The 54,205-nt window shown below is 42.4% G+C and carries 56 protein-coding genes and 2 pseudogenes (1 of these 58 running past the window's edge); 25 read left to right on the top strand and 33 right to left on the bottom strand.

What is annotated here, in order from left to right; translation table 11 throughout:
• Window positions 1-202 precede the first annotated feature (202 nt).
• From ACM0OR_RS04755 to ACM0OR_RS04745, 3 genes are all read left to right on the top strand, one after another.
• Window positions 203-817, top strand: a complete 615-nt coding sequence (locus ACM0OR_RS04755; RefSeq protein ID WP_414575202.1) for a HEAT repeat domain-containing protein — start codon at window positions 203-205, stop codon at window positions 815-817.
• 95 nt (window positions 818-912) lie between these two features.
• Window positions 913-1,065 (top strand): hypothetical protein, encoded by a 153-nt coding sequence (locus tag ACM0OR_RS04750; RefSeq protein WP_414575201.1) that lies wholly within the window; start codon window positions 913-915, stop codon window positions 1,063-1,065.
• Between the two features lie 43 nt (window positions 1,066-1,108).
• Complete coding sequence (locus ACM0OR_RS04745) at window positions 1,109-2,302, top strand: class I SAM-dependent methyltransferase (protein ID WP_414575200.1); 1,194 nt, start codon at window positions 1,109-1,111, stop codon at window positions 2,300-2,302.
• Between the two features lie 77 nt (window positions 2,303-2,379).
• Here the strand turns inward: ACM0OR_RS04745 and ACM0OR_RS04740 are convergent, their stop codons facing one another.
• Complete coding sequence (locus ACM0OR_RS04740; protein WP_414575199.1) at window positions 2,380-2,535, bottom strand: hypothetical protein; 156 nt, start codon at window positions 2,533-2,535, stop codon at window positions 2,380-2,382.
• A gap of 143 nt (window positions 2,536-2,678) precedes the next feature.
• On the opposite strand from ACM0OR_RS04740, the gene ACM0OR_RS04735 reads away from it, so the two are divergent.
• Together ACM0OR_RS04735 and ACM0OR_RS04730 are read left to right on the top strand one after the other, a co-directional pair.
• The gene (locus tag ACM0OR_RS04735) at window positions 2,679-3,638 is read left to right on the top strand and encodes an orange carotenoid-binding protein (RefSeq protein WP_323265295.1); all 960 of its coding nucleotides are present in this window, start codon (window positions 2,679-2,681) and stop codon (window positions 3,636-3,638) included.
• A 340-nt stretch (window positions 3,639-3,978) separates the two neighbouring features.
• Window positions 3,979-4,305, top strand: coding sequence for a hypothetical protein (locus tag ACM0OR_RS04730; protein WP_190703010.1), 327 nt, complete (start codon window positions 3,979-3,981; stop codon window positions 4,303-4,305).
• Here the strand turns inward: ACM0OR_RS04730 and ACM0OR_RS04725 are convergent, their stop codons facing one another.
• The 8 genes from ACM0OR_RS04725 to ACM0OR_RS04690 form a co-directional block, all read right to left on the bottom strand.
• Entirely contained in the window at window positions 4,306-5,259 is a 954-nt protein-coding gene (locus tag ACM0OR_RS04725; protein ID WP_414575198.1) for a HEAT repeat domain-containing protein, read from the bottom strand.
• Window positions 5,260-5,267: 8 nt separating this feature from the next.
• Window positions 5,268-5,492 (bottom strand): hypothetical protein, encoded by a 225-nt coding sequence (locus ACM0OR_RS04720; protein ID WP_323265297.1) that lies wholly within the window; start codon window positions 5,490-5,492, stop codon window positions 5,268-5,270.
• A gap of 145 nt (window positions 5,493-5,637) precedes the next feature.
• Window positions 5,638-6,462, bottom strand: a complete 825-nt coding sequence (locus ACM0OR_RS04715) for a HEAT repeat domain-containing protein (protein ID WP_323265298.1) — start codon at window positions 6,460-6,462, stop codon at window positions 5,638-5,640.
• A gap of 51 nt (window positions 6,463-6,513) precedes the next feature.
• Window positions 6,514-7,344 (bottom strand): HEAT repeat domain-containing protein, encoded by an 831-nt coding sequence (locus ACM0OR_RS04710; protein WP_323265299.1) that lies wholly within the window; start codon window positions 7,342-7,344, stop codon window positions 6,514-6,516.
• A 143-nt stretch (window positions 7,345-7,487) separates the two neighbouring features.
• Window positions 7,488-7,976 carry a phycocyanin subunit alpha gene (cpcA, locus tag ACM0OR_RS04705; RefSeq protein ID WP_190703001.1) on the bottom strand — a complete coding sequence of 163 codons (489 nt, stop codon included), beginning with the start codon at window positions 7,974-7,976 and terminating at the stop codon, window positions 7,488-7,490.
• A 96-nt stretch (window positions 7,977-8,072) separates the two neighbouring features.
• A complete protein-coding gene (locus ACM0OR_RS04700) occupies window positions 8,073-8,591 on the bottom strand; it encodes a phycocyanin subunit beta (RefSeq protein ID WP_190702999.1) in 519 nt (172 codons plus the stop codon).
• A gap of 574 nt (window positions 8,592-9,165) precedes the next feature.
• Window positions 9,166-9,912, bottom strand: coding sequence for a phycoerythrobilin:ferredoxin oxidoreductase (locus tag ACM0OR_RS04695; RefSeq protein ID WP_414575197.1), 747 nt, complete (start codon window positions 9,910-9,912; stop codon window positions 9,166-9,168).
• A 116-nt stretch (window positions 9,913-10,028) separates the two neighbouring features.
• Complete coding sequence (locus ACM0OR_RS04690; protein WP_414575196.1) at window positions 10,029-10,763, bottom strand: 15,16-dihydrobiliverdin:ferredoxin oxidoreductase; 735 nt, start codon at window positions 10,761-10,763, stop codon at window positions 10,029-10,031.
• A gap of 125 nt (window positions 10,764-10,888) precedes the next feature.
• On the opposite strand from ACM0OR_RS04690, the gene ACM0OR_RS04685 reads away from it, so the two are divergent.
• From ACM0OR_RS04685 to ACM0OR_RS04670, 4 genes are all read left to right on the top strand, one after another.
• Window positions 10,889-12,850, top strand: coding sequence for a protein phosphatase 2C domain-containing protein (locus ACM0OR_RS04685; protein WP_414575195.1), 1,962 nt, complete (start codon window positions 10,889-10,891; stop codon window positions 12,848-12,850).
• Window positions 12,851-13,031: 181 nt separating this feature from the next.
• Complete coding sequence (locus ACM0OR_RS04680) at window positions 13,032-13,463, top strand: TMEM165/GDT1 family protein (protein ID WP_414575194.1); 432 nt, start codon at window positions 13,032-13,034, stop codon at window positions 13,461-13,463.
• 42 nt (window positions 13,464-13,505) lie between these two features.
• A complete protein-coding gene (locus ACM0OR_RS04675; protein ID WP_414575193.1) occupies window positions 13,506-13,808 on the top strand; it encodes a TMEM165/GDT1 family protein in 303 nt (100 codons plus the stop codon).
• Between the two features lie 13 nt (window positions 13,809-13,821).
• A complete protein-coding gene (locus ACM0OR_RS04670) occupies window positions 13,822-14,358 on the top strand; it encodes a GNAT family N-acetyltransferase (protein ID WP_414575192.1) in 537 nt (178 codons plus the stop codon).
• A gap of 56 nt (window positions 14,359-14,414) precedes the next feature.
• Here ACM0OR_RS04670 and bioU read toward each other — a convergent pair whose 3' ends face one another.
• Window positions 14,415-15,419, bottom strand: a complete 1,005-nt coding sequence (bioU, locus tag ACM0OR_RS04665) for a (S)-8-amino-7-oxononanoate synthase BioU (protein ID WP_237992318.1) — start codon at window positions 15,417-15,419, stop codon at window positions 14,415-14,417.
• A gap of 250 nt (window positions 15,420-15,669) precedes the next feature.
• Window positions 15,670-16,245 carry a Uma2 family endonuclease gene (locus ACM0OR_RS04660; RefSeq protein ID WP_414575191.1) on the bottom strand — a complete coding sequence of 192 codons (576 nt, stop codon included), beginning with the start codon at window positions 16,243-16,245 and terminating at the stop codon, window positions 15,670-15,672.
• A gap of 315 nt (window positions 16,246-16,560) precedes the next feature.
• Here ACM0OR_RS04660 and ACM0OR_RS04655 point away from each other — a divergent pair, with 315 nt between their 5' ends.
• The 3 genes from ACM0OR_RS04655 to ACM0OR_RS04645 all read left to right on the top strand — a co-directional run bounded on the left by ACM0OR_RS04655 (window position 16,561) and on the right by ACM0OR_RS04645 (window position 17,601).
• Complete coding sequence (locus tag ACM0OR_RS04655) at window positions 16,561-16,779, top strand: hypothetical protein (protein ID WP_414575190.1); 219 nt, start codon at window positions 16,561-16,563, stop codon at window positions 16,777-16,779.
• Between the two features lie 169 nt (window positions 16,780-16,948).
• Window positions 16,949-17,170 (top strand): hypothetical protein, encoded by a 222-nt coding sequence (locus tag ACM0OR_RS04650; RefSeq protein WP_414575189.1) that lies wholly within the window; start codon window positions 16,949-16,951, stop codon window positions 17,168-17,170.
• A 20-nt stretch (window positions 17,171-17,190) separates the two neighbouring features.
• Complete coding sequence (locus ACM0OR_RS04645; RefSeq protein WP_414575188.1) at window positions 17,191-17,601, top strand: type II toxin-antitoxin system VapC family toxin; 411 nt, start codon at window positions 17,191-17,193, stop codon at window positions 17,599-17,601.
• 127 nt (window positions 17,602-17,728) lie between these two features.
• Here the strand turns inward: ACM0OR_RS04645 and ACM0OR_RS04640 are convergent, their stop codons facing one another.
• The 7 genes and pseudogenes from ACM0OR_RS04640 to ACM0OR_RS04610 all read right to left on the bottom strand — a co-directional run bounded on the left by ACM0OR_RS04640 (window position 17,729) and on the right by ACM0OR_RS04610 (window position 24,489).
• Window positions 17,729-18,085 carry a DUF5615 family PIN-like protein gene (locus tag ACM0OR_RS04640; RefSeq protein ID WP_414575187.1) on the bottom strand — a complete coding sequence of 119 codons (357 nt, stop codon included), beginning with the start codon at window positions 18,083-18,085 and terminating at the stop codon, window positions 17,729-17,731.
• Entirely contained in the window at window positions 18,082-18,306 is a 225-nt protein-coding gene (locus ACM0OR_RS04635; RefSeq protein ID WP_414575186.1) for a DUF433 domain-containing protein, read from the bottom strand. Before ACM0OR_RS04635 ends, ACM0OR_RS04640 begins: the two co-directional genes overlap by 4 nt.
• 159 nt (window positions 18,307-18,465) lie before the next feature.
• Window positions 18,466-19,263 (bottom strand): hypothetical protein, encoded by a 798-nt coding sequence (locus ACM0OR_RS04630; protein ID WP_414575185.1) that lies wholly within the window; start codon window positions 19,261-19,263, stop codon window positions 18,466-18,468.
• Between the two features lie 104 nt (window positions 19,264-19,367).
• Window positions 19,368-19,532 (bottom strand): annotated as a pseudogene (locus ACM0OR_RS04625) (cobaltochelatase subunit CobN); the annotation flags it as partial.
• Window positions 19,533-19,546: 14 nt separating this feature from the next.
• Entirely contained in the window at window positions 19,547-19,858 is a 312-nt protein-coding gene (locus tag ACM0OR_RS04620) for a HigA family addiction module antitoxin (RefSeq protein ID WP_414575184.1), read from the bottom strand.
• 14 nt (window positions 19,859-19,872) lie between these two features.
• Window positions 19,873-20,448 carry a Uma2 family endonuclease gene (locus ACM0OR_RS04615; protein WP_414575183.1) on the bottom strand — a complete coding sequence of 192 codons (576 nt, stop codon included), beginning with the start codon at window positions 20,446-20,448 and terminating at the stop codon, window positions 19,873-19,875.
• Between the two features lie 54 nt (window positions 20,449-20,502).
• Complete coding sequence (locus tag ACM0OR_RS04610) at window positions 20,503-24,489, bottom strand: magnesium chelatase subunit H (RefSeq protein ID WP_414575182.1); 3,987 nt, start codon at window positions 24,487-24,489, stop codon at window positions 20,503-20,505.
• A 415-nt stretch (window positions 24,490-24,904) separates the two neighbouring features.
• Here ACM0OR_RS04610 and ACM0OR_RS04605 point away from each other — a divergent pair, with 415 nt between their 5' ends.
• Window positions 24,905-25,189 carry a DUF2281 domain-containing protein gene (locus tag ACM0OR_RS04605; RefSeq protein ID WP_414575204.1) on the top strand — a complete coding sequence of 95 codons (285 nt, stop codon included), beginning with the start codon at window positions 24,905-24,907 and terminating at the stop codon, window positions 25,187-25,189.
• A 204-nt stretch (window positions 25,190-25,393) separates the two neighbouring features.
• Here ACM0OR_RS04605 and ACM0OR_RS04600 read toward each other — a convergent pair whose 3' ends face one another.
• Window positions 25,394-25,600: a hypothetical protein gene (locus ACM0OR_RS04600; RefSeq protein ID WP_323265308.1), complete on the bottom strand. Its 207-nt coding sequence runs from the start codon at window positions 25,598-25,600 to the stop codon at window positions 25,394-25,396.
• Between the two features lie 4 nt (window positions 25,601-25,604).
• Entirely contained in the window at window positions 25,605-26,375 is a 771-nt protein-coding gene (locus ACM0OR_RS04595; protein ID WP_414575181.1) for an Rpn family recombination-promoting nuclease/putative transposase, read from the bottom strand.
• A 67-nt stretch (window positions 26,376-26,442) separates the two neighbouring features.
• On the opposite strand from ACM0OR_RS04595, the gene ACM0OR_RS04590 reads away from it, so the two are divergent.
• Window positions 26,443-27,720, top strand: a complete 1,278-nt coding sequence (locus ACM0OR_RS04590) for a lipid-A-disaccharide synthase (RefSeq protein ID WP_414575180.1) — start codon at window positions 26,443-26,445, stop codon at window positions 27,718-27,720.
• A gap of 113 nt (window positions 27,721-27,833) precedes the next feature.
• On the opposite strand, the gene ACM0OR_RS04585 is transcribed toward ACM0OR_RS04590, so the two are convergent.
• Window positions 27,834-28,217 carry a hypothetical protein gene (locus tag ACM0OR_RS04585; RefSeq protein ID WP_414575179.1) on the bottom strand — a complete coding sequence of 128 codons (384 nt, stop codon included), beginning with the start codon at window positions 28,215-28,217 and terminating at the stop codon, window positions 27,834-27,836.
• A gap of 685 nt (window positions 28,218-28,902) precedes the next feature.
• Between ACM0OR_RS04585 and ACM0OR_RS04580 the strand changes: the two genes are divergently transcribed.
• Entirely contained in the window at window positions 28,903-29,583 is a 681-nt protein-coding gene (locus ACM0OR_RS04580) for a M23 family metallopeptidase (RefSeq protein WP_414575178.1), read from the top strand.
• 39 nt (window positions 29,584-29,622) lie between these two features.
• On the opposite strand, the gene ACM0OR_RS04575 is transcribed toward ACM0OR_RS04580, so the two are convergent.
• The 5 genes and pseudogenes from ACM0OR_RS04575 to ACM0OR_RS04555 all read right to left on the bottom strand — a co-directional run bounded on the left by ACM0OR_RS04575 (window position 29,623) and on the right by ACM0OR_RS04555 (window position 32,937).
• Window positions 29,623-29,784: a hypothetical protein gene (locus tag ACM0OR_RS04575; protein ID WP_414575177.1), complete on the bottom strand. Its 162-nt coding sequence runs from the start codon at window positions 29,782-29,784 to the stop codon at window positions 29,623-29,625.
• 85 nt (window positions 29,785-29,869) lie between these two features.
• The gene (locus ACM0OR_RS04570; RefSeq protein ID WP_414575176.1) at window positions 29,870-30,142 is read right to left on the bottom strand and encodes a ferredoxin-thioredoxin reductase variable chain; all 273 of its coding nucleotides are present in this window, start codon (window positions 30,140-30,142) and stop codon (window positions 29,870-29,872) included.
• A gap of 737 nt (window positions 30,143-30,879) precedes the next feature.
• Window positions 30,880-30,972 (bottom strand): annotated as a pseudogene (locus ACM0OR_RS04565) (YkgJ family cysteine cluster protein); the annotation flags it as partial.
• Between the two features lie 66 nt (window positions 30,973-31,038).
• Window positions 31,039-31,317: a hypothetical protein gene (locus ACM0OR_RS04560; RefSeq protein WP_414575175.1), complete on the bottom strand. Its 279-nt coding sequence runs from the start codon at window positions 31,315-31,317 to the stop codon at window positions 31,039-31,041.
• A gap of 711 nt (window positions 31,318-32,028) precedes the next feature.
• The gene (locus ACM0OR_RS04555) at window positions 32,029-32,937 is read right to left on the bottom strand and encodes a KilA-N domain-containing protein (protein ID WP_414575174.1); all 909 of its coding nucleotides are present in this window, start codon (window positions 32,935-32,937) and stop codon (window positions 32,029-32,031) included.
• A 54-nt stretch (window positions 32,938-32,991) separates the two neighbouring features.
• Here ACM0OR_RS04555 and ACM0OR_RS04550 point away from each other — a divergent pair, with 54 nt between their 5' ends.
• Window positions 32,992-33,195: a hypothetical protein gene (locus tag ACM0OR_RS04550; RefSeq protein ID WP_414575173.1), complete on the top strand. Its 204-nt coding sequence runs from the start codon at window positions 32,992-32,994 to the stop codon at window positions 33,193-33,195.
• Window positions 33,196-33,546: 351 nt separating this feature from the next.
• On the opposite strand, the gene ACM0OR_RS04545 is transcribed toward ACM0OR_RS04550, so the two are convergent.
• The 3 genes from ACM0OR_RS04545 to ACM0OR_RS04535 form a co-directional block, all read right to left on the bottom strand.
• Window positions 33,547-33,687 carry a hypothetical protein gene (locus ACM0OR_RS04545; RefSeq protein WP_414575172.1) on the bottom strand — a complete coding sequence of 47 codons (141 nt, stop codon included), beginning with the start codon at window positions 33,685-33,687 and terminating at the stop codon, window positions 33,547-33,549.
• 386 nt (window positions 33,688-34,073) lie between these two features.
• On the bottom strand, window positions 34,074-35,693 hold the full coding sequence (locus ACM0OR_RS04540; protein ID WP_414575171.1) for a VapE domain-containing protein: 1,620 nt from the start codon (window positions 35,691-35,693) through the stop codon (window positions 34,074-34,076).
• Between the two features lie 71 nt (window positions 35,694-35,764).
• Window positions 35,765-36,115 carry a YkgJ family cysteine cluster protein gene (locus tag ACM0OR_RS04535; protein WP_414575170.1) on the bottom strand — a complete coding sequence of 117 codons (351 nt, stop codon included), beginning with the start codon at window positions 36,113-36,115 and terminating at the stop codon, window positions 35,765-35,767.
• Between the two features lie 126 nt (window positions 36,116-36,241).
• On the opposite strand from ACM0OR_RS04535, the gene psb30 reads away from it, so the two are divergent.
• Window positions 36,242-36,364: a photosystem II reaction center protein Ycf12/Psb30 gene (psb30, locus tag ACM0OR_RS04530; RefSeq protein ID WP_190700574.1), complete on the top strand. Its 123-nt coding sequence runs from the start codon at window positions 36,242-36,244 to the stop codon at window positions 36,362-36,364.
• Window positions 36,365-36,428: 64 nt separating this feature from the next.
• On the opposite strand, the gene ACM0OR_RS04525 is transcribed toward psb30, so the two are convergent.
• Window positions 36,429-38,573 (bottom strand): single-stranded-DNA-specific exonuclease RecJ, encoded by a 2,145-nt coding sequence (locus ACM0OR_RS04525; protein ID WP_414575169.1) that lies wholly within the window; start codon window positions 38,571-38,573, stop codon window positions 36,429-36,431.
• A 103-nt stretch (window positions 38,574-38,676) separates the two neighbouring features.
• Window positions 38,677-38,976: an antibiotic biosynthesis monooxygenase family protein gene (locus ACM0OR_RS04520; protein ID WP_414575168.1), complete on the bottom strand. Its 300-nt coding sequence runs from the start codon at window positions 38,974-38,976 to the stop codon at window positions 38,677-38,679.
• 518 nt (window positions 38,977-39,494) lie between these two features.
• Here ACM0OR_RS04520 and gshA point away from each other — a divergent pair.
• The 3 genes from gshA (at window position 39,495) to ACM0OR_RS04505 (ending at window position 44,485) form a co-directional block, all read left to right on the top strand.
• Window positions 39,495-40,634, top strand: a complete 1,140-nt coding sequence (gshA, locus tag ACM0OR_RS04515) for a glutamate--cysteine ligase (protein WP_323264864.1) — start codon at window positions 39,495-39,497, stop codon at window positions 40,632-40,634.
• 307 nt (window positions 40,635-40,941) lie between these two features.
• Window positions 40,942-41,403, top strand: a complete 462-nt coding sequence (locus ACM0OR_RS04510; RefSeq protein WP_414575167.1) for a tRNA (cytidine(34)-2'-O)-methyltransferase — start codon at window positions 40,942-40,944, stop codon at window positions 41,401-41,403.
• Window positions 41,404-42,199: 796 nt separating this feature from the next.
• Window positions 42,200-44,485 carry a peptidoglycan DD-metalloendopeptidase family protein gene (locus ACM0OR_RS04505; RefSeq protein ID WP_414575166.1) on the top strand — a complete coding sequence of 762 codons (2,286 nt, stop codon included), beginning with the start codon at window positions 42,200-42,202 and terminating at the stop codon, window positions 44,483-44,485.
• A 148-nt stretch (window positions 44,486-44,633) separates the two neighbouring features.
• Here ACM0OR_RS04505 and rsmH read toward each other — a convergent pair whose 3' ends face one another.
• The gene (gene rsmH / locus ACM0OR_RS04500; RefSeq protein ID WP_414575165.1) at window positions 44,634-45,539 is read right to left on the bottom strand and encodes a 16S rRNA (cytosine(1402)-N(4))-methyltransferase RsmH; all 906 of its coding nucleotides are present in this window, start codon (window positions 45,537-45,539) and stop codon (window positions 44,634-44,636) included.
• A 703-nt stretch (window positions 45,540-46,242) separates the two neighbouring features.
• Between rsmH and ACM0OR_RS04495 the strand changes: the two genes are divergently transcribed.
• The 4 genes from ACM0OR_RS04495 to ACM0OR_RS04480 all read left to right on the top strand — a co-directional run bounded on the left by ACM0OR_RS04495 (window position 46,243) and on the right by ACM0OR_RS04480 (window position 50,923).
• On the top strand, window positions 46,243-47,427 hold the full coding sequence (locus ACM0OR_RS04495) for an NAD(P)H-quinone oxidoreductase subunit H (protein ID WP_190700549.1): 1,185 nt from the start codon (window positions 46,243-46,245) through the stop codon (window positions 47,425-47,427).
• A gap of 405 nt (window positions 47,428-47,832) precedes the next feature.
• Window positions 47,833-48,372, top strand: a complete 540-nt coding sequence (locus ACM0OR_RS04490) for a GAF domain-containing protein (protein WP_323264868.1) — start codon at window positions 47,833-47,835, stop codon at window positions 48,370-48,372.
• An 86-nt stretch (window positions 48,373-48,458) separates the two neighbouring features.
• Window positions 48,459-49,643: a class I SAM-dependent methyltransferase gene (locus ACM0OR_RS04485; RefSeq protein ID WP_414575164.1), complete on the top strand. Its 1,185-nt coding sequence runs from the start codon at window positions 48,459-48,461 to the stop codon at window positions 49,641-49,643.
• Between the two features lie 401 nt (window positions 49,644-50,044).
• Entirely contained in the window at window positions 50,045-50,923 is an 879-nt protein-coding gene (locus ACM0OR_RS04480) for an NAD(P)-dependent oxidoreductase (protein WP_323264870.1), read from the top strand.
• A gap of 83 nt (window positions 50,924-51,006) precedes the next feature.
• On the opposite strand, the gene ACM0OR_RS04475 is transcribed toward ACM0OR_RS04480, so the two are convergent.
• Window positions 51,007-52,365: a sensor histidine kinase gene (locus ACM0OR_RS04475; RefSeq protein ID WP_414575163.1), complete on the bottom strand. Its 1,359-nt coding sequence runs from the start codon at window positions 52,363-52,365 to the stop codon at window positions 51,007-51,009.
• An 810-nt stretch (window positions 52,366-53,175) separates the two neighbouring features.
• Here ACM0OR_RS04475 and ACM0OR_RS04470 point away from each other — a divergent pair.
• Window positions 53,176-54,205, top strand: partial view of a permease gene (locus tag ACM0OR_RS04470; protein WP_323264872.1) — the 5' portion only. Its footprint extends 26 nt past the window's final position; 1,030 of the gene's 1,056 nt are visible here — the first part of the coding sequence; it begins with the start codon at window positions 53,176-53,178; its stop codon lies off the right edge, out of view.

The raw sequence follows: 54,205 nt of genomic DNA, 5'->3' as shown, positions 1-54,205 counted from the left end.
GAGTAATGAGTAATGAGTAATGAGTAATGAGTAATGAGTAATGAGTAATGAGTAAGGGGTAAGGGGTGCTGTTAGCGGTAGCGAGGCGTTTAGCCAGTGCTGAGTTATGTTAGCGGTAGTGGGGCGTTTAGCCGGTGCTGAGTCAAGATTTTATTGCACATTATTTGCACATTTTTGATAATCTATTTTGTTAAAATTTGTTATGTCTACAGAAGAATTATTCCAACAACTTAAACACCCCAACCCACACCTGCGCGACCTAGCAATGTGGGCTTTGGCTGAGAATCCTGATGCAACAACGATTCCCCGACTGATGAGCATTCTTGATGAGGAAAATACCACCTATCGACGAGCAGCTGTGAAAGCTTTAGGCGCGATCGGCCATGATGCGGTAACTCCTCTGGTTGCAGCTTTGCTTAACAGTGAAAATGTCACAGTACGGGGAAGTGCCGCCAAAGCACTGGCTCAAGTGGCGATTAATCATCCAGATGTTCCCTTTTCAGAAGAAGGTGTGCAGGGTTTAAAGACTGCCCTCAATGACTCCAATCCTGTGGTGCATATTGCCGCCGTGATGGCGTTGGGTGAAATTGGTACTCCCGTTGTGGATGTTTTGATTGAAGCATTGCAAACCACAGATAACCCCGCACTGGGAATTTCCCTAGTAAATGCTTTAGCCTCAATTGGCGATCGCCGAGGTGTAGAGGTGTTAACATCTTTAATTCAGGATGAATCTACCGATTCCTATGTCCGCGAGTCAGCGACTAGTGCATTGTCTCGCCTAGAGATGACGGTGAAGTTTCAGAGAGGAGAACAATAATAGGTGACAGGGGACAGGTGACAGGGGATAGGAAAAAAATTTGGGTTTGTAAAATGTAAAGATAAACTGCAAAAAGTTTCTTTATCCTAATAACCGTGAATCTCCAAACCGACGCAGACAAACCACAAGCCAGCACCAGTCAAAATATTGCTCCAGAAACAGAAAAAATTCTCTGTCCTCATTGTCAGCGCACAGCTACAAACGGCATCAAATGTAAGGGGCTTTGTGTAGCTGACAGTGACTATTAAGGCATTAAATTAAAAAATCAAATCTTATTACTCTACTCCAGCCATGTCAGATTCTCAAACAATTAGTGCAGCAGTTGCCAAACTCTACAATACCTATCCATTCCCGCCAGAACCGTTATTAGATGAACCACCTCCGGGTTATAACTGGCGTTGGAACTGGCTGACAGCGTATAACTTCTGCACCGGACAAAAACCCTCACATCACAATGTCCGCATCCTCGATGCTGGCTGTGGAACTGGCGTAGGAACAGAATATTTGGTGCATCTCAACCCTGATGCGGCGGTTGTGGGGATTGATTTGAGTGCTGGCGCATTGGCTGTAGCTAAAGAGCGTTGCCAAAAATCAGGGGCTACAGGGGTAGAATTTCATCACCTGAGTTTATTTGATGCCGAGCAGCTTCCGGGTGAGTTTGATTTGATTAACTGTGTGGGAGTTCTGCACCATACCCCTGATCCGATTCGCGGGATTCAAGCTTTAGCCAAGAAGTTAGCCCCTGGTGGGATCATGCACATTTTTGTGTACGGTGAACTGGGACGTTGGGAAATCAAGTTAATGCAAGAGGCGATCGCACTACTACAAGGTGAGAAACGCGGTGATTATACTGACGGTGTAGCAGTTGGGCGACAACTGTTTGCAGCATTACCCGAAGAGAACCGCCTGCGAAAACGCGAACAAGAACGTTGGTCTTGGGAAAATCAACGGGATGGCTACTTTGCAGATATGTATGTGCATCCGCAAGAGATTGATTACAACATCAATACGCTGTTTGAGTTGATTGATGCGTCAGGATTAGAGTTTCTCGGCTTTTCTAATCCGCAGATTTGGGATTTAGAGCGATTGATTAGTAAAGCACCAGAACTAATTGAACGTTCTCAAGATTTGAGCCAACGCCAGCTTTATCGGTTGATTGAACTACTCGATCCGCCAGCCATTACCCACTACGAGTTTTTCTTAGGACGCAGCCCCGTCACCAGAGAAGATTGGGCATCTGATGCCAAGTTGCTGTCTGCAATACCCGAACCAAGTCCTTGCATTCAGGGATGGCGAGATAGTCAACAATTCTTTAATCACGACTATCAGATTGTGCGTCTAAATGATGCAGAATGGCAGTTTCTCCTCGCCTGTGATGAGAATCAAACAGTCAATCAAATCTTGCAGAGAATTGACGCTAGTTTAGAGAATGTGCGATCGCTCCAACGGCAGCAAATCATTCTCCTCACTGCCAAAACAGAGTAGTCAAGACTCTATCAGCAACCGTTTTAATGGTGTGCGATGACTAGGGCGTAGCGATCGCTGATGAATTGCAAATAGTCTCAATTAACCACTATTTCATGGTTGCTAGTTGATGTTATCACCGAAATTGGCGATCGCATCACTATATAGATATTAGCGTGCCAAAATACCCCACCTTCCAGAGCGATGGGATATTTTTTCTTTGCAAGTAAGCTTTTTCCTGCTATTGCTGTCAAAACAGCTACAAAATTTCATTAACTTTGTTTACTTTTTGTTACAAATAGTTAATAATACTAGTTATGTATACATTAATTAAAGCTGTAAACGCTTTTTAAGCGTTTAGCTTGATACTCATTAAACCCATAGTCAAGGTACACCTATGCCTTTTACCATTGATTCAGCTCGTGGTATTTTTCCCGAAACGCTTGCTGCCGATTTAGTCCCAGCAACCATTGCCCGCTTCGGTCAACTTAATGCTGAAGATCAGCTAGCTCTCATTTGGTTTGCTTACCTGGAAATGGGTAAAACAATCACCATTGCTGCACCAGGAGCAGCAAACATGGTATTTGCAGAAGGAACATTGAATCAACTGAAGCAAATGTCGTTCCGGGAACAAACTCAGGTGATGTGCGACCTAGCAAACCGTGCTGATACGCCTATTTGTCGTGCCTACGGAATATGGTCTGCCAATATCAAGCTTGGTTTTTGGTATCAGTTGGGACAGTGGATGGAGCAAGGTATTATCGCTCCGATTCCAGAAGGATATCGGCTATCGGCAAATGCCGCAGCAGTTCTACAAGCAATTCGTGGTCTAGAGTCTGGACAGCAAATTACCGTTCTGCGTAATTCTGTACTTGATATGGGTTTTGACCCCAATAAGTTGGGCAGCTACACCAAAGTGAGTGAAGCTGTTGCTGTGCCGAAAGAAATGGCTGAACGGATTCCAGTCGCTATTGAAGGTGTTGATAATCCCACCATCCTAAGTTACATGGATAACTTAAATGCCAATGACTTTGATGCGTTGATAGAGTTATTCACTCCCGATGGTGCATTACAACCTCCTTTTCAAAAACCGATCGCAGGTAAGGATGCCGTCTATCGTTTTCTGAGAGAAGATTGTCAAAACCTGAAGTTGATACCAGAGCGTGGTGTTTCTGAACCCGCAGAGGATGGCTACACTCAAATCAAAGTCACAGGTAAAGTACAAACTCCTTGGTTCGGTGCTGGTGTTGGGATGAACATGGCATGGAGATTCTTACTTACTCCTGATAATAAAATCTTTTTCGTAGCGATCGACTTACTGGCATCTCCAAAAGAGTTGCTCAATTTGGTTCGCTAGTACGGGAGTAATTCTCCTTTTATACTGTTAAAGAAATACACTTGGAAAATGGGGAGATAGGCTTATTAAGCTCATCTCCCCACTCATCCTAAATCTGTGGTCTGATTCAGTACACTAGACCTCTTGCAAAAGTCCGAAAATGAGATGTGTCATTCTGAACGAAATGTAGAATCTTTGAGATGTTTCGCTTCGCTCAACATGACAGCTTCAGCATTTATGCAAGAGGTACACTCTCTACAATCAGGGCATAGCATTGTCTTGTCCTGTAACGTCCGTATAAAATCTGTAATTAATATAGGTAGAGATACTCTTGCTAAAAAGGGTATCTTAAGATAAGCGCATGAAGGTAAACGAAGTTAGTTGGTCTGATTTAGAACAAGAAGTTGCTCAAACCGCATTTCAAACAGCATACGAGCGGGAAATCAACGCTCTGATTCAGGAGGTTCGCGACAACGCGGATAAGGTTTGCAAGTTAGAAGATATCTGGAGTTTGCATAACTTTCTCAGTGCCAAAAGACACGAGATTGATGGCAAGTATGATTACAACTATTCAGTTCTCGTATTTGTGTTTGCAACTCTGGTGAAACAGGGATGGTTACATTTGGATGAACTGAAGGGACTTGATAAGGAGAAGGTTGCTAAGATTGGCTCTCTTTCCCGGATGTAGCTACCAGTCATCTTCTGATTGGCGTTCAATTTGCGCGATCGCTAGTTTAGCCAAAATTCGCACTACTTCTTGTTGATCATTAAGAACTGCCTGTAATGGTTCTAACGCACTGCGATCGCCAATTTTGCCGAGGGAATTAATTGCCGCCTTCCTCACGTCTAAATCAGTATCTTGAATTGCCAGAATTAAATGGGGAACAGAAGGGGGATAATTCACTTGTCCCAGTGCTGATGCTGCTTCTGTACGAATCACCGATTCTGGGTCAGTTAAGGCTGAAACCAGAAGGTTGCACGACTTTTCGTCTGACTGCTCCTGCGCTACATGACCCAAAGCCCCAATTACAGCACATCGCACATCAAGGGAAGCGGCGTTCAATGCTTCGTACAGATAGTCTGCTGCTTCTGAGCCAATAAACGCCAATGCCCATGCAGCGTGACCTTTAATATCTTCAGAATGCTCGTTGGATGCCAGAATTTCAAGCAACGCGGGTACAGCAGCTTCTCCTGTTCTTGCTAACGCTCCAGCAGATGAACTTCTGACTACCGTATCCTCATCGTTCAGAAAGGCATGAAGCAAGTTTGGTACAGCACTTGAGTCAGAGATGATTGTAAGTGTTTTAGCCGCAGCCCGCCGCACAACGACATTAGCATGATTTGCTAGAGCCTCAACTAGAAATGGGGTTGCCGGTTCACCAATTTCGCCCAAGGTTTCGGCAAACCGCAGTCGCACCAATCCACGGGTATCTCCCAAACCTTCCACCAGTTGTTTAAGAACTTTCTGATCTGTAGAGTCGAAGGTTTCTAGAGTAATCTGCTCATTCACCCTCTGAACCAGATCATCATTTTCAGCCTGAACTCGCAGCATTGGATCATCCATTGCTGGAGTTTTAGAGTTGAGCGAGTGACTCATCACAAATTCCCTATCACCGTGATTGTTAAATGATCTAGTTACCATCGGTCAAATTAGACTGATTGCTGCTGGCGGAGTGCCTCCAGAGTTGCATCAATCTGGGCTAGCTGAGGTTGCAGACTAGCAAGTGCTTGTGCCTTCATGATTTTAGCGCGTTGTGCCATTGATAGGGTGTCACTAACCAGGCGTTCCCGATATTGTTCCAATTCAGCGATCGCTTCGGTCAATTCTTCAGGGTTAGCTTCATCGATTGAGGTAATTTCTGTATTATCAGCCATATTTGTTGTGTTTCCTAAAGTACAGATTTTAAATGTTCATGTTCGATTTTCTCAGATCCAGTTACCAAAGGGCAAACCTTTTAAACTTGTATAGAGACGTAGCGATGCTCCGTCTCTACAATTTTTTTTGGAGATGTCTGATAGGTTAAGCATCACCAGTCTTTTGATTGATCGCCACGACCAGTTCTCGATATCGACGTGGATCTCCTTCTGCTAACACTTGCCGTTCCTGGTCTTTGCGCCCGTACAAACCCTCCATAATCCTCTGCCAGTCCATAGAGGACAATGGTGAGGGTTGATCGTCTATTATTTGGGGCTGAACTGGAACAGTTTCTGCTTGGAGGTGCTGCTGTGCCATCCAGACACGCCCACGCACTGCCCAACTTTCATCCTTGACAGCCATTTGTTCAAACTGTGAGTGGATTTGCGATCGCCACTCTGGATAAGTCACGGCAATTGCATCGGCCAGAAACTGTAAGCCGACTACGGCTGAATAGCGTACCACCCACTCGTCATCTTCCTGAGCCACAAATAGCAGGGCATCCATTGCTTCTGCTTGGGCAATTTCTAAGAGTTCATCAGGAAACCAGTGCCACTTCATCATTCCTAGACCTCTAGCAGCAGCCCGTCTGACACTGAGGGCAAAGTCAGCCGTGGCTGCTCCCAACAAGGTCAATAACCCTCTGGGGTCGCCAATTCCTGCCAAGGCGCGGATTGTCCAAGCTCTGGCGGTGTAGTTATGGTTATCCAGTAGCTCCAACAGAAACGGTACTGCGGGTTCTCCAAGTTGAATTAACCCATCCACAGCCGCCACGGCTGCACCTGGATTGTTGTAGCTCAAAGAGGCAATCAAGGTGGGAATTGCTCCTTCTAAACGAGCCTCTGCCAAGTTTTTTACAGCTTCTTGCAAAAGGAGAGAAGAATCTGCGTCTTCTACTGCACGAATTAGAGTGTCAAGGTAATCAGCCATGAGGGAGAAGGGACGCGATAAGTTATACCTTTTACATTTTCGCTCTTTCTGCTACAATAGCGCATCCATTAATTTCATTACTTTTATTGCCCCTGGGGATAAATCGGGTGGTGTAGACTGTAGCAATTGCTTTTCCAGTAAACCCTTGAGGGAAATTAGCTTGAGGCTGTTTTCTGCCAGAGTCTCAGAAATCGCTTCGGCTGCTGGTAAATACCCAATTGCTCCCAAATCTGCCAAAACTGCCCGACGTAGCTGCAAATCTTGGTGAGCTAGTGCTTGGATGAGGCGATCGCCATACTGATTGGATATTTCAGTTGCTTCTGAGGTTAGCTGATACATTGCCCGTGCTGCGGCATACTGAATCCGGGGAATGAAGTGATCTAAAAATGTTTCAATCAAGGGAATGGCATCGATTGCCCCCAATGTTCCCAATGCTTCTAGAATGGCATCGAAGGGTTGGGTAAGCTGGGGTGGTTCTGGTGCTGGTAGCGTTCCCGGAACTTGATTATTGAGCAACTCGATCAGCCTAGGAATACAGGATAAGTCTCCTAACATCTCTAGAGATTGGGCTGCGGCTTCCCTAACATAGAAATCAGAGCATTCCAGCGACCGGATCAATGCCGGAACTGCCCGTTTTCCCCCCAGTTTTCCTAATGCTCTCGCCGCATTTCGCCGCAGGGGATAGCCACCAGCATTGGTGCGATCTTCATCGTCTTCTAGTGCTGTAATCAATACATCAATGGCTTCTGGGACATCCACCCGAAACCGTCCTAACCACCAAGCAGCATACACGCGCAATCCCAAATCTTCACCCTGGAGATTTGCGATCGCCTGCTCTACAGTTAATTGGTTATCATCTCGAATGCTAGATTCGTTGTCCATAGAGAATCTTCAAAAATTCAAAATCCAAAACTAACAAATCTACTTGACTTTTGAATTTTAACTATAAAAAACAATACCCGGAGCGGTAAACAATCACTAACTTCTGTCAGTCATTGCATACCCCTCCGGGTCGAAGCAGCTTACTAGCTGAGTGCGTTGATAGCGTAGTCGATGTAGGAGTTTGCTTCAACAGCAGGATCACCACTCAAACCGTGGTTAGCTTTGATATATTTCAGAGCTTCAACATACCAGCTAGGAGATAGATCAAAGGTGCGGTTGATTTCAGCAATACCACCGATTAGGTAGTCATCCATTGGGCCTGTACCACCAACAACTAGGCAGTAAGTAACCATACGGAGGTAGTAGCCGATGTCACGAACGCACTTGTCTTTGCCAGTTTGGGTAGAAGCAAAGTTAGGGCCAGAGGTGCTGGTGGTGTAGGGGTATTTGCTGTATACAGCATTAGCAGCACCAGAAGCTAGACTAGAAGCCTTTTCGCTCAATCCTTTTGCAGCTTCTAAGCTTGCTTTAGCTTGGCGGAAACGACCAAATGCGGTTTGGATTTCGGTGGAGCTGAGAAAGCGTCCTTGGGAATCAGCAGCAGCTACTGCTTCGGTCAAAGGGGTTTTCATGTTAGATTTTCTCCCAATAATCTTGTTTGATGAAATGGCTTTTAGCAATCGCTTCAGCTATCTGAAGCTGATTAAAAAAATCGATGAATAGCTGATTTAGGAAACCGCAGAAGCAGCTTTGTCAAAATAGCTTGCTACTTCAGACATGAGGCTGGCACAGTCGCCTCTGGAGATACCATTGGTGTCGCCTGCGATCGCAACCGCAGCATCTTTCATCTTTTGAACGCCTGCTGCTACAGAAGCACCGGGAGTTCCTAGAGCCAAGTATGTTTCTCTCAGACCGTTGAGGCAGCGATCGTCTAGAATGCTTGCATCTCCAGCGAAAATAGCGTAGGTGATGTAGCGCAAGATGATTTCCATGTCGCGCAGACAAGCAGCCATCCGACGGCTAGTGTAAGCATTACCACCAGGAGCAATCAACTGGGGCTGCTCTGCAAACAGAGAACGAGCTGCATTTGCCACAATTGTGGATGAATTGCTGGTAATACGGTTCACAACGTCCATGCGCTTGTTGCCATCAGAAACGATTGCACTCAAAGCATCCAGTTGAGAAGAACTCAGGTATTCACCCCGTGCATCAGCCTGGGAGACAACCTTTGCAAATGCGTCGAACATAAACTCAATCTCCTAATTCGTTTAAGTTGCGGACAATTTAGGTCAAAACAAAATTCGGTTAGCTTAGACTAAACAAGCCTTAAACAGCCGAAAAAAATATAGAACAGTGACCTGCGAGATGCGTTCCTTCCTTCCCACAAGGAAGCTTGGAAACTTTTACAGTTCTTAATAATTATAGAACTTGACTCATCAGGCAACCAAACAAGTTGCACCTGTTTTGTCTATATTTTTGTTTATACTATGTCGTTGGATCATTATTTATTACAAATTATCAAGAACTTTTTACAATGGCGGAAAAACTTAACTGGTGAGGAATGCAATTCAGTATCAAAGGCAGAGTATACATACCTCTGGCTGAAGATTAGCTCTAAATCTTTACGTTTGTACAGTAAAAAGAAATATGAACAGGAGTGTAAAGAAACATTACAATCCTGATTTTGTTCTTGAGTGCTGAGTGCTGAGTGCTGAGTGCTGAGTGCTGAGTGCTGAGTGCTGAGTGCTGAGTAGTGAGTAGTGAGTGGGTGGGCATTGTATTTTTCTCCCCCTGCTCCCCCTGCTCCCCCTGCTCCCCCTGTCACTTCGTTGCAGCTAACTTTCGTTCCAAGTCGAACAAAAAGCCGTGGATATATTCTTCTGTCCACTCAGTACCGTAAAAACGGGTGAACATTCCCCGTGCTGGGTCTTTTTCTGCCCGGTAGTGCAGATAACGCAGTTGAGCTTCCTGAATATCTGCTCTTTGTCGGGAGTCGGTTACGGGTTCTGCTTGGTCAACAAAATCCAGGTATGCCTGGAGATAGTCCTTAAAAGCCGCAAAAACATGGGTTTCCACCACCTCAGTTTGCTGGGGTCGAGTCCAGAGAAACGCGGGAGAGAAAAAGGGCTGGGCTTCTGCGGGGAAGTCGCCGCCCCAGGGTAAATGCTGCTGATATGCCTGAAAAATTGGCAGTATGGGCTGGGTATATTTCCCTTGATACTCTAGATCATCCCGAAATAGGGGTTGCATATCCAGCGCGATTAAGTGACCTCCTGGCAAGGTAACTAAATCTGCTCCAAAGAAGGGCAGGTCATAGTTGAGGTGTGGGAAAATCACAAAATTTAACACTTGCAGCGAGTTACCCCCCTGGACATGGGCGGCTCGGATTTGCCGGAGTTTGGGAGATTGATAAGCGTAGCTGGTGGTTAAAACTTCTTCTTGATGTTTACCTTTGCCTACCATTGCCTGTTTTGACTCAAACCCAACGGGAATGGGATAAGGCTGCAAGTCTAGACGTTCGTGTAAAAGCGCGATCGCGTAATCCAAAAATGGCTGATAGAGAGTCACGTCGCTTTGCTCCAAATTCAAAATTAACAATCACGATACATAAATCGCGCAGCACTACTAATCGCCGGGTGTGATCTGGGGTGGTATCGTTTGCTATTGCATTTAGTAAATTCAAATTACTTTTTGGCTGCCTTAGTCGCTAACGGTACAGCATCCTCAAACAAAAATTCATGCAAAAACCGCTCTGACCATTCATGTCCAAAATAGCTACTAAACAAACCAGAGGCTGGGTCACGTTCGGCACTGTATTGGTCATAATCCTTTTGGGCTTTGACAATCCGTTGAATGTCTGATTGATCAGTCAGGGGTTTAGCTTCTGCGAGCATCTGCCAGTACAGATTTAAATAATCTTTGAATGCCTCAAACACCCGCGTTTTCACCGTTTCTGCATCGGTTTTGGCAAACAACAGATATTTTGAGAAATATTGGTTCGCATCATAAAATTTCATTTCCAGGTCTTGTACAAGGTCTGGATACTTCTGATGTAATGTCTGCAAAGGGTGGATGTACTTTCTCAGGTAAGCTTCATCCTGAAATAAAGGCTGGAAATCCATGACAATCAGATTTTTGATCTGACCGAAAGACAGAAAGTCGATGCCAAGTAAGGGTAACTCGTAGTAGTGATTAGGATAAATTACACTATTAAGGATCTGGGCGCTTGCGCCTGCATCAATGTAAGTATAGCGGATTTTCCGATACTCAGGACACTGATAGCACCAGCTCTGAATGGTAGCGGGATTTCTACCGCGATCGCTCACCTGATACTCTAGTCCTGCCGGGATTGAGCGACTCTGCAATTTAAACCTTTGAAACAGGGATTGTTCCAGATGCTCAAGGAAGCACTTATACATAAGATTTATAGACTCATTTGCCTTAACCTCTGACAATACGGGATTTTTGAACAAGCCGTCTCAAATAAGTTAAACAAAGTAACGATCCTTAACGTGATAACACCAATTTTTAAATTAATACTTTTATGATTTCTACAGAGCAAGTAATTTATTGTATTAATCCCAACTGCGATCGCCCGATTAATTCTGTGGGTGATATTGTTTGTGCCAATTGCCAAACTCCCTTGGTTTACCGTTATCTCTGGGCTACTGGCTCATTAGCAGCTAAGATTAACCCAGGTATAAAAGTAGCAGATAGATATCAGGTAATAGCACCTCAAGTTTGGCTAGACACTCAGTCGGGATTGTCGCCAGATGTCCCCAAAGAATTACCAGACGTAATTATCCCCTACCTCCGTTTATACCCAGAGCATTTGCATCTCCCCCAAGCCTATGGATTTGTTTCTTCTGGGGAAGAAGGCCAAGATGATATCCTCTTACTAGAAAATGTCCCCATAGATAAACAGGGAAATCTCTATCCCTCTGTTAGTGGTGCGTGGGAACAAGCAACAGCAGTCAGACAAGTCTACTGGCTTTGGCAAATTCTCCAACTTTGGAAACCTTTATCAGAACTAGGACTTGGGCAAAGTCTATTGATTGCAGATAACCTGCGAGTCCAGGGTTGGTGTGTGCGACTATTAGAACTCCACGCCATCACAGTTACAGAACAGCCTAGTTTGGGGGATTTAGCCCATGCTTGGCAGCCTCTAGTGGCATCTGCCAAAATCCCAGTTGCCGGAGAATTAAGCAACATAGTCCAGCAGATGAATCACTCTGACATAGAGTTAGATACTATTGCTACTCAACTCAATACCTTGTTACTTTCAACCGCAGGCGAATTACCCTTGACTCTCCAGGTAGTAGGTGCGACAGATACAGGAATGCAACTCACACAAAATGAAGATACTTGCTTTCCTCATAGCCTGGATAATTCAGAGGATTCATTACTATCAACTCTGTCAATTGTTTGCGATGGTATTGGCGGACATCAAGGTGGCGAAGTTGCTAGTCAACTAGCAGTGCAGTCCTTAAAATTACAAATGCGTGCTTTATTAGCAGAGGTAGCAGAACAGGCGCAAATATTACCACCCAACTTGTTACAGGAACAACTAGAGGCGTGCTTACGGGTAGTGAATAACGTTATTAGCTACCGCAATGACGAGCAAAAACGCCAAGGTAGAGAACGAATGGCGACAACTATCGTCATGGCTGTACAAGTCCCGCAAAAAGTGCTAACACCATCTGGTTGGCAATCAAAGAATGCCCATGAACTTTACTTGGTGAATGTGGGTGATAGCCGCGCTTACTGGATAACTCATGAATATTGCCAACAATTGACAGTAGATGATGATGTAGCCACTAGAGAAGTTCGTTCGGCACGGAGTTTGTATCATCAAGCACTCCAAAGACCAGATGCTCACGCTCTCACGCAAGCTTTGGGCAGTAAAGATGCCGATTCTCTACGTTTTGGGATTAAACGCTTGATTTTAGAGGAAGATGGCATATTATTACTGTGTTCTGATGGTTTAAGTGATCACAATTGGGTAGAAAAATCTTGGCAGCATTACGCAGTACCTATATTAAAAGGTGAAATGGCGATCGCAGATGCTGTTAATCAATGGATTGAGTTAGCTAACGAAAAAAATGGTCATGATAATATCTCAGTGGTGCTGACCCTCTGCCGTCTCAGTAAAGATTATTTAGTGCCGATTCCTCAGCCACAGCCCCTAGTAGAGATTCCAGAAGAATTAGAACCACCAGAAATAGAAGAATCGGCCTTAGCAGAAATAGCACCCCAATCTACCTTGGCAGAAAGTTCTCAAGCCCTGTTAGATTTAGAACTCACAGAAGAACCCAGTCCACCCCCACCTACAAAACCCAGCCACCGGCGTAAATCTTTATTAGTTGTAGCAGGTGTATTAGCCTTACTAATGGGGAGTACGGGTGTAGGATTATTCGCTTTGTGGCAACTCTATCCACAAACTTTCCAACAAATGTGTCAAAAGTTACCTCAACAAGTAAAGCAATTGTGTCCACCACAGTATTGACAAATGAAGGTAGATACATGATTCAATCGCTACCAATTCCTATTACTGTTGACCAGTTTCTAGACTGGTATCCTTTCAGTGACATGAAAATTGCATTTTTTGCAGTAGAGTTGCAATTTATTACAAAAATCTGAGAAAATGAGAAGAATATGAAAACAAACTAGTTAAAAAACTACTGCCTGTGAAACTTGACTCTGCACCTGTGACCCTTTCTGGCTTATCTCAGTCTGAAAACCAGCCAGAACTAATAGCAAGCAATGAATCTCACCTTGCTACCGCCATCATTGAGCCAGTTCAGCCTGTAGCTAGTGCTGATAGTCATAAAAAGCAGGAATCACCATTTGTTATTTTCGGTACTACTTTTATTACTATTTTTCTTGCAGAAATTGGTGATAAGACACAGCTATCAACTTTATTAATGAGTGCAGAATCTCATTCCCCGTGGGTAGTATTCTTGGGTTCTGGGGCTGCACTAATCACCACCAGCTTATTAGGGGTACTGTTAGGTAGTTGGATTTCTAAACAACTTAGTCCCAAAGCTTTAGACAAATCCGCCGGAGTGATGTTACTCTTCATCTCCGTCATGCTGTTCTGGGATGTATTACACGGTTAATCTTCCCCCTTTCCTACTCCTTACTTCTACATCCCCAAAATTATGAATTGGCATCTTTTAGGACTGAGTTTTATTACAGTTTTCATATCAGAATTAGGCGACAAAAGCCAACTAGCCGCGATCGCACTTTCTGGTCGTGGTCAGTCTGTGCGTGCAGTCTTCTTTGGTAGTGCGGCGGCGTTACTCTTAGCCAGTTTTCTTGGTGCATTAGCTGGGGGTGCAGTTGCAGAGGTATTACCCACCCGGTTATTAAAAGCGATCGCTGCTGCGGGTTTTGCCATTCTCGCTGTACGTCTGCTGTTCTTTAAAAATGAAGAATCGTTAGATTATGAACAGACTCCTTAAATTTCCAACGGCGATGTCAATTCCCCAAATTTCCACATCTCGCCTAATTTTACGCGCTTTTGGTGAGCAAGACCTTGATGCCTATGCTAATATGTGCAGCGATCCAGAAGTGATGCGTTACATCGGTAATGGAAAACCTTTATCCCGTGAGGAATCATGGCGCAGTATGGCGATGATGCTGGGACATTGGCATTTACGTGGCTATGGGCTGTGGGCAGTTGAAGAAAAATCCAGTAGTGAAATGATTGGTAGGATTGGCTGCTGGCAACCAGAAGGATGGCCCGGACTAGAAATCGGCTGGGCTTTACGGCAACAATACTGGGGATATGGTTATGCTACCGAAGGTGCAAAGGCATCGATGGTATATGGCTTTGAAAATTTAGGACAATCTCGTTTAATCAGCTTAATCCGCCCAGAAAATCAAGCTTCTAGGCGGGTGGCTGAGAAGTTAGGGGAAAAATTACAGAGTGTGATTGCCATCTTTGGTGCTGAGGCTTTACTTTACAGTATCAACAGGGAAGATTTTAACAATGAAGGGTCAACAGAATAGCCAAATTGACACTCCCCTGTCTTGAAATTGAGGAGTGTCAACTAAACTCTCATCCTTTATTTTACAAACATGGGCATAATTTCAGCTGCTGTAAATATGCCGTGCATCCCGCGTTGATGTAATTGTCTACCAGCTTTCAGATAACCAAAAGCAGGACCGCAGACATTAGCTGCCATACTGGTTTCATCACCCAAGGTAAAGGTATGAGTAGAAATCTTACCCTCAAAGGTGCGTCCTGTCACCTTAACGTTAGTGCTGAGGGGCTTTTTGGGGTTGCGGGTATCGACTACACCACCAACAGTCACGCGATCGCGATCTACTATCCCTGCTAACTCTAGCATCACATCATCGGCGTGTTCCATATTGGTCAAGGTAAGCACACCATTAGTTTTGTCTAGTAGTGCTTCTACCTCTGCATCAGTCATCGCCCTGGCAACTTCCACAGTATAACCAGGCATATGTCCAATATCTTCCCGAACAGTGGCGCGGTAAGCTTCCCAGTTGGCAATACCGACACCAAAGGTAATCTCTACTTGATGAACTTCGGCGTAGCTTTGGGCGGCTAAGGCGGCGGCGGCGGTTAACAGTCCAGGTGTTGCACCGCAGCCTGTCATATAGGTGATCCCGGCTGCTTGCAGTTCGTCTTTCATAGCAATTAGCTGTTCTACAGCACTGGTGCGCTTAATGGCATCTACCAGCACACCGCGCCAACCAGATTTAATAAACTGGCGTGCTACAGAAGGAATAAAATCATTGGGTAGGTTAGGCAAAGCCAAGAAATACCCATCTACAGGCTGTGCGCTGTCGATTAAATCTTGAATACTGTTGTTGCTTAAATTCCCAATGGGTTCTAAATAACCTACCGACCCTTGAGACTGGTAGGTTGCAATGCAATCTTGAAAATTCAAACCTTCACCAGCGTAAGCATAACCTTTTTGATCTGCCACTGCTACCAATGTCATTTCCCGTTTACCAGCCAGTACCTTGGCGGCTGCTTGTCCGAGTCCACCGAAACCCAATACTCCGATACGTATAGCTGGCGCAATATTTGCTGTATTCATAGTCAATTACTTAAGTTGAATCACAAGCCTTAAGACTTTACCATCTCAGCTGATGGCTGATGGCGATCGCTCAAAGCTATAAAGGTTAATTATGCTTCATTATCCTAGTTTCTTCCCCAAGCAGATCAGTTTTTTTATCGGAAATTCTTACTGAGTAGCTGAGGCTTGAGCAAATTTTCACGCGATATGGCATCAAAGGCGATCGCTAAAGGCAATGATCAGGCTATTCAAGATCCAGCAACTTGAGTTATTACCAAATCATCCCCAAATTCAACACAAAACCATTTAAAATATCTTCCCCTAAAACCGTAGCAGGAGAATCTAACACTTCAACCTCTTTTCCTTGTCTATAAATCTCCAGTTGTCGAGATTTACGATTAATTAAAAAACCTAAACTTACACCGTTATCTATATATTCTTTCATCTTTTCCTGAGCAACTTTCAAACTATCATTTGGAGAAAGTAACTCAATTACAAAATCAGGACAAATGAGGGGAAACTTTTCTTTTTCTTCTTCAGTTAAAGCATTCCATCTTTCCAAATTTATCCAAGCCGCATCAGGGGAACGATCTGCACCATTAGGCAATTTAAAACAAGTCGAGGAATCAAAAGCAATGCCAGTACCATCAGCATTCGTCCAATTCATTAATTGTTGAGTAATTCTCGCATTTTTATTCCCCGTTTCTCCCCCTGTAGGTGGCATAATAATTAGTTCTCCCGTGGCGGTGCGTTCAAACCTCAAGTCGCGGTTTGCTTGACATAGCTTGAAAAACTGCTCATCTGTCAGATCCAGGACTGATTGCAGATTGACGGTTAAAGCATTCATGGTGATATGGCAGCTTGAAAAATTAAGTCAGTCAACATCCCTAGCCTAGAAACTATTCTATCCCCTTTATTCCTGATTAATATAGGCAATGGTCTCCGTTGGGCGGAACGCCATTGCACTCCCTCAACTTCCCAAAAGCGATACCTCCGGTAAGCTATGAAGAGAGCTTGTATGGAAGATGAGCGATAGCCGAAGGCTTAAGCTTCGCTTATCGCTTTATATTTTTTCATACCTAGTTACCCACAGAATAATGATTTGTGTATAGTTAATTTAGGCTAGTAAATATATAAGCATAATTTAATCACAGTAAGAATTATGTTGCAATCAATTGAAGGAGTTTACAAAAACGGTAAGGTAGAACTTACAGAATTACCACTCGATATTTCAGAAAGTATTGTGATTGTCACTTTTTTAGAGTCGAAAAAACCTCAACAACCACAACAAATAATGCAGTTTGGTATGTTCTCTGGAAATCAACAATCAACAGAAGCAGATTTTCAGATCGCTGAATGTTGTGCAGTTATTAACTTATGACCAAAATATAACTGTGCCTGCTTTGCTTGCTATTAGCTTGCTACGCAACGCTACCGTGTAACACTTTGTGGTACGCTAATGATTTTCTTCCTGGTTGTAAAATAATAAAAGCAAAAAGCAATTCTTTGTATACTAAAACTAGAGTCAAAAAATTATATTTATAAATTTTATGTCTAGCTATCAAGAAGTATTACAACAAGCTCAAACTTTAACTCCTGAAGAACAAATACGCTTAATTGAAGATTTATCCAGCTTAATTCGTCAACAGGTGACAATGATATCTAAGCCAAAGGGGAGCATTTTAGAATTGCGTGGGTTGGGTAAAGAAATTTGGAATGCTGTTGATGCTCAAGAATATGTTAATCAGGAACGCAATTTATGGAATGGTTAGCCCAATTACAGTGACAAATTGTGGGCTTGGATACTGCACCACTGATTTATTTTATTGAAGAAAATCCTAATTATTTGAAGGTTACAGATGCTTTCTTTGAAGCAATTTTTCGTGATGAATTTAGTATTGTAACTTCAGTTTTGACAATTACAGAAGTTTTAGTTCACCCATTGCGACAAGGAAACACAATATTAGCTCAACAATATCGTGAGATTTTATTCAACTCCCAGGGATTGACAACTATCGAAGTTTTGCCAGATATTGCTGAAAATGCTTCACAATTAAGAGCAAGTCACAACTTAAGAACTCCAGATGCTATTCAAATTGCTACTGCTATTCATGGAGGTGCATCATTTTTATTTACGAATGATGCACGTTTACCATCGTTACCAGGATTATCAGTGTTAGTGTTAGAGCAATTGATGGTGTAGCGATCGCTGATTCTATGATGACACTGTAGGCGAGCGCCTGTTTTTCAAGATGAGCGATCGCACTCTGCAAATTCCCAACAGCGATTGCCTGTATTCAACTTAGTAAAATATACTTTATTTTCAGTATTCAATTCTCTAGCTTGCGAATGCGAATTGCTGTTGGTGAAATAACAGTAAAAGCTCCCAGTAATTCAGAGTTGTGTTGATTAATAGCATTAACAGTAATCTCAGCTTTGCTGATTGTAGATAAGCCTGCTAATCGAATTAATACAACACCTGATGCGATACGACGTAAGCGGAAAACTAACTCACCAAAATCTTTGTCAGATGTTAGTAATATCGCTTCTTCTTGATTAGCTAAATGCAGCACCACATCATCTGAAATTCCTCGCTCCATTTCAGCAACGTACCACACTAAATGGCTATCTTGGCGCAAACGCTCAACAATCTGCCAATCTAAATTTTCGTCTGCTAGAAATTTCAAGAAGCGTTCTCAACAATGGGATAAATGACATCATATCGTAAAGCCTCAGCCGCAAATGCCAAAGCTGCTTGAATTGCTTCGCGTGTAAGTCGCGGATGTGATTCTAAAATTTGTTCTGTGGTTTCACCAGCAGCTAACTTTTCTAGAATTAACTCAACGGTAATGCGCGTACCTGCAATTACAGGTTTTCCCATCATCACTTTTGGATCGGATACAACCATTTGTTTAAGCTGCTTTTGCATTGTCTTGGCTCATTGCTTATTTCCTATATCATGCCATTAGCGTCGAGCGATCGCACCTCCCCACATTCCCAAACTGCGATCGCCTTTTTTCCAAGATGAGCGCATTCTACACAATATTAATACGATCGGACTATCTATTTATGAATTTGGTTCATTATCTTTAATAATTCCTGCTGTTTTAAGACAATCAACAATTATTGTAAATATTTTACAAGCAGGTAAAACTAATTCTAAATCCTCTGGATATAACTGCTGAAATAATTCAATTGACTCTCTAATAATATTGTAAAAAATAATAAGATGTATTTCATAAAGATTCTTAGCGATATTTCCGTTAAAAATAGGTGTGATCGAGGCTGCACTGAAAGTATCTCTATTAACTGAATGTAAAACAGATAGAATATCTGGTTGAGATATATGACCTATTTGATTCATGTCACCATAATGTAGCTTAAATGTAGGAGGCGCATATTTAACATTTGGAGTCTGACCATCTTTATCAACTCCTTTCTTAATCTCATTAATACGAGTAATTATTTCAATTTCTTGCTTTATAGCCACAGATGCTTTAACATATTGTCCTTCTGAAATAATTTTTTCAGTATATAATTCCCCTTGGTAAAATATACTTATAAGTTGTAATATTTTTCCTAATTGTTCATTTGTATTTCCAGGAATACCTGCTTTATAAACTAGCAAATCTGTCATTGCTGTAATCATTAATAAACGAGTTTCTATTAGAATTTTTCCATATTGCTGCTCTGATTTTAATCTAATTGATTTAGATATTGTTATCCAATCATTGGTAATTTGTTGACCAAAAGATATAGCATTTTGCTTCAAAGAGTTAGTATCTTCAAGATTTTTTATGATTTTATTAATTTTTTTCAATCTCTTGTGATGAGCCACTTTTTTACTAAAGCCTTTGAACGCCATAAATAATATCTCTAATAGGTTTTTATATTATAATTAAAATATTTAAAGGGATACGGCAAGCAGTATCCCCAAAACTTTATGCTGTTTATACAAATTGAAAGTTTTTACTCAATCCCTTCAATGCGGTCTTCAACTTCTTGGTACAACTCGCGGAGGCAGTCTAAATTCTCCTCGATAGTTTCCCAATAATCGCGACCATTCACTTCCAAAAATGTGGAAACCATCTTGCGGAAAGAATGGGGGTTGAGGTTCATCAAGCGTTTCTGCATTTAGTCATTTTCTTCTAAACCAATGTCATAACTTGCTCATATTCTTCTTTATGACTTTGCAACGCATCCCAAATATCAACTTTTTGCTGAAGATTGAGCCAAAGTCTTGGCCCGTTACCTAATGCTTTACCAAGACGAATTGCTATATCTACTGTAATTGCTCTTTGACCATTAATAATTTCATTAACTATTTGATTAGATACTCCTAAAATTTCTGCAAATTTCGTGCTATCGATATCTAAATCATCTAGAATATCTGCAATTACTTCACCAGGATGTATTGGTCTGACTAATCTATCATCAGTCATATCTTGCCAATTATCCATAACTAAAAAATAAATTACCAAATCATTCCCAAATTCAAAACGAAACCATTTAACACATCTGCCCCTGACACTGTAGCAGGAGATTCCAAAACCTCAACTTCTTTTCCTTCTCGATAAATCTCCACTTGTCGAGATTTACGATTAATTAAAAATCCTAAAATTACACCGTTATCTATATATTCTCTCATCTTTTCCTGAGCAACTTTCAAACTATCACTTGGCGAAAGTAATTCAATTACAAAATCAGGACAAATCGGGGGAAACTTTTCTTTTTGTTCTTCAGTTAACGCATCCCATCTTTCTAATTTTATCCAAGCAGCATCAGGAGAACGGTCTGCACCATTAGGCAATTTAAAACAAGTCGAAGAATCAAAAACTATACCCTGTTTATGTTGATCATTCCAAATCCAAAGTTGAGCAGTTATACCCGCATTACGATTTCCGGTTTTTCCCCCTGTAGGTGGCATAATAATTAATTCTCCCGTAGCAGTGCGTTCAAATTTCAAGTCACGGTTTACTTGACATAGATTAAAAAACTGCTCATCTGTCAGTTCCAATACTGATTGAAGGTTGACGGTTAAGGCATTCATAGTGATATTCCAGACTGAAAGATTAAGGCAGGCTTTACGCCTGCCCATATAATCCTATTCTATCCCCTCAATTCGGTCTTCAACTTCTTGGTACAACTCGCGGAGGCGGTCTAAATTCTCCTCGCTAGTTTCCCAATAACCGCGACCATTCACTTCCAACAAAGTTGAGACAATCTTGCGGAAAGAATGGGGGTTGAGGTTTAGCAACCGTTTCTGCATTTCTTCATCTTTGATGAAGGTTTCGTTTGTATCCTCGTAAATCCAGTTATCGACTGCGCCGGCTGTTGCACTCCAACCTGTGGTATTTACCAACCGCTTGGAAAGTTCCCGTACACCTTCGTAACCGTGAGACAGCATACCCTCATACCACTTGGGATTTAACAATTTGGTACGGGCATCTAAGCGCACGGTTTCGGATAATGTGCGGACTTGGGCGTTGGCTGTGGTGGTGTCTGCAATGTAGGATGCTGGTTTTTTACCATCACCACGCAGACTTGCTACTAGCTTGGTGGGGTCTGAGTCGAAGTAGTGGGAAACGTCCGTCAAACTAATCTCAGAGGAATCCAGGTTTTGGAAAGTTGCATCAGCAGTTTTTAAGGTGCTTTCAAACAACTGTCGGGATTCGTCCATCATTCCGGGGTTATCGGAATTGAAGGAGAAGGATTTGCGGTTGAGGTACATTTCCTGTAACTCGGCTTCGCTGTCCCATGTGCTGTTCTCTACCGCCAAGTTGATATTTGACGAGTAAGAACCGGAAGCGTTGGAGAAAACACGGGTTGCTGCTTGTCTGAGGTTAATTCCCATTTCCTCTGCTTGCTTCAAAGCGTGTTTGCGGACAAAGTTCATTTCTAAGGGTTCATCGGCTTCAGCAGCCATCTTCACCCCTTGGTCTAGCAGGTTCATTTGGTTGATGAACAAGTCGCGGAATACACCAGAACAATTAATGACTACATCAATTCTGGGTCGTCCCAACTCTTCTAGGGGTATTAACTCCAACTTGTTCACCCGTCCCAAAGCATCGGGAACTGGACGCACACCAATCATCCACATGATTTGTGCTAGGGATTCGCCGTAGGTTTTGATGTTATCTGTTCCCCAGAGAACGCAGGCGATGGTTTCTGGCCATTTACCCTCGTTTTCGGCTTTGTTCCGTGCCAATAGCCTATCGACAACGATTTTAGCTGATTGGACTGCGGCGGCTGTGGGGATTGATTGGGGGTCTAGGGCGTGGATGTTCTTACCTGTGGGCAATACATCCGGGTTGCGGATGGGGTCGCCACCAGGACCAGGTAGAATGTATTCGCCTTCTAAGCCTTGGAGTAATGCGCCGAGTTCGTTGTCTGCACAAACTTGTTGCAAGCAGAATTCTAAATACTCGAACAGGGGTTTCAAGGCTGAGGTGTCAACTTTGGGATAACCTGCTTGATGCAGGGATTCTACCCAAGGTTCTTTTTTGCCCATGTTGAAGAAATTCAACTTGGAAATTAAGGAAACCCTTCCTTCTGCGTCGATTTGTTCTTCTACCAAGGCGCGAACGGCGGCGCGGGTAGCTAGGGTGATGTCTTGTAGTAGTTGGACATCTTCTAATATGCCCCGATCGCTATTTCGGTAAATTTCGTCAATATCTCGCCCAATACTGCTGGCGATAATGCGGGGTAAGCTGAGGATTTCTTCTTCCTGACGGTCTAAGCTGGCAATGTTTACCAGAGTGGCGATCGCTTCTTCTGCACTTGGGGGTTTACCAATGACGTGCAAACCACAAGGTAACAACCGAGATTCGATTTCCATTAACTTACGGTAGACGCTGCCGACAATATTATCCCGTTCTTCGGGGGTCATATCTTTGGCATCAGTTTCTGGCAAGTTAATATCTTTATCCAGGTTGACGATGCGGCATTTATCCATAATCGTGTTGACGATGGGGATACCGCGACCACTATCTTTTAAGGTTTGGTAAGAAGCAATTAACTCGCTGAGTTCCTTCAATCCTTTATACAAACCAGCGTTTTCCGCAGGTGGTGTGAGGTAAGAAATTGTTTCCGCGTAACTGCGACGTTTCGCAATTGTGGCTTCGCTGGGGTTATTGGCTGCGTAATAATACAGATTGGGGATTGTGCCAATTAGGTTATCGGGGTAACATTCACCCGACATCCCCATTTGCTTACCTGGCATGAATTCCAAAGAACCGTGTGTACCGAAGTGCAGGACAGCATCAGCACGCCAAACTTGCTCTAGGTAAGTGTAGTAAGCCGCAAAACCGTGGTGAGGACTGGCGGAACGGGAGAACAACAGCCGCATGGGGTCGCCTTCGTAACCAAAGGTAGGCTGTACACCAATGAAGACGTTACCGAATTGCTTACCGTAAATTAACAAGTTCTGCCCGTCGCTGTTAAGGTGTCCTGGTGGTGGCCCCCAGTTTTCTTCTAGGCGTTGGGAATAAGGTGTAAGTGCCTCGTATTCTGGCACTGACATTTTGTAAGCAACGTTAAGTTCAGGACTAGCGTACTGTGCTTGCGCGTCGTGGATGACTTGTTCCATCAACTCTTGGGCGTTTTCTGGCAAGTCTTGCACGTCGTAGCCGTTGTTTTTGAGTCCCTGCATCACCTCGAAAATCGAGCCAAATACATCGAGGTAAGCTGCTGTACCGACGTTCCCTTTATCCGGTGGGAAGCTGAAAACAGTAATGGCAACTTTTTTATTTAGCTTGGGTTTGCGGCGGAGGTTAGCCCACTTTAAAGCACGTTGGGCGACGGCGGCAACGCGGTCTTGCAGGGCGATCGCTTTCCCGGTTGTGCCATCTCTACCGGATAATATAATCGGCTCGATCGCGCCATCTAATTCGGGTATGGCAATTTGTAGAGCTACTTGTATCGGATGTAACCCTAAATCGCTATCTAACCACTCTTCAGTGGTTTGGAAAACCAAAGGCAACGCCACCATATAAGGACGGTTGAGGCGTTTGAGTGATTCAATCGCCTTGGGATGGTCTTGTCTAGCTGGGCCACCCACCAACGCAAAACCAGTTAGAGATATGACTGCATCTACTAACGGTGCTTTGGTAGTGGGTTCGTAGAAATAAGCATCTACAGGCTTGGAGAAGTCTAAACCACCAGCAAATACAGGTAATACCTTTGCACCCAGCGATTCCAACTCCTGCACCATTGCCACATAGTGGGCATCATCGCCCGTTACTAGGTGTGTGCGTTGCAATACCAAACCCACACAGGGAGCTAAAGGATCTTTCAAATCGCTGGAAATATCCTTACGGACTGTGTACCAATTGAGGTACTCTCTCACATCCTCAAACATTGTCGGGGCTAAAGGATGCCAAATCCCCAAATCGGGATAGACTACTGGTGCTTGATATTCGCCAGATGCGGAGTTTTGTTTATCTACAGATTTAAATACGTATTTATCCGTTAGCATCAGCAAGAAGTTTTCCAGGTTTTCTGGCGAACCTCCTAGCCAATACTGAAAGCTCAACATAAAATTGCGAGCATCTTGTGCTTTGTCCATTGGTAAAAACTTCAGCACTTGAGGCAGCGTTCGCAACAACTTCAGCATCCCATCTTGGAAGCCAGCACCTGATTTTTCCTTGCGTTTCCGCATGAATTGAGCGATCGCACTCTTGGACTGACCCAACTGTGCCAAGGAAAATGTACCCATTTTGTTTAGGCGCATCACCTCTGGCATCGAGGGAAAGACAACGGCTACATCCAAGCGATCGCGGTGTGGTTCTACTGCTGCTACTACTTTCTGTGCTAAGTCTTCGATAAAAATCAATGAAGCTATAAAGATATTGGCACTCTCGACTTCCCGTTTGAACTCTTCATAGTTCTCAGGATCTCTGAGTTCCTCAATCAAATAACCACTGATTTCAATCGCCAGGTTGGTATTGTTCGAGTTAATCGTGCGAACCGCTTGCGACAATGCACTCTGATACTGGGACTCAAGCACGACATAGACCACCTTAATTAACTTACGTCCGCCTAGGTTATCAGGCGCAATGTGTCTAATGGTGGACTTGACGTGGGTGAACATGCTTCCTCTGCTCCTTTGATGCGTGTTCTCTAATGGAATTGCTTTGCGACTTGTGCCGCCAAAGTTTCAAGATTTTTTCGGCAATATCAGTTTTTTATCAGAAAAACCTTACCCAATGGGCATTTTGTCCTCTAACTGACATAAATCGATATAAAAATCGTAAACTTTGTTAACAAACATTAGTAAATGATAAAAGTAAATGCTCACTATATGTAACAAAAACTTAATATTTTTCGATAGAGTATAGCTAATTGGTAATTTCGGGGGTAGGATATAGCCAAACACACAAATATGGAATTTTGTCAATTATTAACTGGAAAATTTAGGCGAAGAGAATGAAGAGGTAAGGATTCGCTTAGTATTTCCCCATGTTTTCATAGTAGTACGAAATAAAGGGCGATCGCCTGACTAAAGAATTAACATAAAATCAGATGTACCCAAGGGAGAAGGTGAGATCACTGCTCAAGTTGCAGATACCACCTCAGAATTAATTATCAAGTTGCAAAATCTAGCACCAGAACAGCAACAGCAAGTCTTAGATTTTGTGGAATTTTTAATGCAAAAATATGCTCAACCTGAAAAAACCCAAGAACCTCCTCAGCAAAGGGTAATGGGATTAAATGAAGGTGAAATTTGGATGAGTGATGATTTTAATGATCCTTTACCTGATGAATTTTGGATAGGTGAAGGTGCAGTATGAAATTATTGTTAGACACTCACGTACTTATTTGGTCGGGAGGAGAGCCAAAAAACTATCAGAGAATGTTATAAAGACTAGGTTTCATTGGTTGTATTTCTGGAAAAAACTGTCCATTTTCAACTATTTTTTAGTTGAAGTCGCGTTTGACTTTCGCCAGCGAGAAGTCCCTATAAGACATGAGTAATTAAATATTTTGTTTTAAAATCACTGAATCGCAATATTTTCTATTTGAGCTTGTAATTTTTGAATCTGTTCGACAGTTAAATCAGTAAATTCAACAATTAATGCACTCCTAAAACCTTTACTTAACATATTTCTGGCAATTTCCTGAGCTTTTTGTTCTAATCCTTGTTCAACACCTTCTTGAAACCATTCTTGCCAAATCTCTTGATCAATAACCGATTCACGCATAAAGTTATTGGGGTTGAGTGTCTTCTGTTTGAGCCTGTAATTTTTGCACCTGTTCAATAGTTAAACCAGTGACATCGACAATTATTTCCAGACTAATACCTTTATTAATCATTTTGATGGCAATTTCTTGAGTGTTTTGTTGAATCCCTTCTTGCAAAATATCTTGATAAATTACAGATTCGCGCATAATATCACTCCGCAAAATTCTTTTAATCACGTCCTTATTTAATACTAGCCCAGATAACACTGCTGTTGATGCCGCAAGATTACTGCGGATGCGGGTGTCCTGGATTGCTTCAATAACTTGAGCCACTTCTTCTAAGGTTCGCGTTTGATCATCGGTTTGGCTTAAAGTTGCAAACGGTAGCAACCCTGGGTAATTGAAAAATATTTCCGTTGGCTGTTCCCAAAGTCGAATTACGTCAAATCTGTGCCAGCTATTTTCTAAAATAAATTCCGTTTGATAAACTAGCTCAGAATCGCTTGGTTGTAAATAGATTACCACCTGACGCATTTTTTTCTGGGGAAATTTGCGATACCCCCGTAAGCGATAATCACTCATCCGAAAGGGAATATCGGCTTTTGGTCTGGTTTGAAATTCGAGATGGAGGACAATTTCTTCTGACTGCAACAAAATTAGCGCATCTGCACGTATGGGTTCGAGTGATAATTCAGAAGGACTTAGTTGAGTTAGTGTAATTGGTTCATTGAGCAGCCAAGTTGCAAAGTCACCGGAAAATGATTCGGCAAGAAATTTACAGACGTTATCAAACATAGCGTGTGATTATATTAAGTATCGTCATGCCTCAGTAATTACTTATATAAATGTTTACTATTGAATCATGAATCTAGTAGATATTCTCATTCTTTCCAATGGCCCAGGGGAAGTAACGACCTGGGTACGTCCAGTAGTCAAAGCATTGCGAGAACAGCTAGGGAAAGACCGTGAGGAGGTGCGTATTTCCGTAGTTTTGTCACCATGTCCAAATGCTAGTGGTAAAGAAGCCGCGATCGCACTTTCTTATCCAGAAGTAGACCGAGTGCAAGCCGCAGAGCATTTTTGGCAGTTTTTGCTGTGGGGTAAAACCTTTGAAAAATGGGACTGGCGCGATCGCGGTGTAATTGTCTTCCTAGGTGGCGATCAAATTTTCCCTGTAATCATCGGCAAAAAACTCGGATATCGCACAGTAGTTTACGCCGAATGGGAAGCCAGATGGCATAACTTAATTGACCGCTTCGGAGTCATGAACCCAGAATTAACAGCCAAGGCCTCCCCCAAATATGCCCACAAATTTACAGTCGTGGGCGACCTAATGCTAGAAGCCCAAAAACAACTCAAAACTCCTAACTCAGAACTCAGCACTCAAAACTCAGCACTCATAGGTATTTTACCTGGGTCAAAAGCTGCAAAATTAACCCAAGGAGTACCTTTATTTTTAGCGATCGCTGAATATATTCACAGCAAAGCACCGCAAACAAAATTTGTCATTCCCGTCGCCCCAACTTTGGATTTACCAACTCTAGCCAGTTTTGCTGATTCCCAAACAAACCCTTTTGTAGAAACTTTTAACTTCTCTGGTGCTTCCTTAGTTGTCCCAGAACAAAGTCATCAAAAACCGATATTGAAAACAGGTAAGGGATTAAATGTAGAGCTACACCAAGAAAATCCTGCTTATGATTTATTATCCCATTGTTGTATCTGCCTAACTACCGTCGGCGCAAATACAGCCGAGTTAGGTGCTTTAGGTGTCCCAATGGTTGTTTTATTACCCACACAACAACTTGATGCTATGCGTTCTTGGGATGGTTTACCAGGATTGTTAGCTAATTTACCAGGGTTGGGTTCTACCTTTGCAAAAATCATTAATTGGTTATTTCTCAGACGCAAAGGTTTATTAGCTTGGCCAAATATCTGGGCGCAAGAAGAAATAGTCCCAGAACTTGTAGGTAAACTCCAGCCTCAAGAAGTTGGAGAAATGATTTTAGACTTTTTGGTTCATCCAGAGAAATTGGCAGATATCCGAACCAAGCTAAGAAGCGTCAGAGGAGAAAGCGGTGCAGCAGATAGGATAGCACAGATTGTGAGCGAGGAAATTCGCCAGTTAGTGAATGGAAATTAGACTAATTCGCAATGACTTTTTGTGACAGGGATTTGAATTAGGCATCAAAACTTGCTGTAGAGGTTGTTTACTTAAACCCCTACACTTTGTTAATGAATAATTACCATTATTGATTAATCAGACTGTCCATCTCTACGCCCTAATTCATAAATCCCACAACCCATACAAGCAAGTATACCTGTACTAATAGCCCAGCTACGTCCTAAGCTTATTTCCACTCCCCAGTTACATAAAGCACCAATTACCAAAAATGGCACAATACTAAAGAGTGAAGCGTAAAAGGCATTTTGGGCTTCTCTGGCTTTGCGAGTTTTTTCAAATTCTGTTTGGCTAGTATAAAGCGATCGCTCGGCAAAATTAAACCAACGGTTGAGTTGTTCCATTACCCATTCACTCAACGGGGAAAAAGCTAGGTATAACGCCAAAGACCACAAACTTGCTCCAGCGATCGCAACTGCATTTATTTCAAAACGGAAAGGTAATATCTCAGTCAGCATGGCTTTGGTGCGTCCTGCAAATGGTTCGATTGATGCTTGATCTCATGGACAATCAACTTATTCAGCAATTTTAAGCATAAAAGTTAACAATATTTTGCACGCTTGACAACTATCCCCTGGATAATCTGCCTTTTGATTGATTTGAACAGTTTCAAATTACATATGTTAACTAGTAAATATACATAAAATATAAGTGTTTAAAATTCTACTCAGTTTATAACTAGCAATATTTATTACAAATTTATTCTTCAAGATAAAAATTTACCTTTTTATAATTAATTAACTGATCCGAAACAACAATATGTAAAAGCTTATTCATCCACTATTTCAGTATTTCAGGTGCTATGTTTATTTTGGTCATAGCCCAATACTTAAGTATATACATAAATACTGTACTTAATATTCAATAAATTATAGCTACAAGCAGCTATTAAATAGCAAAAAAGCGGTTATTAAAATAAAATTTATAAATAGTTTGACACTAAAAAGTCTTATAGATTAAGCTATTTGACTGTATAAGTAAAAACTCGTAAGTATATACCCAGATATCAAATCTAATAATTCATGTAAAGTGCTTTTTCTCCATGAAGAATGTAAAGTTTTGGTTGAGATTTACCAAGGTATTTACAAAAAAATTAAATAAATTCTCTTTTGTTAAATTTAGGTGGCTGAAGGAATAAAAATAATGAATAAGCGGCGATTAGAAGTTTTTATTGGCAAAGCTACACTATTAGTTTTAAGTATAAGTATTGTTGGCTACATCACTCTATTACCCAGATTCGAGATTGTGAGAGCTAGGGAAATAAAATCAAATACAGTAGCCAGAGGTAATGCTTGGTCAGCAGCATCTTTTCCTGTAGAGAATTTTCAAGCCTACACCTCTGCGTTTGGCTACCGTCGTTCTGCTACAGGTGGTGATAATTGGGAATTTCACAATGGTTTAGATATTGCTACACCACAAGGTAGTTATATTCGCAATTGGTGGGGTGGTACAGTCATTAAAGTGAGCGATCGCGGTGCTTGTGGTACTCACATAGTGATTAAATCTGGACAATGGGAACACACCTATTGCCATATGGAAGGTAATGTAGAAACCTCTAACAGTCGGCGTTTTATGATTGATCGTGCAGGTGGAATCCAAATTTGGGAAGGACAAACAATTCCCACAGGAGCGAGAATTGGCAGAGTTGGGATGACTGGACGCACCACCGGCCCTCACCTGCACTGGGTCATGAAGTACGCTAATAACTATGTAGATCCAGCAATGGTGTTAAGAGAAATGTTTTCCCAGCAGCAAATTGCTAGAGGTAATTCGCAGTTAAATACTCACCAATCACAAGTGATCATCCAAGAGCCAAAAAATTAGAACCAGAAAATGTACTAAGGTAGAGTGCGAAATCGTTAACTACAAAGATGTCTTCAGAAAATCTGAGTGGAAAAGTTTTTGAGTGGCGGCGATATCGTGATAATCGCCGCAGCCTACGCCAAATGGGTTTTCACCTCTGTTACCTAAAAAGCCACCAAGACTGACAATCATCCGTACTGCTTGGCGTTTCGCGTAGCACACTCTTAGGCAAAGTCTAATCTGAGGTACTCCCCAGTGAGTCCAGAATCCAACACTGTACTTGGTAATCCAAGTCAATGTGGGTAGTTCACATGAGTTCTACTTCATTTTCGCGTAGGTGGACTTTAAATTTTTTACTAATTTGGACTAACAATGGCAAGTTAGCACTAACTGGTCTACCTTGCCATTGGGTAACAATATCCACAATCTCGCCTTCTATGCCTTTGATATCAAAAGCTTCACCGCGATGTTCAGGATGATGGTACACTACCACTGAATCTTTAACACGAATGCGATCGCCTACTTTCATATCAACCTTTACACCTTGCTTTTGCTGTTCCACAAGTGTCTCCACGGCCAACCCTCACTGAACTAACTGGCTTTTTAGAAATAGACTGTTGATAACAGTGACTTCCAATAGTACACGTCTTTACAGATTCTCTATTTTATCAAAGCCTGCCTATGCAGGCTTTGAGTACAATTTAGTCACTAACATCAGAAGTTCTGATGATACCTATAATGTATTAACAGGTTTATGGGGAAATGCCCTATATTTCCTTGTACCTAATCGCAATTAAGCATTAACTGCATAAACACTTTCGCGTCTACCCATAAATACGGCACTTGTCGCTAAGGAGCAGTTTTGTGCCAAGGAAACTGACAACGCTTTTCTTCCTCTCTGAGAAGCACTTTTTCAAGGATAGATAGGCAAATTTGCCAGGAAAAACCCGCTTTGTTATTGATTTGCGCTTTAACGGCAAATTCAATTCTACAACAATATCGGTATTCTATCTTAATAGAGCAAGAGTAGTGAAGGCTTTGGAAACTGAAGTCAGATGTAGGAGAGGATGGGCTTGCACATCAACGAATTATTGCCCGTAGCGAAACCATCAAAGCAAAACTGGCATACAACAAAGTTCTATAGAGATGATTCACAGTCTCAGAGAAGGTTAGGGAAGACGTGACTAGAGTTTTGTGTCTAGAGATATCAGTGTTTGGATTCCTTACCTTGTCCCAGAGGTTTATATCATCCTCTGCGAAGTTGGTGGGAAGCGGCGTTAAAATGATGTCTTAGATTAAAACCAACTTTACATAACTTTAAATCCCGACAGCTTTATCGAACAGCAGCATTTCTAGACTTCTGTCGCCGTATACACCTTCAATTTGCTGCTGACAGCATTCTATGGCAAAAGGTACAGCGTACACCTCGGTTAATATCAAGCTATTCAATAGCCTAGCAGTAGCCAATACAGTTGTCTACAACATAGCCCGTAATTCCTCAAGTAGCTGTAGAGCATAGTCGAAGGTTCTCGGAGTTTTACCTGTCTTGCTAGCCTTTGCAGCCTCCTCAGCTTGTACCTGCCACGTTTCTACTAGCACCACCAATTGTTCAAGGTTGCTAACTGCTGCCAACTCATTGAAGCCTACTGGTACACGCACCACCTTGGTCTTAGCCGTGTTGCTATACTTCCGTACACTCTCATTACTACTTCCTTTCTTCCGTCCTGCTCCTTCACGATATCCACCTCTAGCCATATATCCTTACACTCCCTATATTACAGATAGTGTGTAACACTCTATCATAGTATACAGCTATCCGCTACAATGGGATGTTAGCAGTAGTGATAGGCTAACAGAGCGTAAGAAAACTACCCCCTATAGCCAATGCTGGGCAAGGCTCTTGCTCGGTCGCACCTCCCAGGACGCTTACTGTGACTGGCTTCTAGCACAACACCAGCTTTCGTTTCTTACTTCTTGCTTACTTCGGTCAAAGTGTGATGTTAGTATCATGTTAGAGAAGTGATAAGACCGCGATGGGCTTACGTGTTAGAATGTGTATTTAGTTTCTTAAGTGTTACGGATGAAACTGTTTACACATTAACACTCTCTGTATCCCGAAGCGGGACAATAGTTTTTAGCAAGGTTAACTAAAGTGAAGGCAGACTGCCATATAAAAGAAGGCATTGTGCCATATTTTGGGGTATAATACAATACAAGTTTATACCTACTAAGATACTACATAATACAACTAACATACTACAGTCGCATCTAGTATACTGCTAACTCATACTCACTCCGAGTTAGAGGATGGAGGTTGTATTTACGATGGTCAATATAGCCGTGTTAGTAAGTCTTTCTGAGTTTGCGTGCTAGTAGGTTTGCACCTTATAACCTAGTCAGGGTATAGCTTTCAGTCGTTTAACACGTCCAATGGTTCGCACCTTTATATGATGTAGTAGGTCTACACTACACCAGTATTACAATTGTGAGTATTCCCATAATACCCGTTGCTGTTATCCCAGTAACGGCTGAAAGTGTTGATAGGTAAGACTTACTATCGTCATTCCGATAGTTTTGAGCATAACGTGGGCTGATACTAGCAACCTTGCTGTTGATGTATTCCAGGTTATCGGCTATCTCTTTGGGGCTGACTGTTGGTAGTGGTGGCGTTGGGGCTGCTGGCTCGACTGCTGCTAATTCTACCTTGCCAGTGGTCAGCAACTCCTCTACCCATGTATCTACTTGAATAGCAAACTCATCACTACACCACTGTGCAAAACGAAGCGCAACCTTACGGTGTCCCCATGTACCTCTATTACTGTTATCTCCGTATACTATTGTATTGATAAGAACGTCTGCTGGTATCCCAGTACACGTACTCAGTGCTACTAAGTAAGACTTTGTAGACTCTAGTTGACTCCAGTTGTTAAGTCTTTTACCGCAAGCCTGAGCCATATCAGTAAGGCTCATGTATCCATCCTCACGTTGACGAACAACTCGACCATTCCAACCGCGAATAATACTGGAAGAGTTGCTATCGTTCATTACTTGTTCTGTGGCTGTTGTGTGTACTGATACTGCTGCATAGTTTCTTAAACCCCCATACCCTACGAACTTAGCCAGTAGTGTCGGGTTATACTTGGCAACTAGAGTTATCAGTTGCTTTTCATCGAGTAACGCAACACCCTGTAACCCTCCTGGTGTATAGACTTCAGCCGTTTTTAATGGAGGTAACGCAACACCTACATATCTAGATATAGTTGAAGCAGAAACACCGCAAATTCTAGCAGCACCCCTAATACTAGCGAAGCATTCGCCAGTCTCGTTGTTAATGTGTAATTCAATACCGTCATTGTAATATGGTGTTAAATTCATGGTATGTGGATGTAGTGTATTATGTGGGTTAAAGTGTCATGTTACAATACGCCGATGCTAGACCTTCACATCAGTTATTACATTGACCGTCTCATGTATTATGCTTCAACACTCGACCCCGATGGTGTTGAACACCTAGCAGTTATCTATGCTCTACAACACGCTACAGAGTCACTACGTTACTACCAGCATACAGACCATTACAAAGAAAACAGTGAGTATGAACGCATCAGACAACTAGATAAAACTAATACGTAGCTGTTAATGTACACAAGGTTATCTGTCTAACACATCATATGTAAACATTACTTAGGTGCATCTCGATAACTCTGGGGCTGTTCCTTTACCCCACTATAGAATTTCAGCACGCGAACCCCTTGCAAATGGCGGATATTTTCAACCCAGTACCCCCTACTTTTCAAAAACAGGGGTACACTGGGGAGATGTATAGTTGAGAATGGAGTCAATAAGAAGCCCTCCAGCCGTATAACTGAAGGGTGAGTAATGATACGTTATCCAAGTTGGTGACACTTAGTAGGTTAGGTTGGTGTCCACATACTCCTGTTTTTTATATATAAAGACAGCTTGATGTGGACACGGGTATCTCCCTTAGAAGTGTTCAGGTAGAACAACAGGTTGGGTCAACGCCGCAACTCGTTCACGCTGCTCACCGTTCTGGCTAATGGTGTACAACCTCTCATTCCTCCGTGGTAGATAGACGTGGGCGTGTGTTATAACATACTTTGTCATACCTGTCCATACACCTGTCCATACACCTGTCCAGGCTGGATGCCTTGCTATACAAGCATTGTGGGCTAAGAGGACACGTGTCAGGTGTCTTTTTGTTTTACCAGCATCACGGCATATGCTATATATCTATTTTTATCTGAACCTATAAATAGACCTGTCTACTCCTGTCCACTTGGCTAGGATGCTTACCCTGTCTGTGTTCTAGGGTGGACAGGTGTCTGGACACGTCTGTGGACAGGTGTCTATAATTGTAGTAATTAACACACGCTATACCTGTCCTCTACAGTAGAAGGTCTGTATAGAACAAAACTCGTACATCCGCATAAAAAAAACAACAGGTATAACCCATTGCGTTATCATAGTAAGTCTACCTGGACAGGTGTAACTCAATACAGCATATTATCAGTATGCCGTCCCTCTGAGTTTTGGGCAGTCACATCAGCTATCGAGTCATGATACCAGAGCGTCATCTTCACACCTTTAGCAGTGGTGCGCTTGCGGTAGAAGCCATGCTTCTTTAACACTCCCGATACTTTATCTTTAACTCGTTCATGTTCAACACGTTCGCCGTAGATAGCAGTGGTCACGGCAGTCAACTGGAAGCCTTTTGTTGACCAACCATTCTGCCAATGTTCGCCACCATCCGCACAATAGAAGTTTCCTAGCCACATCAGAAAACGAGACTCGATAGTGTCTTCCTCTGTAAACTGTTCGTTGTGTTCGTTCTGTACAACTTCCTCGTGAGACTTTAACCACCACTGTTCGCCATTCTTGAATGCGTCCACAGCTTCACGCCATACAGCATCTCTGTTGGCTGCTACCCAGGTTAAGTCTATGGGCTGAGTAATGTGACATACCCAGTAGCGTCTGTTGCCTGTCGTGTCTTTGAGGATGTTCTCTTGGTTAGTTGTACCTACCAGCTTCGCGACTTGAGGAACAGTCAGCCCCGCTTCTAACGCCAGTGTGATGAAGGTATGGCGGCAGTTGTACGGTGGTCTGTATCGTTGAACCTCGCCACTAGCAACCAACTCTTTTACAATATGTCTCCATCCACAAATGGCGGGTATGGTGTCACTGCTAATAGGCTTCCTCTGGTATTTTGTGAGAAAGACTAGACTGTCTGGGTTATGGTTATTCTCATTATTCTTAATACTGGTTAACAACTCTTTCATTGCAGAGTTGCATGGAAACCGTCGTTGTTTGTGAGTCTTAGTGTCACCCGCTAGTTTGTACCTGGCGTTGTAAGTCTCACAGAACAGAATGCTGCTAGCATCTATGTTTCGCCAACGCAACGCGACAGCTTCGCCCAAGCGGCAACCAGTGGTAAATAGAAACTTGAAGAAGTGGTAATAATGGTTATATATTGGATGTTCTTGATACGCGGTTAGAATAGCGTCCCGTTCGCTACGACTGAAAGGGTCTATGTTATCGCTGTCCCACAGTCGTTTCAGTTGGTTGGACATCCCTTTAAATGGGTTGCTGACTGCTAGACCCGTATCAACTGCCCAATTACAACACGCGTTTAGCTGTTCTAATACACGTTTAGCAGCATCATTAGGGAGTGTCGTTACAAGGTAGTTTCGTATCTCTACCGCATCGTTGATGTTATGTGACGGCAAGCGTTGTATATGGTTAGCAAAGTATCGCCTGTATTTCTGTAGGTATGTAGTAGTTGATACTAAAGGCTTGCGATATTCACAGTAAGTATCCCACAACGAGGGTAGGTCAGTGATAACCCTTCTTCTTTGTTGCGTGACTATAACTGTGGTGGTGGTTGGTTGTGGTTTGTACCGTGAGAGTGTTGGGTCTAACCTACCGTGTCTGATATCTTCTTCTATTTCCCACGCTTTAACCTGTACCCTACATCTATTCTCAGGCGTGTCATCTAGACCGGTGTTAATGTATCGGGCGTTAACATCAGCAACGGTTCTAGGTAGTCTCAGACGTAGCAACCCTTGTTGTGTTACCTCTATCCCAACTCTTCCCTTTTTGTTTCGTTGTCTCATTCGTGGTTAGTTATTGTTGATAGCCATTTAATAGCCAAACTACTAACCGAGAGTGTCAACGCCGCGCCCTACTACAGCCCTACAGCTTTATCGAAACGCAGCATTTCTAGACTTCTGTCGCCATAAACCCCCTCAATTTGCTGCTGACAGCATTCTATGGCAAAATCATTGATTTCTTCTGGCTCAATCCCATACATATCCTGAAATACCTCAGTTTCTACACGACAGAACCGGGGACGCTGGGAGTAGATACGACATTCTCGTGTGATATGGTCAAAATTAATGCACCAGCCACCTTCACCTACCATACTCAAGTAAAGTTCTAATTCTTCAGGTGTCAGATAATCTTCTATTTCGGGACGCTCGGCTGGGTCAAGATTACAGCACGCTCCACATTGTTTTACACATTGCCATGTTGCCATTTTATGTTTTTTCCTATACTTTTATTAAGTAAATTAAATATCACTGGCGATCGCCAGATATGATTAATTGCGGGTATTGCAACTGAGTAATTAAATTTTTCAGCCAATTGGGAGGAATAGAGAAAAATGTTTGACGCTATAGCTAACATTAATTGGGAAGTAATTTTCCAGCTAGTCTCTGTTGCATTAATCATCATTGCTGGGCCAGCTGTAATTTTTGTGTTGGCATTCCGCAACGGCAACCTTTAAGAGTGCAGGGTGCTGAGTGCTGAGTGCTGGGTTTTGGCAAATAGTGAAAATCAAAACTCGGAACTCATAGCTCGGTACTCATAACTGATAAAGCTTGGAGAGCTGCTTGAATAATATGGTCATATGGGGGTAAGGAGAGGTCAATTTCTAGGGCATCTTCACGACTAGTACCTAGTAAACCGATTTTACTCCCTGGCTGCATCATTAACACTTTACCCTCAGAGTTTTTGATTCTTAACTCTGGAGGAGAAATATTTTGATAAATAGCACAAGTATATTGACGTTGCTGGTAATTGAAGCTGGTTCTTAAAGGTTTAGGGGTAGGCGTATAGAATAACCGAAATTGGGGAACTGGTGATTGCTTTGATTCCTCTTGTAATTCTCCTTTGGGGAGTCTGACACCTATCAATTCCATTTCCAGAGTAGTTTTGCCATTAAAATTATTTTCTCGCAATTTGTAAGCAATATCTAATTGCCGTGGTAGAGGGTAATAATCACGCCACCGCCAGGCGATCGCCTTAATTACGTATTCCTGCTGACTAATATTTTGGCTAAAGGTAATTTTTATGTGACCCTTACCGACAATTTTTTGCTCGATAACTTTCACGTTAGATGTCCAAAATACTGGGTCGGGGTTATCAATACCGCAGGGATGGAGAGCATCTAACTGTTGGTAAAGTTCTTGGTTGATTTGATGAAAATTAGCCTCAGCATCGATTTGCAGTAACGGCTTGAGGTGCTGGGGTTCTAGACATTGGTTGGCGAACTCACATAAGCGCGATCGCAATTCTTGTAAGTTGTCTGCTGGGAAAGAAAATCCGCCGGCTGCTTTATGACCGCCGAATTTCCCTAGTAAATCGTGACAATATTCCAAGGCTTCAAACACATTAAACTCAGGAATCCCTCTGGCTGAACCGCGAATTTGTGCGTCGTTTTCGTAAGTACCGATTAACACGGGTACGCCGTAACGTTCTACCAAACGGGAAGCGACAATACCAATTACACCATGATGCCAATCAGGTTGCACAACGACTAAAACCCGGTCTTGTTGTAGAGACGTAATAAATTGAGCCTCTACAAATGCGATCGCTTCTTGTTCAATTTGTTCGCACAATTGTTGACGGGTGGTATTTACTTGTTCACACTGGATTGCTCGCGCCAGTGCTATTCCCATATCATCCGTAGTCAGTAATTCAATCACCGTCTGCGGATCACCAATGCGACCAATGGCGTTAATCCGGGGGCCAAGACGGAAGCCAATGTCTTCTGGTTTAAGGGTTTTAGGATTGGGTATTGGAGAAGACAATTTCTCCCCTGCTCCCCTGCTCCCCTGCTCCCCTGCTCCTTGAGCTTGCACCCCCGCAACCTGAATCAAAGCCTGTACTCCTGGTAATTGAGATTTAGGTAATAGCTTTAAGCCGCGTTTTACCCAACGACGATTGACACCAGTTAAGGGTGCTAAATCTGCGATCGTTCCCAGGGTGAACAGTGCTAGCATCGGCTGAATTAAGCCTTTAGTGTTCCCTAGCTGCTGTGCTAAAGATACCGCCAAAATATAAGCCACACCCACACCAGCCACACCTCGGTATGGTGAAGATTCCGCGATAAGTTTAGGGTTGAGGATGGCGTTAGCTGGGGGTAATTTTTGGGGAATGTCGTGGTGGTCGGTGATAATTACCTTTAGACCCAGTTCTCTAGCTCTAGCAATAGGTTCAAAAGCAGAAATCCCATTATCTACAGTCAGAATTAACTCGACACCTTCATTCTTGAACTCTTCGACAATTCTTTGATTAATCCCATAGCCTTCGTGCATCCGGCTGGGAATGGCGTAATCTACCTGTGCGCCTAAACTGCGGAGACTGCGCCACAGTAAAGCCGTGCTAGTCATCCCATCAGCATCATAATCACCACAGATAGCAATTTTAGTTTGGTTGGCGATCGCATCTTGCAATAATTCCACACTCAACGCCAAATCTGGAAATTCTACTAGCGGTGACGGTAAGTTGAGCGATTCGGGGTTTAAAAAGGCTTGTGCTTGTTCTAGGGTTTCAATCCCGCGATTAATCAGCAACTGGCTGATAATAGGTGATAAATTCGTCGCCAATGCCAACTTTTCCGCTAATTCTGGTTTTTGTAGGTAAATGTGCCAACGTTGATCGGGTAAACGTCTGAGAGGTGGGGATAATTCTGGTGAAGGTCGATTTAGCATTTAGCTATTGGCTGTCAGCTATGAGGTGTCAGCACACAATGAAAGGGATGAAGCCTATAGTAGCTTTACCCCTCTGGTTACTCAAAAAAATCTTACCAAACCTTTACCGAAAAATTAAGATGGGTTCAAAGTGTTCTACCGTAGGAAATGGATCATAAAAATGGTGTAGGAGTTGTTTCCATTCCTGATATTCAGGAGAATTTCTAAATCCGATGGTATGTGCTTCTAAATTTTCCCATTTCACTAGTAATAAATACTTACCTTCTATTTCCAAACATTTATGCAGTTCATGGGAGATATAACCATTCATCGATGAAATGATGTTTGAGGCTTGTGGGAAAGCACCTTCAAAATCTTGCTCCATGCCATGTTTAACATTAAGCATTACTGCTTCTAAAATCATAATGCAGGTTCAAAACACATTTACGCGGCCATCATTCAGTATATAGAGAGAGCGATCGCCTGGATAACGCCAAGTGGGACGAATTTTTACTCGTAATCTGCCAAGATTTAAGTAAAGAAAGCAGCATTTTATGAGATGATAAAGACTGGCAAATTTTCAACCATACCAAGGCAACAACAAGAGAAAATTCGCATTAAATCCCGGTATTTTCCTTAGAGACTGCTTTTATCGGTAATTCATAATCAAACATGGGTGATTACCCATCACCCGTTACCGACCTCAACAGATAATCTAAGTATTAAGATGCACACGCAAAATAAATATTTCTAATCAATTTGTTGAGATTAGAGGTTGTGAGGAATTGTGAATTGAGAGTTAATTACACTCTCAAAATTTACCTTGCCTGTAGATAAGGTCAAATTCCATAATTCTTAACTTTAAATTAGGTCTCATAGTCGATACAAAAACTGGTTTAACGTCGATAAAATCTATAGGCAGGAAGAGCCGAGGAGAACGCAGTGGTCTTATTAAAAGGCTTTGAAATTGAAATGTACACTGGTACACCGCAAGGGGAAATAGTCGGTCTCTCGGATAAAATTGTTGCAGACTTGGACGGGTTTATGCGAGAACCAGATAGTCGCAATGTAGAATACGTAACCAGTCCCTTGCACAATTATGAAAGCCTGTTGTGTGCCTTGCTGCGTCCTCGGCACGAATTGCGAAAATACCTGCAAACATTGGGAGACTATACCCTAATTCCGGGAAGTACCTTATCTTTGGGTGGAAGCGATCGCTTCATGCGTTCCGATCCGGCTAACCCCTATCACGACTACATCGAAAATACCTACAATACCAAGGTAGTCACCGCTAGCGTGCATATCAATATAGGTATAGATGATCCAGAAGTGTTAATGCGAGCTTGTCGGCTGGTTCGCCTGGAAGCACCGCTATATTTAGCCTTAAGTGCTTCATCTCCCTTCATAGATGGTAAAGCCACCGGTTATCACTCCTCCCGTTGGGCTGTTTTTCCCCAAACACCAACCCATGTACCACTGTTTACAAGTCACGCCCATCATATTGAATGGGTAGAACAGCAACTACTTGCAGGGAAAATGCAAAATGTCCGTCACTTGTGGGTATCAGTCAGGCCAAATGGCGATCGCCGTCCTTATGATCTCAATCGCCTGGAATTAAGAATCTGCGACTTAGTGACAGATCCCATCGCCTTACTCTCAATCACAGCCCTTTTAGAAGCACGGTTGTTGCAACTAATAGAAAATCCTGATTTAGATCCTCTAACCCAAAGTATTTTTTCTCCTGAAGAACTAATTACTATCACTACTAATAACGAAATAGCAGCCGCTAGTGGTAGCCTGGATGCTCAACTAACACATTGGCAAGATGGTCGCACGATTATAGCCAGAGATTGGATAACTGAACTTTATACAGAAGTTTGGGCGATCGCCAAAGAACAAGGTTTTAGCTGTTTCCTTTCCCCTTTACAGAAAATCCTCCGCGCCGGGAATGAAGCCCAACATTGGCTACAACTACATAAAGTTGGTTTAGACAGCCAGCAAGTGATCACCCAAGCCATTACCGCAACTTACGAACGCGAAATCGAACTGCAAGACAAATTGTGTTCGTCTCTCGCCGCTTAATCATATATTGATATAGCAATCGTAGATTATTGGTGAGAGCCAAGAACCCTGGGTTTTCCCAGAACCCAGGGTATTCACCAGCTAAAACCATTTTGACACTCAAAGAGACGCGATCATTCGCCGTCTTTAGGAAAAATCTTATGACTAATGACTATTTATGCCTCAAAGGTATCAATTTTTGCTTTTAAAAATTTAATCGATATTACTCGCTTGACATTTATTAACAAAACCTATGATTAGCCTCTGTCTATTGGTAGATTTTTCATAGTAGATATATCTTTTTATACAAATATAAGTTTTACGGACAATGCCCCAGGTAGTTTTAGTGAATCCGCAAATTCCCCCCAATACAGGTAATATCGCCCGTACTTGTGCGGCTACAGGTACAGAGTTACATCTAGTCGGTCCTTTGGGATTTGAAATTAGCGATCGCTACCTCAAACGAGCCGGTTTAGATTACTGGCCTTACGTTAAGCTGCACTATCACAAATCTCTAGAGGCGTTTACAAAAGCGCATCAAGAGCGTGGAGGCCAACTGTTGGGGTTTTCTGTGCGCGGCAGTTCTAATTACATTCACCACCAATTTCAAGATGATGATTGGTTATTGTTCGGCAGTGAAACCACTGGCTTACCAGCAGAAGCCTTGTCGATTTGTGATGCCATCTTACACATACCAATGGCTCAACCAGGTGTTCGCAGCTTGAATTTATCCGTCAGTGTAGCTGTAGGTTTATTTGAAGCTCGTCGCCAGTTAGGTTATTTACTATAATGTTGAACTAGATTTTGCGTAAGTAATTTTGCTTACGCAAAATCTTCATTTTCATTGCGAAATGAGACTTATAGACTCATGAATCTTTCGTATATATATATATAAACGTATTATTTGTTACATTAATTTTCACTGTCAACTGTAATTATATTGAAAAGATAGAAAAAATAGATGTTTTTATCATAAGAAATTTGTATATCAAATCTCATCACTTCTGAAGTTTGAATGATAGATTTTGATGAATTAAAACGGTTGAGCTATGGGGAACAAAAAATTGCAACCTCTTTCTTATAAAGAGTTTGAACCATTTTTGCTAAACAAATATTTTTGAGGAAAAAAAAAGCGGTTATAAGTTTGTACGGTTGTTTTTTAGGGAATAATCAACGTAAAGTCTCGTGTTGGGTAGACGGATCTGCTAAAAAACCCTTGAAGATATTTACATCAGGGGGCATCGCTATTCCAGAAGTCTTAGTGAGAATTGCTCACAGCGACTGTTTCCTTGGAAAGTATCATGTATTTTCTAGTCAGACCGCCAAACCAAGAGTAAGCTAAGACAACTCTGAGAACAGCAAACTGTGTGAGGGGGTGAGGAGTCGAACGGACAAGTCAGCATAGCAACTTTTTAAGTTTTGCTAACAGGTGTGAACTTGTCTAAATCAGAGAACCAGGTTAATCTTGCCTATGTATCTCTGGTAAAAGTGATCTTGATCTATCGTGTGATGTGATCTAGATCGTTGACTAGTTCCAACTGCAAAATCTAGGTCAGTTAAGCACTATTGATCATAGGAGGTCGTCTTTGAAACGAGCATTGAAAAAAAGAGTAAAGGCTGTGTTGAAAAATACCCCAAGCAACGATGATGCCCCAATGGATCAACTAAACGTGGCGAACAATAAGGCGAATCGTCGAGCGCGGACACAAGTAGCCATGATTGGTTTAGCAATCTCGATGGGAGCAACCAGCCTTTTGGTGACTCGGCAAAGCGATCAAGCCCAAGCCGCAGCACCTGTAGGTAGCCAAAAAGCCGCCTCAACTGCTCCTGCTACCTCTGATAATCAAGTGAAATTTGCTCCCACCAAGCTGGGGACTCCTGTAGTCTTATCAGCAAGCGTGCCAGAGAATCCTGTCATATTTGAACCGACAGCAGTTTCACAATTGCCTGGGCTTGAAGCTAAATGGCAAGTTTTGGCAAGTGGAATGTCTGTGCCAACTTCTACCTCAGAAACTCTTTCTCAAAATTTAGTAACTTACAAAACTTCCATAGACCAGCAAAACCAACAGTCACAGCAAGAGCAAGCTAAAGACTCTGTAGAGCAGCTTGCTAAAACTAACGATGTTAATGGTGAACAAACTGCATTTATAAAAACCCAGCCACAAACAGAGGCAACAGATAGCGCAGCTGCTAGTGGTGAAATTAATCTTCAATTGAAGGCACAGCAAGAGTTTGCTCTTAATCGCCTCCAAGAAAAATCGAACCGTTTAAGAAAAAGTCTGGCGGAGTTGCGGTCTGAGGAGTCAAAAGATTTATCAAAAAATACTTCTGACTTGAAGCAGCCAACGGCTATAGCCAATCAGCTACCCCCTCTCAGCACTAACGGCACAGTTATCGAACAGTCGCCAACTCGCATCACTAGTAATCAAGATCATCTGGTAACAGGTGTAAAACAGCCACAAGCGATTACTATCCCGGTGCAGCCACCAGCAACAACTGCACCACTAGTTGCACCCAAAATTACTGCACCATCCCAACGAGCAAGATACGAGGTCAAACCAGGAGACACCCTAGCTGCGATCGCTAGCAGATACAATACTTCTGTTTCAGAACTGGTTAAAGCCAATGGAATCAGTGATCCCAATCAATTGCAAATCAGCCAACAATTGGTGATTCCTGCTGCTCAGAACCCAATAAACAGACAGTACGGGATTAATTCTGAAATAGCTAGTATTCCTGTAAAACCCACTAGCATTAATTCCCAACCGATTACTTCACAAACACCTGTTTTAGCTGATAACACCAGTCTCGCTGTGCCACCAACAGCAACTGAAGAGAGCCAAAACCAAGCAACCACCCCAGTTGAGCTAGAAACAACTGCTAATAATCGCGTTACTCAAAGTATAGGTGGAGACACCCCAATACCCAGAGCTTTTGTAGAAATCCAGAAGCCTAAAAAGACCAATGACAGAGTAGCCAGCGCAAAAAACGAGCGACTCCGTAGCCTACAAGCAGAAATTCAGAGATTACAAGCAAAATACCGCGCTCAGAATTCTGGAAATAACGCATCTTCAGAAACAATAGATGCGGCTGTACCAATTCCCGTAGCCACCCCCAATAGCTTGGCAGTTTCTAGACCTGTTTCTAATCAAACAGAATTTTCTATCCCGATTGCTGTTCCTACTCCCATAACACCTGGCTACGCTAACCAACCAGTTAAGCCGGAATTCCGTGCTACTCGTCCTCTAAATAACGAGCCAGTTAATCCAGAGTTCTTGCCTAACAATGGAGCTAACCAGTTGTCACCATCCCGTAATTCATCGGGTATACGAGTAGCAACACCTCCATCTGGTGTTAATGCTTCGGACTCTTTAGGAAGAATGAGAGGAACTACTGTTTCTCCAGCCAAGCTACCTCCTTTAGCTGCGGTAGACCAATATTTACCCAGAACAATTGATGAAAGCACACCTCTTCCATCAGATTCTTCTGCAACCTACACTTGGCCAGCAAAAGGTGTACTCACCTCTGGCTATGGTTGGCGTTGGGGAAGAATGCACAGAGGTATTGATATTGCCAACGGTGTTGGTACACCAATTGTTACAGCATCTGATGGCATTGTTGAGAAAGCTGGTTGGAATAAGGGTGGCTATGGCAATCTTGTAGATATCCGTCATGCCGATGGTACGTTAACTCGTTATGCTCACAACAGCAAAATTTTTGTCCGAGCAGGTCAAGAGGTACGCAAAGGACAGCATATTGCCAACATGGGTAGCACTGGTTTTAGCACCGGACCTCACCTGCATTTTGAAATTCACGCAGCAGGTAAGGGAGCAATTAATCCCATAGCAATGCTACCGAAAGAGCGCATATAACTAAGGTCTGTTTCCAATTTAATTATTATCTTGCCTTTGAAGAGGGAGCTTAATTACTCCCTCTTTTGCTTTTGGGTGTAGTAACTAATGACTCAACACGCTGCTCAACGCCCCGCTACCGCTAACAGCACTCATTACTCATTACTCATTACTCATTACTCATTACTCTCTCTGCTATCCTCAGTTTGGCAGAACGCGATCGCGGATTATCACTAATTTCTGCGTCAATCGCAATAATTGGCTTTTTAGTCAACACTTTTAACAGAGGTGAATTACGTAACCCATGCTTCACTAAGCGGTCTTCTAGACTATGGAAACTGATAATAACGATTCTGCCACCTGTAACTAAAGCTTTGGGTGCAGTCTCCAAAAAAGTTTCTAGGGACTTTAACTCATCGTTAACCACTATTCGTAAAGCTTGAAACACACGGGTAGCCGGGTGAATTCTACCATAGCGGTACTTAGGTGGGACACAACTTGCGATCGCTTCAGCTAATTCTGTAGTTGTATGCAATGGTCGTTTTTCCACAATGCGCTTGGCAATACGCCGTGATAGTCGTTCTTCTCCGTATTTAAAAAAAATGTCTGCTAATTCTTTCTCATCCCACTCATTAATCACATCAGCCGCAGTCAAAGATTGCCTTTGATCCATTCGCATATCTAAACTAGCCGTGTGACGAAAGCTAAAACCTCGTTCTGGTGTATCTAAGTGATAAGAACTCACACCCAAATCCGCGAGAATCCCATCAAAACTGGCAATAGGAAACTTATAAGTCGCAAAATTGCTGCGAATAAACTTTACCCTATCACCAAACTCTGCTAACTCTTTTTTAGCTGCGGCTAAAGCATCTTCATCTTGGTCAATAGCCGTTAGCTGTATATCCGGTACAGCCCCTAAAATCAAACGACTATGACCACCACCACCTACCGTTGCATCCAGATAGTGTCCGCCTGGGCGTAGTGCTAAACCTGTGATTACTTCCTGCGGTAAAACTGGTAAATGGGAAAATGTCGGTTCTTCGATAGCTGGCAAGTTAGCAGAATGAGAATTCATGAGATTTAGCACAAAAAGATAGAGGATTATAGGATAATTTAAAAATCAGAATCAATTATTCTTAGTTAATAATTAGCTATTTAGTTTAGTTTTAATTGTGGTAATAATAAACATCTAAAATCATCTAAATTAACGGATGGGTGAATAAACTGAAAATCGAGCGATCGCATGAATAAGCAGCATCTAGCATTGAAATACTGAATGTAGAACATCTACAATACTCTATTTGCCAGTGCATATAAAGTTACAATTAAAAGCAAAAATATATAGCACTATTTTTTCTGGTAAATTCAAATTTAATAGCAAAATTACTGGTTTAACATCAACAGTCATTGGGTATTGGGCAGAAAAAAGTCAAAAAATCATTTCTTGTCTCCTCCGCACCTCTGCTTCTTTCCTGTCACCTGTCACCTGTCACCTGTCACCTCTCCTCCCATGAGAGATGAAAAAATCCAGTGCCTTAATTTATTGGTTATCGAGCTTCCATATAATAGTTGAAGAAGTGAAACAAAATGCAACATCAAGAAAAAGCCCTCAGCTGCCCCCATCTCTCCAACATACTCCCGTATGGGCAATAAATGCCGGGCTTGCCCCAAGATATTGCCTCTACGAACATGACAACATTGGCAGACACGAAAAATCCTGTCTGGATGGCATATACGCGGTTCAATTCACAATTTTCTAATGGGAGAACACGGAATTTATGGCAAGAATAGAAACCCGCACTGAACCTATGGTGCTGAACATGGGGCCACACCATCCCTCCATGCACGGGGTTTTGCGGTTAATTGTCACTTTGGATGGTGAAGACGTTGTTGACTGTGAACCGGTGATTGGCTACCTACACCGAGGCATGGAAAAAATTGCCGAGAACCGCACCACTGTAATGTATGTCCCCTACGTTAGTCGCTGGGACTATGCAGCAGGGATGTTCAATGAAGCTGTCACCGTCAACGCGCCGGAAAAATTGGCAGGGGTGGCTGTACCAAAACGCGCCAGCTACATCCGCGTCATTATGCTGGAATTGAATCGCATCGCTAACCATCTGCTGTGGTTCGGCCCTTTTCTAGCTGACGTAGGCGCACAAACTCCCTTCTTCTACCAATTCCGCGAACGGGAGATGATCTATGATTTATGGGAAGCTGCCACAGGCTACCGTATGGTCAACAACAACTATTTCCGCGTTGGTGGTGTAGCTGCTGATTTGCCCTATGGCTGGGTAGATAAGTGCATGGAATTCTGCGACTACTTCTTGCCCGTCGTCGATGAATACGAAAAGTTAGTTACCAATAACCCCATTTTCCGCCGTCGTATTGAAGGTATTGGCACTATTGGCCGTGAAGAAGCTATTAACTGGGGGCTGTCTGGCCCGATGTTACGCGCTTCTGGCGTGAAATGGGATTTGCGGAAAGTTGACCACTACGAATGCTACGACGATTTTGATTGGGACGTGCAGTGGGAAACTACCGGTGATTGCATGGCGCGTTACATGGTGCGGATGCGGGAAATGCGCGAATCTGTGAAGATTCTCAAGCAAGCCCTCAAAGGACTGCCCGGAGGCCCCTACGAGAATCTAGAAGCCAAGCGTTTAATGGCTGGAAAAAAATCAGAATGGGATGCTTTTGACTACCAATACATTGGCAAAAAAGTTTCTCCCACCTTCAAAATGCCCAAAGGCGAAATTTACGCCCGTGTAGAAAGTGGCAAAGGCGAACTAGGTATTTATCTGATTGGCGATGATAACGTTTTCCCCTGGCGGTGGAAGATTCGTCCAGCCGATTTCAACAACCTCCAGATTCTGCCTCATTTGTTGCGTGGCATGAAAGTTGCAGATGTTGTCGTGATTCTCGGTAGTATCGACGTAATCATGGGGTCTGTTGACAGATAGTGTTCATGGGGTGGGCAATGCCCAATCCTAAATCATTGGTCGTTACGCGTAGCTTGCTTTGCTACGCAACGCTATCGCGAACCCAGTAGAGGTAAGTAAGCGTGGAGAACTCTGGTTTTGAAAGCCAGGGTTCTACTTTCTTCAAGTACCACAAATTAGATAAGATTGCCTAGATCAGCATTAAAAATTTTCAAATATTAATTCTTAATTAATTATTATTAGTTTTCTGAAAAAGTTATATAAATTAAGATTGCGAATAATAACTTACCTAAAGTTTTATTTAGTATTTGTTCTATTTCTATGAAATTTAATTTGCTTGTTTGAGTAAATATAATTTATTAATAGAATCTGATAAATTTCTATATAAAACTGACCCTTCTATCTGTATTTATAAATTTTAAACCTGTGCAAATCCATTCTCACGCAGAATTTGATCCTAGCTCAAATACTCCTACGGAAGATGGCTTAAAAAGAATCCTGAATCGTCTTGTCCAAAAAATGCAAAGGGACGCATTAATCCGACAAACGACGAACGAACTGAGAGAATCACTTCAGGTCGATCGCTTAGTTTTATATTACTTTTATTGGCAATGGCATGGACAGGTGACTTTTGAGGCGTTAAGTTCTCCAGAGTTTTCTATATTAGGTTCAACTGGGGCTGATGAGTGTTTTAATGATGAGTATGCAGGATTGTATTTAGCAGGCAGAGTCAAAGCGATCGCTAATATTGAAACAGAACCAATCGCAACTTGTCACCGAGATTTTCTTCGCAGTTTACAAGTCCGGGCTAACCTAGTAGTACCCGTTTTGATCCCCAGAGGCTTGTGGGGATTACTTGTAGCCCATCAATGTCAAGGAACTCGTGATTGGTCACAATCAGATATAGAACTGATGCAAGTAGGGGCGAGAACTTTAGCCACATCCCCTGAAATTCTGGAAAGTTAAATATGAGTGATGAATGATAGGTGCGCCAGTGCGGTCGTCGCTTCGTTCCCTGTCACCTGTCACCTGTTCCCTATCCCTTGTTATCTATGGATTCTAATTTGGCACTGCATACAGCCATCGCCCATCGCATTAGTACCAGTCCTCAACAACGAATTACTTTTGCTGAATACATGGATATGGTGCTATATCACCCTGAATATGGCTACTATTCCAGCAATGCAGTCAAAATTGGGTTTAAGGGAGGTGATTTTTTCACCTCCGTCAATCTCGAATCTGACTTTGGGGAGTTATTAGCAGAACAATTTCTGCAAATGTGGGAAATTTTAGGGCAACCTGTACCCTTTTATTTGGTAGAAATGGGCGCAGGTCAAGGATTGTTAGCGTTACATATTCTTCAATACACTCAGCAGCAGCATCCAGATTTTTTCTCGGTGTTGGAGTATCTAATTATTGAAAAATCCCCAGGCTTACAACAAGAACAGCAGCAACGCTTACAAGAGTTTCCCGTGCGCTGGTGTAGCTGGGAAGATATATCATCTAACTCAATTGTTGGCTGTTTTTTCTCTAACGAGTTAGTAGATGCTTTACCGGTGCATCAGTTTATCTTAGATTCCGGTGAACTGCGAGAAATTTACGTCACCATTCGGGAAAAACAGGTAGATGAAAGCGTAGCTCCATCCTTTACAGAAATCACAGGCGCACCCTCTACCCCCCGTCTAGCAGCATATTTTGATTTAGTAGGGATTAATTTTCCGCAAGGTGGTTATGAGGATGGCTATCGCAGCGAAATTAATTTAGCTGCTTTAGACTGGTTGAGTATAGTAGCCGACCGCTTGCAACGGGGGTATGTGTTAACAATTGATTATGGCTACCCTGCCAGCAGTTATTATAATCCCAGGCGATCGCAAGGAACGCTCCAATGCTACTATCACCATCGTCATCACAACAACCCTTATATCAATATTGGGCGGCAAGATATCACAGCCCATGTTGACTTTACCGCTTTAGAACGATGGGGTGAGTCCTGTGGTTTAGAGAAAGTTGGTTTTACACAGCAGGGTTTATTTTTGATGTCCTTGGGCTTAGGAAATCGCATTGCAGCCCTTTCCTATGAAGAAATATCCCTTTCTCAACTGCTACAACGACGAGAATCACTACACCAACTAATTGACCCCACAGGACTAGGGAATTTTGGAGTTTTAATTCAAAGCAAGGGATTACCCAAACACAACACTTCTCAATCCCTAAAAGGCTTAACTGTGCCAGAGTAAAAGTAAGAGTGAAAAATTAAAACTCTCTTTAAGAATGCTGTATTAGCCAGATATGGACTAGCATAACAGTGATTGCTATGAAGCCGAGTCAACAATCGGAGTAATAATTATGTCTGCCCATGACCTGTTAATGTTAGTAACACTACTTAGTCCCGGTATCTTGTTATCAGTAATCATTATGGTGAGTTTTGCCGCAGGTGGCTAATTGCTTAGTCAGACCTTGGGGAGTAGAAAAACTGATACAAAATAAAAATTTACCCACAGACTCCGCTTACGCTATGTACTAGGTAAATTGAGGATGGTATCAAGAGTACCTACTTCCTAACTGCTTATCATCCAACAATAAAAACGCGATGTCTAAATTATGGCCTCGCCTATGGTCTACTAAAGGAAAGTGAAAAATGAAGGTGGCATTTCTGGGAACTGGACTAATGGGACTACCAATGGCCCAAAGATTGTTAGCAGCAAATGTAGAGGTAATTGCTTACAACCGTACCCCAGAAAAACTAGCACCCCTGCAAGCAGCCGGGGCAGAAGTCGTTACACATCCCCGCTATGCTATTCGGGAAGCTGAGTGCGTCATTCTCATGTTGACGAACGCCGCAGCTATTTATCATGTCCTGCTGTCGGACACTTCTTGGCGGACTTTAGCTGGGCGTACTATCATCCAGATGGGAACAATTACCCCAACACAAAGCCAGGAAATCCGCGATTCTATAGTTGGGGGTGGGGGTGAATATATAGAAGCCCCCGTATTGGGTAGCATCCCCGAAGCAAAAGCAGGGACGCTAACGGTGATGGTAGGGGCGCAACCACAACAATATGAACGACACTTAAATTTACTCAAAAATTTTGGGACAGAACCTATACTGATAGGGCCGGTGGGAACTGCATCTGGGTTGAAATTAGCCTTAAATCAGCTAATTGGTTCTCTAACTACAAGCTTTGCTCTCAGTTTAGCCTTTGTGCAGCGTCAAGGAATTGACGTGGACAAATTTATGGAAGTCTTGCGCGATAGTGCGTTGTATGCGCCTACCTTCGATAAAAAACTACCGCGTATGTTAGATGGAAATTATCGCAACCCGAATTTTCCTACTAAACACTTGCTCAAAGATACAGATTTATTTATTTCTGAAGCCCAATCTCTAGGTTTGGATCTCAGCAGTGTTGAAAATGTGCAGAAAATTCTCCAAACAGCCATGAAAATGTCCTTTGCTAATGATGATTATTCTGCCCTATTTTCTGTAATTAGAGATTGGGGAGAGGTGAGTGGTGGTTAGGGGTATTAGTGAGAGTCATTGTTAGGCAACATGAGTAAAACAAGACCATAATAAATCTTTAAGTCTAGAAATGAAGATAATGACTACAATAAAGGCAATAAAATTTCAAATTCTGTACCTATATCTGGTTGGGAACGGAAGTTGAGATTTCCTCCATGTCTAGCGGTGATAATGCGATAACTAACGGCTAAACTTGTTTCTTTATCGGCTCTTTTTTCGACAGAAAAACTTTCAAGTATTTGTTTTTGTAACTCATCAGATATTCCTATCCCATTATCAGCAATGCAAATAGAAACCCAGCGAGAATCAGGGGAATCTGGGGCTTTTGCTGGTTGAGAAATAACTTCTGTAGTAATGATAATTTCTGCTTGTTTAATATTTTGGCTACAATCTGGTTGCAGTTGATGCCGTACTACTTCATCTAGTAAGCTATCAACAGCTTGACTTAAAATATTCATTAACACTTGATTTAATTGGCCAATAAAGCAAGGAACTGGCGGTAGTTTACCGTAATTCTTAATAATTTTGATTTCTCCTTTTAAACGGCTTTTGAGTAAAATTACAATGCTATCTATACAGGTATGCAAATCTACTGGTTTAGGATAAACTGCATCAATATGACAAAAATTTTGTAAACTAGTGACAAGTTTTTTTAATCTTTCTGCGCCACTGCGTGCGCTAGTTAAGGCTTTAGATAAATCTTGTGCTAAATAATCAAATTCTATTTCTTCTTTAAGAAAATTTATTACCTCGCAAGCTTGAGGTAAATTGTTTTCGTAAGCAGCTATCAGTTTCAGTAAATCTTGGCTGTAGTTGGAGATATGAGTTAAGTTACCCCAGATAAAACCTACAGGATCTAAAATTTCGTGGGCTACCCCATCTACTAACCTTCCGAGGCTTGCCATTTTATCATTTTGAATCATTTGGGCTTGACTACGTTCGTAGCGCACCTGAGTTTCAATACCGCGAATTTGCCAAGCGGCAATATTGAGTTCATGGGAATCTAATAATTTGTAGGTACTTTCTGCTGTCTGCACTACTAATGGTTCTGCCAGAAATTCAGGCGATCGCTTCAGTGTATGGTGCATGGCTGTTAAAATTGGCGTTGTCTCAGGTAGTTGCAATATCGCTGTTCGAGCATAACTGTAGAGAACATCTAAGGATTCTTTGGCAAATAAATCTTGTCCGTGGGGACGAATCAAAAACTCCACCAGTCGCCGCCGAGAAATCATTCCCCGAAATTTGCCCTGTTCTACTAAAATTACCCCTGGGAGTGAGGGATATTTATCAAAATACTTCGCTACTTCTGCACCTGTAAAACTAACTTCCACGTCAAAGGTGTACATTGGTAGTTCTTGCAGGCTTGACTCTAAACCTAGATCGCGATCGCTACCAACAGATAAAACTGGTGGTGATATTTGAGAACAAAACTTTTTTGACACTTTATTAAACTCTCATTTTGACCAAAATTGGCCAATAATCAGCTAATATTTTATGCCTTACATTGGCTATTGACACTAATACCAGAAAGCAAAAGAAAACACCCTGATTTATCGGCTTTTTAGTTATTTTAGCTAGTCTCTGGATGTACGCCGATCCGTAAGAGCCTCTAAACTCTATCCTTGAGCCTGAATGATTATCGTGAAAATACTTACATATAATTAACTATTTTCCAAATTGGTCTTGCCGATTGAGAATTTTTATAGTAGAAATTCAACCAACACTAAAATTTTATTTTGACAGGAATCACGAAAATCATGACTATTAATAACTTAGAGCGATCCCCAAATGTTAAAAGACGATGAATTCTTTATGAACCAGTCCAGAAGATAACCCAATCAAGAGTTATTGTACGGTAAGTATAAATATTAGGTAGTTAAATGACAGCCTAGTACCGCAAGGCGGAAGTCAAAAGTCAAAAGTCAAAAGTTTAATATACAAAGGCTTTTGCTGTTTTGAAATGGTCTGCTTATTCACGCCGTGCTGTACTAGTTAAGCACCTCATACACAAAACTAGGAACTATTGTGGAGGTAAAACAATCATCAAGATGGTCATTACTAGTACATCCACCCAAATCAACACCCCTGTCTATTACAAGTCAATGACATTAGTATTGACATAAAACTCCCAAGCAAATCTCTACTTAGTGTTTTCAATATGTTGTATTGTACCTAAATGTGTTTGATCCCCATTCAGATAGAATGACTAGGCATAACCTCAAAAATTCAAACCGCTTTTGACTGCGACACCCATGAATCAACTGAACAATGGTTTCACTATATTTCTGAGTCTGCTAGTCGAGGCGATGCCTTTTTTGCTTCTAGGGGTTTTATTCTCTAGCGTGCTGCTGTTTTTTGTTGATGAGCGCAAACTAGTAGAAAGAATGCCCAAAAACCCCCTATTTGGTGCTTTAGTCGGCAGTCTGGTAGGCTTTTTGTTTCCGGTGTGTGAATGTGGCAATGTGCCGGTAGCAAGGCGGTTGCTGATGCAAGGAGTACCCACACCTGTAGCAGTTGGTTTTTTACTAGCAGCACCAACAATCAACCCGATTGTAATTTGGGCAACGTGGACAGCATTTCGTGATCAGCCAGAAATCGTAGTTCTCAGAGTGGTATTTTCTTTATTAATTGCCACCATTATCGGCTATGTGTTTAGTTTTCAAACAGACTTGCAACCCATAGTGCAACCGGCGATCGCCCGTTATTTGAAATTTAATCCCCCCCATAAACCAGAACCAAAACGCCGGGGCAAATCTCAACTAGGACAACAAGGAGCTAATACTCCTGCTATATTACGTTCTGGGACTTACATATTAGGGGGAAGAGCAGGTATGACTACGCGTCTGGATGCCAACCTAGTCCCAGCTGGTGAACCTACCCTCACGACTAGTAAACCCCCAGTAGATAAACTCCATCTAGTCCTAGACAACAGCATCCAAGAGTTGCGAGAATTGGGAGGCGTAATGGTTTTAGGTAGTGCGATCGCGGCAGCAATTCAAGTGCTAGCCCCCCGTGAGTTAATTCTCAGTCTCGGTGCTGGCCCCATCACCTCAATTTTGGTCATGCTAGTGTTAGCCGCCGTCGTATCCATTTGTTCTACAGTCGATTCTTTTTTCGCCCTATCCTTCGCCTCTACCTTTAGCACTGGGTCTTTATTAGCATTTTTGGTATTCGGCCCCATGATTGACATCAAAAGCGTCGGCTTGATGTTATCCATGTTCAAACCCAAAACCATCTTTTACCTATTTGCTTTAGCAGGACAACTTACATTCTTGTTCACCC

This window comes from Anabaena sp. CCY 9402-a (genome assembly GCF_963920945.1).
In the GTDB taxonomy this organism is placed as follows: Bacteria; Cyanobacteriota; Cyanobacteriia; order Cyanobacteriales; family Nostocaceae; genus Trichormus; species Trichormus minutissimus.
Note: the sequence above shows the minus strand (reverse complement) of the source record. Positions and strands in the feature narration are given on the sequence as shown.

What these genes read in the sequence shown, in the direction of transcription:
- ACM0OR_RS04755 (WP_414575202.1), top strand. Translation starts at nt 203, where the DNA reads ATGTCTACAGAAGAATTATTCCAACAACTTAAACACCCCAACCCACAC.
- ACM0OR_RS04745 (WP_414575200.1), top strand. Translation starts at nt 1,109, where the DNA reads ATGTCAGATTCTCAAACAATTAGTGCAGCAGTTGCCAAACTCTACAAT.
- ACM0OR_RS04735 (WP_323265295.1), top strand. Translation starts at nt 2,679, where the DNA reads ATGCCTTTTACCATTGATTCAGCTCGTGGTATTTTTCCCGAAACGCTT.
- ACM0OR_RS04730 (WP_190703010.1), top strand. Translation starts at nt 3,979, where the DNA reads ATGAAGGTAAACGAAGTTAGTTGGTCTGATTTAGAACAAGAAGTTGCT.
- ACM0OR_RS04725 (WP_414575198.1), bottom strand. Translation starts at nt 5,259, where the DNA reads ATGGTAACTAGATCATTTAACAATCACGGTGATAGGGAATTTGTGATG.
- ACM0OR_RS04720 (WP_323265297.1), bottom strand. Translation starts at nt 5,492, where the DNA reads ATGGCTGATAATACAGAAATTACCTCAATCGATGAAGCTAACCCTGAA.
- ACM0OR_RS04715 (WP_323265298.1), bottom strand. Translation starts at nt 6,462, where the DNA reads ATGGCTGATTACCTTGACACTCTAATTCGTGCAGTAGAAGACGCAGAT.
- ACM0OR_RS04710 (WP_323265299.1), bottom strand. Translation starts at nt 7,344, where the DNA reads ATGGACAACGAATCTAGCATTCGAGATGATAACCAATTAACTGTAGAG.
- cpcA (WP_190703001.1), bottom strand. Translation starts at nt 7,976, where the DNA reads ATGAAAACCCCTTTGACCGAAGCAGTAGCTGCTGCTGATTCCCAAGGA.
- ACM0OR_RS04700 (WP_190702999.1), bottom strand. Translation starts at nt 8,591, where the DNA reads ATGTTCGACGCATTTGCAAAGGTTGTCTCCCAGGCTGATGCACGGGGT.
- ACM0OR_RS04690 (WP_414575196.1), bottom strand. Translation starts at nt 10,763, where the DNA reads ATGTATAAGTGCTTCCTTGAGCATCTGGAACAATCCCTGTTTCAAAGG.
- ACM0OR_RS04685 (WP_414575195.1), top strand. Translation starts at nt 10,889, where the DNA reads ATGATTTCTACAGAGCAAGTAATTTATTGTATTAATCCCAACTGCGAT.
- ACM0OR_RS04675 (WP_414575193.1), top strand. Translation starts at nt 13,506, where the DNA reads ATGAATTGGCATCTTTTAGGACTGAGTTTTATTACAGTTTTCATATCA.
- ACM0OR_RS04670 (WP_414575192.1), top strand. Translation starts at nt 13,822, where the DNA reads ATGTCAATTCCCCAAATTTCCACATCTCGCCTAATTTTACGCGCTTTT.
- bioU (WP_237992318.1), bottom strand. Translation starts at nt 15,419, where the DNA reads ATGAATACAGCAAATATTGCGCCAGCTATACGTATCGGAGTATTGGGT.
- ACM0OR_RS04660 (WP_414575191.1), bottom strand. Translation starts at nt 16,245, where the DNA reads ATGAATGCTTTAACCGTCAATCTGCAATCAGTCCTGGATCTGACAGAT.
- ACM0OR_RS04655 (WP_414575190.1), top strand. Translation starts at nt 16,561, where the DNA reads ATGTTGCAATCAATTGAAGGAGTTTACAAAAACGGTAAGGTAGAACTT.
- ACM0OR_RS04650 (WP_414575189.1), top strand. Translation starts at nt 16,949, where the DNA reads ATGTCTAGCTATCAAGAAGTATTACAACAAGCTCAAACTTTAACTCCT.
- ACM0OR_RS04635 (WP_414575186.1), bottom strand. Translation starts at nt 18,306, where the DNA reads ATGGTTGTATCCGATCCAAAAGTGATGATGGGAAAACCTGTAATTGCA.
- ACM0OR_RS04630 (WP_414575185.1), bottom strand. Translation starts at nt 19,263, where the DNA reads ATGGCGTTCAAAGGCTTTAGTAAAAAAGTGGCTCATCACAAGAGATTG.
- ACM0OR_RS04620 (WP_414575184.1), bottom strand. Translation starts at nt 19,858, where the DNA reads ATGGATAATTGGCAAGATATGACTGATGATAGATTAGTCAGACCAATA.
- ACM0OR_RS04615 (WP_414575183.1), bottom strand. Translation starts at nt 20,448, where the DNA reads ATGAATGCCTTAACCGTCAACCTTCAATCAGTATTGGAACTGACAGAT.
- ACM0OR_RS04610 (WP_414575182.1), bottom strand. Translation starts at nt 24,489, where the DNA reads ATGTTCACCCACGTCAAGTCCACCATTAGACACATTGCGCCTGATAAC.
- ACM0OR_RS04600 (WP_323265308.1), bottom strand. Translation starts at nt 25,600, where the DNA reads ATGCGTGAATCGGTTATTGATCAAGAGATTTGGCAAGAATGGTTTCAA.
- ACM0OR_RS04595 (WP_414575181.1), bottom strand. Translation starts at nt 26,375, where the DNA reads ATGTTTGATAACGTCTGTAAATTTCTTGCCGAATCATTTTCCGGTGAC.
- ACM0OR_RS04590 (WP_414575180.1), top strand. Translation starts at nt 26,443, where the DNA reads ATGAATCTAGTAGATATTCTCATTCTTTCCAATGGCCCAGGGGAAGTA.
- ACM0OR_RS04585 (WP_414575179.1), bottom strand. Translation starts at nt 28,217, where the DNA reads ATGCTGACTGAGATATTACCTTTCCGTTTTGAAATAAATGCAGTTGCG.
- ACM0OR_RS04580 (WP_414575178.1), top strand. Translation starts at nt 28,903, where the DNA reads ATGAATAAGCGGCGATTAGAAGTTTTTATTGGCAAAGCTACACTATTA.
- ACM0OR_RS04560 (WP_414575175.1), bottom strand. Translation starts at nt 31,317, where the DNA reads ATGGCTAGAGGTGGATATCGTGAAGGAGCAGGACGGAAGAAAGGAAGT.
- ACM0OR_RS04555 (WP_414575174.1), bottom strand. Translation starts at nt 32,937, where the DNA reads ATGAATTTAACACCATATTACAATGACGGTATTGAATTACACATTAAC.
- ACM0OR_RS04550 (WP_414575173.1), top strand. Translation starts at nt 32,992, where the DNA reads ATGCTAGACCTTCACATCAGTTATTACATTGACCGTCTCATGTATTAT.
- ACM0OR_RS04545 (WP_414575172.1), bottom strand. Translation starts at nt 33,687, where the DNA reads ATGACAAAGTATGTTATAACACACGCCCACGTCTATCTACCACGGAGG.
- ACM0OR_RS04540 (WP_414575171.1), bottom strand. Translation starts at nt 35,693, where the DNA reads ATGAGACAACGAAACAAAAAGGGAAGAGTTGGGATAGAGGTAACACAA.
- ACM0OR_RS04535 (WP_414575170.1), bottom strand. Translation starts at nt 36,115, where the DNA reads ATGGCAACATGGCAATGTGTAAAACAATGTGGAGCGTGCTGTAATCTT.
- psb30 (WP_190700574.1), top strand. Translation starts at nt 36,242, where the DNA reads ATGTTTGACGCTATAGCTAACATTAATTGGGAAGTAATTTTCCAGCTA.
- ACM0OR_RS04525 (WP_414575169.1), bottom strand. Translation starts at nt 38,573, where the DNA reads ATGCTAAATCGACCTTCACCAGAATTATCCCCACCTCTCAGACGTTTA.
- ACM0OR_RS04520 (WP_414575168.1), bottom strand. Translation starts at nt 38,976, where the DNA reads ATGATTTTAGAAGCAGTAATGCTTAATGTTAAACATGGCATGGAGCAA.
- ACM0OR_RS04510 (WP_414575167.1), top strand. Translation starts at nt 40,942, where the DNA reads ATGCCCCAGGTAGTTTTAGTGAATCCGCAAATTCCCCCCAATACAGGT.
- rsmH (WP_414575165.1), bottom strand. Translation starts at nt 45,539, where the DNA reads ATGAATTCTCATTCTGCTAACTTGCCAGCTATCGAAGAACCGACATTT.
- ACM0OR_RS04495 (WP_190700549.1), top strand. Translation starts at nt 46,243, where the DNA reads ATGGCAAGAATAGAAACCCGCACTGAACCTATGGTGCTGAACATGGGG.
- ACM0OR_RS04485 (WP_414575164.1), top strand. Translation starts at nt 48,459, where the DNA reads ATGGATTCTAATTTGGCACTGCATACAGCCATCGCCCATCGCATTAGT.
- ACM0OR_RS04480 (WP_323264870.1), top strand. Translation starts at nt 50,045, where the DNA reads ATGAAGGTGGCATTTCTGGGAACTGGACTAATGGGACTACCAATGGCC.